Source organism: Niveispirillum sp. CC-CTL257, assembly GCF_059489915.1.
This window is the reverse complement of the sequence record NZ_JCAJXE010000001.1, coordinates 1,016,671-1,074,341: the sequence shown is the minus strand read 5'-3', so window position 1 is coordinate 1,074,341 and position 57,671 is coordinate 1,016,671. Positions and strand designations below refer to the sequence as shown.

Here is a 57,671-nt window from a genome sequence, read left to right as displayed (position 1 = left end):
AGTGCGGATATCCGTCGATATGGTAGCAGCAATCCGCTTAACCAAGGATGAAATCGCCGCACACCCGTCAAGACTTATGGCAGGGGGAAAGCGGTTCAAGCCATCGCCGACATGCGGCGTGTCGCCCACCAGGACAGGCGTCAGGCCGGTGCGGTGCGCGATCTCCATATCGACATCGGCATCGCCCACGAACCAGATGTCGGGGCCGGGTTCGAATCCCATAGGTTTGAGGGCCAGATGAACGGGGGCCGGGTCCGGCTTGTCCGCCACCGCATCGGTCGCCCCCACCAGCGCATCGAACAAGGGCGCCCAGCCCAGCATCTCCGCCTCTGCCCGCAGGAAGCGGCCCGTCTTGTTGGAAACCACCCCCAACCGGATGCCCATACCGTGCAGGGTGCGCAGCATGTCCTCGGCACCCGCCAGCACATCGGTATGGGTCAGGTGGTTGGCCTCAAAATGCGCGTAGAAAATATCGCGGGCACGCGGCCATTCCTCCCCGAAAATTTCCGGGAAACTGTCGCGGAGCGATTTGCGGATGCGACCGTAACTTTCCTCCAGCGTCCATTCCAGCTTGCCAAAGGCGCGCAGCGCCGCATTCACGGAGGCATGAACGCAGCGCCAGTTGGTGATCAGCGTGTTGTCCCAATCGAACAGGATGGCGCGCGGCAGACGGCCGAACGGCGGGGACAGGGTGTCGATGGTCACTTGGAACTCACAGGGTCGGTGGAAGCGATATGGTCCATATAGGCCTGACGCAGACGCAGGCAGAGCGGGCCGGGTTTGCCATTGCCGATGATCTTGTCGTCGATGCGGGTGACCGGCAGGGCGAAGGTGCTGGCGCTGGATATGAAGGCCTCGCGCGCGGCATAGGCTTCTTCGACACTGAAGGCCCGTTCCTCAAACGCGATCCCCAGGTCACGGGCGCAGTCCAGGATGGACAGGCGCGTGATGCCGTTCAGGATCTCGTTGCTGGGTTGGCGGGTGACGAGGGTACCGCGTTCAGTGACGATCCAGGCGTTGGACGAACAGCCCTCCGTCACCAGCCCTCGTTCGTCAACCTGCCAGCCCTCAAACGCCCCAGCCTCAGCCGCCTTCTGCTTGCCCAGCACCTGCGGCAGCAGGCTGATGGACTTGATATCGCGACGCAGCCAGCGGATGTCCGGCATAGTGATGACGGCAACCCCCTTTTCCAGGGTCGAAGCCGGCTGAAACGCGGTTCGGCGGCAGGTCAGCACCAGGCTGGGGGCCGGGTTCTTCGGGAACTTGAAATCACGCGGGGCGACACCGCGCGTGATCTGGATATAGAGCAGCGCATGGCGCGGGCGGTTGCGGCGGACCATTTCGCCCATGATGAAGCGCAGGGTCGCGGGCTTCACCGGCCACGGGATTGATAACTCCTTCAACGACCGGGCCAGCCGGGTCAGGTGCCCATCGGCATCGGCCAGCTTACCATCCACGATGGTCACCACCTCGTAAACGCCGTCGGCGAACTGAAACCCCCGGTCCTCAATATGCACGCTTGCATCAGCGTGCGGGACGTAGCGGCCATTGACATAGGCGATGCGGGGCATGGCGGGCGGGTTCCGGTGATGAAAGCTGAACCAGATGTCGCGCGTCCGGCACCGCATGGTCAAGGGGCGGAATTGTCATTGTGGCACTTGTACTTGTAGCACCGCTGGGTTCTGCTGATCTCCAGACCATTGAAGGGTTAATCACATGCGGGGCATTGCCATCATTCCGGGGATCGGCAATTCGGGGGCGGCTCACTGGCAGACGCACTGGGAGTGCCGCCTCCCCGGCGCGCGCCGCCTGTCTGTCGCGGACTGGGATCGCCCCGATCTGAACAACTGGATCACGGGGGTTGACCAGTTGGTCGCTGCGTTCGAGCAGCCGCCCATTCTGGTGGCGCACAGTCTGGGTTGTCTGCTGGTGGCGCATTGGGCGGGCCGGGCTCCGGTCGCGGGCGCGCTGCTGGTCGCCCCACCAGACCCCAACGGCCCGGCCTTTCCGGCGGAAGCAGTCGGTTTCGGACCCGTCCCCCGCCATCCCCTGCCCTTTCCCACCATTATCGTAGCCAGCAGCAACGATCCCTATGGCGGTGTTGAGCATGCCGTGGCTTTGGCCAGCGCATGGAACGCCGATCTGGCGCTGGCGGGAGCATTGGGGCACATCAACGGGGCCAGTGGACTGGAAGGCTGGCCCTGGGGCCGGGCGTTGCTGGACAGGCTCCTGTAGGTGGATCAGAAGAACTCCAGCCGCACGGCGAACATCTTCTCCACCTTCTTCACCTGCCCCACCTCGGCCAGGATGATGACCCGGTCATTGGGCTTGATGACGGTGGAGGGGCGCGGGATGATCACCTTGCCGGCACGCACGATGGCGCCGACAATGATGCCAGCGGGCAGGCGGATATCCTTCAGGGGCGTGTTGATCAAGGTGGAGGTTTCCAGCGCCTCCGCCTCAATCACCTCGGCAAAATTCTCGCGCAGGGAATGCACTGCCTTGATCCGGCCACGGCGCACATGCTGAAGGATGGATGACACCGTGATGGAGCGCGGGCTGACGACCGCGTCGATGCCCAGCGGCAGGACCAGCGGCTGATAGGTTGTCTTGTTGATCAGGGTGATGGCGCGCTTGCAGCCATTGCGCTTGGCCAGAAGGCTGGCCAGAATATTGCCCTCATCGCTGTTGGACACGGCCACCACTGTCTCTGACGCCGCCACATTGGCCTCGTCCAGGATGGCGGGGTCCAGCGCGTCGCCATGCAGGACCATGGTGCGCTGAAGCTTCTGCGCCACATGGGTGGCGCGGCGGCGATCCACCTCGATGATGCGGGCCGACACGCCCGGTTGGTTCTGCTCAATCTCTTCGGCCAAACACAGGCCGATATTGCCGCCGCCGACGATGATGACACGCCGCGCCTGCCGATCCTCATGCCCGAAGGCGGCCATGGCGCGGGCAACGTGGTTCGTATCGGCAACGAAATAAACCTCGTCACCGGGCAGCATCTGATCATTACCACCGGGGATGAACTGCCGGTCGCCACGGATGATCGCCACCACCTCGATGGCCAGATCGGGGAAAAGGCCCGTCAGCTGCCGCAGGGGCGTGTTGATAATGGGGCAATTGTCGGTGCAGACGACGCCGATCACCTTCACCAACCCATCGGCCAGGGGGATCATGTCGAATGCGCCCGGCACCTGCAGCCGCCGCGACACGGCACGCGCCACCTCAATCTCGGGCGAGATGATGACATCAATGGGCAGATGTTCGCGCGAGAACAGGTCGCGCCAGATCGGCTGCAGGTAAGATTGATGGCGCACGCGCGCGATCTTGGTGGGTACGTTGAACAGGCTGGCCGCCACCTGACAGGCGACCATGTTCACCTCGTCCGCCAGGGTCACGGCGATCAGCATGTCGGCATCCGCCGCCCCTGCCGCCTCCAGCACATTGGGGTGGGAGGCGAAGCCCACCATGGCCTGGACGTCCAGCGTATCGCTGATCTTCTGGATCAGTTCGGGCGACTGGTCGATGACGGTGACATGGTTGCCCTCCGACGCCAGATATCTGGCGATGTTGGACCCGACCTGACCCGCGCCGCAGACGATGACTTTCATGAAGAATACCCTGTCAGGCGGCCGATTGGGGACGATAGGTGGGGGGTGGGATGGGGTCCCTATGCTGGCGCGCGGAGTGCAACCACGCATCTATCGCGACCTGGACCTCGCGCACAGCAATTTCGGGCGTGTCACCATGGGCGGAACAGGACCGCAGATCGGGAACGTCCGCAATCCAGCACCCATCCTCGTCAGACCAGAAGACGTTGATATGGTAATGCTCCATTACTGCCTCCCGCTACGCAACGATAAGCCATTTGCTTTCGCTTCGTTCAACACTTGACGCGCCTGATAGGGCTTGGCGTCACCGCTCTGATCCGGCTGTAGATTGACACGAACAGCCAAATTGGCATGCCGGAAAATGTGATGGCTGCCCGAAATATGGTCCAGTTCAAACCCAAGTTCACGGAGCAAAGCAACCATATCCGCGAAGGCGATATTGGCGAAATGTCCGGCTAATAGCTTACGCCATACCTTCTCCGGGTTCATTCCCCCGTCACTCCACCAGCTTCAACCCATTCTTGTCCGACCCATGCACGCCCAGTGACTTCAGCTTGCGGTGAAGGGCCGACCGTTCCATGCCGACAAAGCTGGCGGTCCGGGAGATGTTGCCGCCGAAGCGGGTGACCTGGGCCAGAAGATATTCGCGTTCGAACACCTCGCGCGCCTCGCGCAGGGGCAGGCCCATGATTTCCCCACCCTTTTCCCATTTCAGGACGGTGGGCGTGATGGCCCCGATCTCAGGCGGCAGCATGTCGGCTCGGATGGCCTCTGACGGATCGCCGGCCACCATGATCAGCAGCCATTCCACCGTATTGCGCAGCTGACGCACATTGCCGGGCCAGTCATAGGCCTGCAACGCCGCCATTGCATCCTCCCCGAACACACGGACCGGCAGGCCCGCCGTCTCCGCCGTGCGCTGCATGAAATGCCGGGCCAGCAGGGGGATATCCTCCCGCCGTTCGCGCAGGGGCGGCATCTTCAGGGGCACCACCGACAGGCGATAGAACAGGTCCTGGCGGAAGCGGCCAATCTCAATCTCCGCCGTCAGATCGCGGTTGGTCGATGCGATAACGCGGACATCCACTTCCACCCGCGAGGTGCCGCCCACCCGCTCAAACGTCTGTTCCTGTAACACGCGGACGATCTTGCCCTGGGTTTCCAGCGGCATATCCGCCACCTCGTCCAGGAACAGGGTACCGCCATGGGCCTGTTCAAAGGTGCCGACCTTGCGACCCCCACCCTCGAACCCATGTTCGGTGCCGAACAGTTCCACCTCCAGCCGGTCGGGCCGCATGGTGGCGCAGTTCAGCGCCACGAACGGCCCATCATTGCGGCGCGACTTGGCGTGCAGCATGCGGGCCACTACCTCCTTGCCGCTGCCCGGCGGGCCGGAGATCAGGACGCGGGACCCCGTGGGGGCTACCTTTTCCACCGAATGGCGTAACTGGTTTACCGGCAGGGAGCGGCCGATCAGATCGAAATCGGCCCCGACCTTCACCCGCAGCTCGCGGTTTTCCCGCCGCAGGCGTGCCGCCTCGATGGCGCGTTCGACCAACAGCAACAAGCGGTCGGCCTTGAACGGCTTTTCGATGAAGTCATAGGCCCCGTTCTTGATGGCCGCGACCGCCGTTTCGATATTGCCGTGGCCGGAGATCATGACGACCGGCACATCCGGGTGGTCGCGCTTCAGTTCGGCCAGCACCTGCAACCCGTCAAGGCGGCTGCCCTGAAGCCAGATATCCTGGATGACCAGACTGGGCCTGCGGGCGGCGACGGCGGCCAGCGCCTGGTCCGCATCCGCCGCCTCCCGCGTCTTCATGCCTTCATCCTCCAGGATGCCGGCGATCAGCATACGGATATCGGCCTCGTCATCGACGATCAGAATGTCGTGCGCCATGTCTTCTCAACCCCTCCGCGCGTCGGCGGTGTTCATATCCGGCGTGACCGTGGCCGTGGGTGCAATGTTGCGCGGCAGGACCAGTGTGACACGGGCGCCACCGCCCGGCCGATCCTCCAGCAATATCGAGCCGCCATGGTCTTCCATGATCTTCTTCACGATGGCGAGGCCAAGGCCCGTGCCCTTGGCCCGCGTGGTGACATAAGGCTCGGTCAACCGGTCCCGTTCCTCGGACTGCGGCAAACCCTTGCCATTATCCTCAACCGCCAGCAGGACCCGTTCATCATCCACCTGGATGCGGGCCGTGATTTCACCCGGCACCTTGTCAGTGCCAGGGGGTGTCTCCTCCAACCGGCCTTCGATGGCTTCGCCGGCATTTTTCAACAGATTGGTCAGCGCCTGTCCCAATTGCCGGCTGTCGCAGGTGACGACCAGCGGGGCATCCGGCATCTCACAGGTGAATTTGATCGCCGGATAGGCCGAGGCCTGCAACAGCACCGATTGCCTTGTCAGGTCCTGCATGGCCGTCGGCTTCATCACCGGTTGCGGCATGCGGGCAAAGGCGGAGAATTCATCCACCATGCGCCCAATATCATCGACATGGCGCACGATTGTGTCGGTCATGGCCTTGAACGTGTCGGGATCGCTGCTGATTTCCTTCAGATATTTGCGCCGCAGCCGCTCCGCCGACAGCTGGATGGGCGTCAGCGGGTTCTTGATCTCATGCGCGATGCGCCGCGCCACATCGGCCCAGGCGGCCTTGCGCTGCGCCGACATCAGCTCGGAGACATCGTCAAAGGTGACGACGAAGCCCTTGACCTCCCCCGCCACCATTTCGGCGGCGACACGCACCAACAGGGTTTTCTGCTGTCCGCCCCGGCGGATCTGCACCTGTCCCTCGACCTGCTTGCCCCCGCGACGGCGGATATTGGCGAACAGTTCATCCAGTTCCGGTACCACCTCCAGCAGGTCGCGCCCGATCAGGGAGGACGGATCGCCCACCGACAGAAGATTGGCCGCCGACAGGTTGGGCAGGTTGATGCGGCCATTCTGGTCCAGGCCCAGCACGCCCGCCGACACACCGGCCAGCACGGCTTCCGTGAACCGCCGTCGCAGGTCCAACTGCCGGTTCGCCTCCACCAGTTCCGACCGCTGGCTTTCCAGCTGGCTGGTCATGCGGTTGAAGGCGCGGCTCAGCGTGACCAGCTCATCCTCCGGCTCCAGCCCGCTATCGGGTACGCGCGCCGTCAGGTCGCCGGCGCGGATGCGTTCGGCGGCGGCGATCAGCGACGAAATGGGGGCCACCAGATATGTCGCGAAATTCAGGCCCAGCCAGATGGCGGCCAGCAGCAGCAGGACCGCCACGCCGACAAAGATCACCGCCATGCGGGTCTGCAGCGCAAACCGCTGCTCCTCCATATGGCGATATTCCTGCACCGCACTCTGCGTCACATCCATATGTTCCAGCACCCGGCTTTCCACCGGGCGGCCAATGAACAGGAACCGGTCGAAATCCTGGTCCAGCAGGACGATGGCATTCACGCGGTTGCCACCCTCACTGACGATCAGCACCACCTCACCCTTGCGCGCGCGCTCCAGATCCTCTGAATGTACGGTGGTGAAATCAAAGGCGAAGCCCAGGCCGAACACGGCGGTCACCTGCCCCGTGCCGTCAAAAATCACCGCCTCCGTCACATTGCGCATCAGCGCTTGGGACTGGAAATATTGCCGGAAGCGCGGCGGGTCCCAATAGATGTTGAGCGGCAGACGCGCCAGATCGTTGCGCATCACCTCGGCGTCGCGCGACAGCGTCTGCTGATGTTCCTTCAGATAGCCTTCGGCCACCGCCAGGCTTTCATCCACCACCAGCCGCACCCGGTCGGAGAACCAGCTTTGCAGGCCGACATAGAAGAACAGGGCCGAGAAGATGGCCATGATGATGGCCGGCGCCACCGCCAGGATGGAGAACACGGCCACCAGCCGCATATGCAGCCGTGACGCCGCCAGCCCCTGCCGCCGCTCCACCCACAGCGCCACAATCCGCCGCGCCACCACCGCCCCCAGCAGCAGCAGCAGCACGCCATCCAGCGTCAGCAGCAGCATCAGGGTATTCTGATCAATGGCGACGGGCAGCGTCTCCGTCAGTGCCGCATAGGTCGCCGCCCCGGCGGCAATGGCCGCGATGATCAGCAGGATACCGGCCAAGGTGGACAGATGCCGCCCCCGCGACCAGCGCACAATGCGCCGCCACAGCCCATCCGACCGGGGGGCGATGCCGGGTGCCGTTGCCGTCATGCGGGGACACCGGGGAAGTGGCTGCGGAAATGTGACGATCCAGAACGGGGCAAAGCGTCTGCCTTGGGCTGTCGGAACCAGGGGGACACTGTTACCAGAAAGCTACACCGGACGCCAGCCCGCAACGTGATAAAGCTGCAACAGGGTGTGGTGGGGGGCAGCGTTATGCCTGGGGCGTGGCGGGCCGCATTTCCTCATGATAATGTGGGTTTCGGGTTAGTACATGGCCCAGGAGGTTCGCCATGCAGGTGACGATGAAGAAGATGGGCGACAGCGCGTCTGTCCATATCCCCGCCGCCATCCTGCGCGCCGCCAAGCTGGAGATGGATGCCATCGTTGACGTCCGGGAGGAAACGGGCCGGATCGTGATCGAACCGGCTTCCCATGATGAACCCGACCTCGCCGCGATGATTGAGGCGATCACGCCGGAGAACCTGCATGGGGAGGTTAGCCTGGGTCCGCCGATGGGGCGGGAGAGATTCTAAATGTGCTATGTGCCGGATGCGGGTGACATTGTCTGGCTGAGTAGTCCAATAAGAATTTTCAAACTGGACTCAAAATAGCCGTCTGTCAGACCCACTAGATAAGGTTACTTTCTTGAGATTACCGTTTGGATTGCATGTTTATGCAGACGTAATCCGGCAACAAATCTTGCTATTATAGTCCCGCGCCACATGCTACAATTACAACCGAAAAATGAACGAAAAGAGGAAAAGGCAATGAAAATCCATACGATAACAGTCACAAATTTTCGTGGGATAGAATTTGCAGAAATCCAAAACGCGGGAGATACAATTATTATTGCTGGACAGAATGGATCGGGCAAATCTTGTGTTTTTGATGCGATAAGACTTTTGAAATCTGTATATGGTGGATATCACCATAATGAATGGCAGAATTGGTTTGGTGAGTTTCAGGTTAATACGAACAGCAAATCCGATGAACTCAAAAGCTTTTTTAATGATCCAAATAAAATTTTGACAATAAATTGTCTCTTTAAACTTAAAGATGATGAGAAACTATTTATTAATCACAATGCTGAAACTCTACTGGAGGATACTATTTGGCGGACACTGCTTCCTGAGGCATTTCACTGGGGTGGGCACAGAATGGCTATGTTTGCTGCCCAGTTTCGTGAAAGAGCCCCTGAAGTATCTGCAAAGGTTAAGGAGGTTCTACCCATTTTAAGGCATGAACTTAATCAGGAATATGTTGTTGGGCATGTAGAAATGCAAAAAGGGGGAAGACTGCAGTTGACACCGTCCAACTTATTATCAACAGTATTCACAAATTTTAGACCAAACGATCTTGGCGTTATTGACTATCATGGCGCTCAAAGACACTATGGAAGGGAGCTGGTGCAGGGGATTAATCTTAACTTAGAAAACAATAGCCAATCATATAGCCAAAGTGCTCTTTATAATTACTCGAATAAATATGCAAACGTAAAAAGTGAGATGGCATCTACTTTTGTTCGTGAACTCTTGTCAGAGAAAGGTGGAAACGAAAAGGCAAAAGCCAATAGCTTAACAGAAACCTTGAAGGAACTATTCTTTACATTCTTTCCTGGAAAAGAGTTTCTTGGGCCACAGCCAACAACTGACGGCCGCCTTGAATTCCCTGTTCGCACTGCAAATGGCAAAGTCCATGATCTTGACGAGCTTTCTGCTGGAGAGAAAGAGATTCTCTATGGATATCTTCGGATCAGAAGCTCGGCCCCAAAAAATTCTATCATATTACTGGATGAGCCGGAACTCCACCTCAATCCACGGCTGATAAGAAATTTGCCTGAGTTCTACAGAAAGCATTTGGGAGAAGCACTCAATAATCAATTATGGCTTGTTACCCATTCCGACTCGTTGCTTAGAGAGGCTGTGGGTAAACCTGGATTTAATGTTTTCCACATGTTCCCATGTGGATTGGATAATGGGAAAGGGCAACTGCGGAAGCTAAATGCAAGCGAAGATCTTGATCTGGCGATGGCTGACTTGGTTGGCGATCTCGCTGCTTATAGGCCCGACGGTGTGGCGATAATTTTTGAAGGCGGTGGAGATACCGATTTTGATCAAAGTATAGTTTCACGACTGTTTTCGAATGAACTTTCTGGGGTGAATCTCCTCTCCGGCAGCAATAAAACAAAAGTTGAAGCGCTTCATGAAATTCTGAATAGGGCATACTCCAAAGGTGACCTGCCAATACGATTTTTTGCAATCACTGACCGTGATTCAGAGGAAGAAGATACCCATAAGGGTATAAGAAGATTTAGTTGGGATGTTTATCATATCGAAAACTACCTACTAGAGCCGAATTTTATTGCTGAAGTCGTTAACTCATTAGAGCCCAATCGAAGATTGGATGCAGACTCGGCGCTTGAAGCTTTACGTCAATGCGCACGTACAGTTGTATTAAAGGTAATTCGACACAAGATGCGCGACTATGTAAATTCACGAATTATAAGATGCGTTGATTTAGGATTCGATCCAGCCGCTGAAGAAATATCACGATTGACTGCTGAGGCGGCTTCACGATCTTTTTCTAGAATAGAAAAGATAGTGAAGAACGAAATAAGTCATGAAATACTATCTGAGAGGCAGAGGGAGTGGAATTTCGAAATAGAGAAGGCCTTTGGAGACGGATCGTGGGTAAAAATACTTCCCGGAAGAGAAATCCTTAAAGCTTTTGTGGCTAGTGAAAAACTGCAAATACCGTATGAGTCACTAAGAAACCTTATCGTAAGTCGAATGGTTGACTCAGGTTACCAGCCAAATGGAATGAAGTCAGTGATCATGCAGATTGTAAATGAAAGCAAGTCACCTAATAAATCGTGAGTTTATTTCAATAATTAAAACCGGCACCGTACAGTGCCGGTTTATTTTTTACTTACTTCAACCCCCTCACCACCTGTATATCCAAATCCCTGATCTTCTTGCGCAGCGTGTTCCGGTTAAGCCCCAACATATGCGCCGCCTTGATCTGGTTACCCCGTGTCGCCGTCAATGACAGGGACAGCAGCGGGCGTTCGACCTCTCGCAGGATGCGGTCATAGAGGCCCGCCGCCGGGATACCGTCCTTATGCGCCGCGAAATATTCGCGCAGGTGGCGTTCGACGGCGGCTGACAGGCCCTCGTTCACCGGTTCCTGCACCGGGGCCGCCGCCGGGTTGGCTTCGGCCAGTTCGGTGTCGATGACGTCGAGGCTGATCACCTCTTGCGAGTAAAGCGCCGCCAGACGCTGGACCATGTTTTCCAACTCGCGCACGTTACCGGGCCAGCGGTAACGCTTGAGCCGGTCCATGGCGGCATTGTCCACACTCTTGGCGGGCAATCCCTGCTGGGCGGCCTGGTTCAGGAAATGGCGGACCAGCGCCGGCACATCCTCTGTGCGTTCGCGCAGCGGCGGCAGGCGGATGGGCACGACGTTGAGGCGGTAGAACAGATCCTCCCGGAACAGGCCCTGGCGGATCAGGGTGCGCAGGTCGCGGTGGGTGGCGGCGACGATGCGGACGTCGGTCTTGATGGGCGTGCGCCCGCCGACGGTCGTGTACTCACCCTCTTGCAACACGCGCAGCAGGCGCGTCTGCGCCTCTAGCGGCATGTCGCCGATTTCGTCCAGGAACAGGGTGCCGCCTTGCGCCTGCTCAAACCGACCCGTCGAACGCATGGTGGCCCCGGTAAAGGCCCCTTTCTCATGCCCGAACAGCTCGCTCTCAATCAGTTCGCGCGGGATGGCCGCCATGTTGATGGCGACAAACGGGCCACCCCGGCGCTTGCCATAATCGTGCAGGGCGCGGGCCACCAGTTCCTTGCCGGTGCCGCTTTCGCCCGTGATCATCACCGTCAGGTCCGTGCCCATCAGGCGGGCCAGGACGCGGTAAATCTCCTGCATGGCCGGCGACCGCCCAATCAGGGGCAGCGCCTCCTCCTCCGCATCCTCCACCGGGGCGGCGACGGGGGCCGGGGCCTGTGCGGGGGCGGACAACGCCTTTTGCACAATGGCCATCAGGTCCTTCAGGTCGAAGGGCTTGGGCAGGTAATCAAAGGCCCCGCGCTCCGCCGCCTTGACCGCCGTCAACAGCGTGTTTTGCGCGCTCATCACGATGATGCGCAGGTCGGGACGCAGTTTCTTGATGCGCGGCACAAGGTCGAGGCCGTTCTCATCCGGCATCACCACATCGGTGATGACCAGATCGCCCTCCCCCTCCTGCACCCACCGCCACAGCGTGGCGGCGTTGCCGGTGGTCTTCACCTCATGTCCCAGGCGGGCCAAAGCCTGGGTCAGCACCGTCCGAATGGCCCGATCATCATCTGCTACGAGAATGGTTGCGCCCATTTTTTAGGCACCCTCTCCGTGACCGTTCTGGTCGGTGACCGGCAGGGAGACCTTGAAGATCGTGCGCTTTGGCACGCTTTCAAAGTCGATGACCCCACCATGGTCACCGATTATCTTGGCGACCAATGCAAGACCCAGGCCGGTTCCATTCATCTTCGTCGTAACAAAGGGATCGAACAGGTTGGCGCGGATATCCTCGGGTATGCCGGGGCCGTTATCGCCCACGCAAACCAAGAGCGGCAACTGCATCCGGCTGTCCGATCCGGAAACGGCCAGACGCACGCCATGCTGGTACGCCGTGGTCAAAAGAATCTCACCGCCCTGTTCGGGGCAGGCCTCTGCCGCGTTCTTGACCAGATTGAGGAAGACCTGCACCAACTGATCCCGGCTGCCCAGGACGGGCGGCAGGGACGGGTCGTATTTCTCGACAAAGCGGATATGGCGGGCAAAACCGGTCTGGGCGATGCGGCGCACATGTTCCAGGACGGCATGGATGTTGACCGCCTGCCGCTCCAGCGGGCGGCCATCGGTAAACACCTCCATCCGGTCCACCAGGGCCACGATACGGTCCGCCTCGTCACAGATCAGGCGGGTCAGGATCTGGTCATCCTCGCTGGCGTTTTCTTCCAGCAACTGCGCGGCACCGCGGATGCCGGACAGCGGGTTCTTCACCTCATGCGCCAGCATGGCCGCCATGGCGACGACGGAGCGGGCGGCGCCGCGATGGTTCAGCTGCTTGTCGATGCGCCGCGCGATGGAGCGTTCATGGATGGTCAGCACGACAAAGTCCGGCGGATCGCCCAGGGGGGCCGCCTGCATGGTGACGGAATGCGGGCCGATGCGCGCCGTTTCCACCTGAACACCATATTCACAAACGGTGGCATGGGTGATGCGCGCCTGTTCCAGAAGGCCCAGGACGGGGCTGTCCTCCGGGATCAGCTCCGTCAGTTTCGTGCCCAGGACACGCGTGGCCGACACGTCGAAAAATTCCTGGGCTTCCAGATTGATGAAGCGGATCAGCCCCTCCCCATCCACCACCATCACGGGGTCGGGCAGTGCAGCCAGGATGGAGGTCGGGTCGATATCCCCGCCGATGCGGCGGGTCGGCGGCATCCGCGCCATCAGGCGGCGATCCGTTCGGTGACGCCGCGATCCAGTGCCGCGGAATAGAAGGCGATGATCTGCTGCTTCATCTGTTCCGGGTCCTCGCTGGTCATGATCTGATTGCGATAATCGGCCGATCCGTTCATGCCCTTGGAATACCAGGCGACATGCTTGCGGGCGATCTTGATGCCGGCCTCCACCCCGTAATGGGCCAGGATGGCGTCGTAATGTTCCAGGACCGTCTGCATCTGCTCGGCCAGCGGCGGGTCGGGCAGCTTCACGCCGGTGCGCAGGTAATGCATGACCTGGGAAATGAACCAGGGGCGGCCATAGGTGCCGCGCCCGATCATGATGCCATCGGCCCCGGATTCCTCCAGGCAGCGCACGGCATCATCAAAGCTGTTGATGTCGCCATTGGCGATGACGGGGATCTTCACCGCCTCCTTCACCTGACGGATGAACTTCCAATCAGCGGTGCCGTTATACATCTGGCAACGGGTGCGGCCATGGATGGTCAGCATCTGGATGCCGCATTCCTGCGCGATGCGGGCCATGTTGGGGGCGTTCAGGTTGTTGGCGTCCCAGCCCTTACGCGTCTTCATCGTCACCGGAACGGAAACGGCCTTGACCGTCGCCTCCATGATGCGCCCGGCCAGCAATTCGTCCTTCATCAGGGCCGAACCGGCGAAACCGTTCACCACCTTCTTCACGGGGCAGCCGAAATTAATGTCGATGATATGGGCGCCGCGATCCACATTCAGCTTCGCCGCCTCCGCCATCACCTCCGGTTCACACCCCGCCAATTGCATGGAAATGGGTGCTTCGTCCAGGTGCCATTCGGTCTTCAGCAGGCTTTCGCGGGTGGCGCGGATCATGGCCTGACTGGCGATCATTTCCGACACGACCAGCCCCGCGCCCGTGCGCTTTACCAGCCGGCGATAGGGCATGTCGGTGACACCCGACAGGGGTGCCAGGATCACCGGGTCGTCGATACGCACGGAACCGATCTGAAGCGGGGCAAGCGGCTTGACCATGGGACGCGGAACCTTGACCTTGGGTCACGAATATGCACTTTCTTTGTGCAATTTTCGCGAATGCATGAATTTTAGGCACAGAGCTTAACACAGGTCTGTAAAAACACAATATTCACCACCGCATGGCGGTTTTCGCCCCCGCACAGGGGCCACCCATGATGCGGGGGCATTGGCGTGGGCCTAGCATCCGCGCTAGGGTCGCCCCGGTCGTTCATGACAAGAGATGTGGCCCCATGCCCACCTGCACCGCCCTGATCGTCGCCGCGGGACGCGGCCTGCGTTTCGGGGGCGATCTGCCCAAGCAATATCTGGCGCTGGCCGGACAGCCGATCCTGCGCCGCACGGTGGAGGCATTTCTGCGCCATCCACAGATCAATGCCGTGCGCGTCGTCATCGATCCGGCGTTCCGCGACCTTTATGACAAGGCGGTCGATGGCTTGGATTTGGCCCCGCCCATCGCCGGCGGGCCGACGCGGCAGGATTCGGTGATGAACGGGCTGGAGGCGATGGCTGGACACCCAACCGATCTGGTGCTGATCCATGATGCCGCGCGGCCGCTGATTGATGCGCAGGCCATCAGCGATGTCATCGCGGCGCTGGACAGCGGGCCTGCCGCCATCGCCGCCACACCGCTGGCCGATACGCTGAAGCGCGGGACGGTGGCGGGAACCGGGATTGTCAGCGGCGGGACCGTAGACCGCACGGCTTTGTGGCGGGCACTGACGCCCCAGGGCTTCCGCTTTGCCGATATCCTGCCCGCCCATCGCCGGGCCGCCGGCCTGAACCTGACCGATGATGCCGCCGTGGCGGAGGAAGCTGGCCTTCCCGTCACCCTTGTGCCCTGTGACCCGGACAATCTAAAAGTGACCAATCAAGACGATCTGGCCCGCGCGGAAAAGCTGTTCCTGGCCCGTCTGGGCGATGTGCGCACGGGCACTGGCTTTGACGTGCATAAGTTCGCGCCCGGTGATCAGGTCTGGCTGTGTGGCGTATCCGTGCCGCATGACGCGACGCTGGACGGGCATTCGGATGCCGATGTGGCGCTGCACGCCCTGACCGACGCCATCCTGGGCGCCATTTCGGCGGGCGATATCGGCCTGCACTTCCCCCCCAGCGACCCGAAATGGAAGGGGGCAGACAGCGCGCAGTTCCTGCGCCATGCGGCGGACCTGGTCGCGGAAAAGGGCGGGGTCATTGCGCATGTCGATATCACCATCATCTGCGAACGGCCCAAGGTCGGCCCGCATCGCGAAGCCATGGTGGCGCGGGTGGCCGAGATCCTGGGCCTGAACCCGGCGCGGGTGTCGGTGAAGGCGACGACGACAGAGGGGCTGGGCTTCACGGGCCGGCGCGAAGGCATCGCGGCACAGGCCGCCGCCACCGTCCGCCTGCCCCTGATCCTGGAGTAGGCCCATGTTCCCGCCCGATCTGGTGCAGTTGGCTGAGGATATCCGCGACGGGTTCGCGGCCCGTGGCCTGTGGCTGGCCACGGCGGAAAGCTGTACCGGCGGATTGATCGCAGGCTGCCTGACACATGTATCGGGGTCCAGTGCCGTGGTGGACCGGGGGTTCGTGACCTACACCAATGAGGCGAAGACAGAGATGCTGGGCGTGCCGGCATCCCTGATTGCCGAGTTGGGCGCGGTCAGCGGCCCGGTGGCGGACGCAATGGCAGCAGGGGCCGTTGCGCACAGCCGCGCCGATGTGGCGGTGGCGGTCACCGGCATCGCCGGGCCAACAGGCGGGACAGCGACAAAGCCTGTGGGGCTGGTCTTCATCGCGCGGGCCATGCGGGGTGGCGATACGGTGGTGGAGCGCCATATCTTTGCCGGTGACCGCGGGGCAGTGCGCCTTGCCACCGTGAAACGGGCGCTAGAATTGCTTCGGGAAAGCCTTGGATGAGTGCGATCACCCCGACCATCGATCTGGCCGACACCATCCTGCGCGAATGGACCGAACAGCCGGACATCATTGCCGCCTTCCTGGCGGGATCGGTGGCCAAGGGCAATGCCGGGCCGGGATCGGACATCGACGCCGTACTGATCCACCATCATCTGCCGGCGGCGGTGCGGGAAACGCATGAACGCCAGGGTGTGATGGTGGAACTGTTCCTGCATGACCCGGACACGCTGGCCTATTTCTGGGAAGCCGACCGCAAGCAGGGCAAGCCCTCGCTGGCCCGCATGGTGGCCAATGGCCTGCCCATCGCGGGCGACCCCGCCCTGATTGAGGAGCTGAAGCGGCAGGCGCAGGCCGTGCTGGATGGTGGCCCGCCGCCGCTGACGGAGGAGGAGTTGCGCACGCGGCGTTATTCCATCTCCGACCTGGCCGCCGATCTGGCGCAGCCGCGCAGTGCGGCCGAACAGCTCGCCATCGGGTCGCGGCTTTATATCGAGTTGGCGGATTTCACGGTGCGCGCCGCCGGGGCCTGGACCGGCAGCGGTAAGGGGCTGGCCAAGGCGTTGCTGCGGCTGGACCCGATGCTGGCCAGCGCGTTCGAGCATGCGTTCGGGGAACTGTTCGGCGATAAGGACGCCGCCGAGGTACTGGCGCTGGTCGATCTGTGCCTGGAGCCCTATGGCGGTCGCTTCATGGCCGGCGACCGCCGCCCCGCCCCCGCCGACTGGCGGTTGGGGGATTAAGAGCCAGGGGCTGCGCAATACTCGGCCAAGGTATAGGCCGCGTGGATCTGATATTTCGCCCCCGGCTTCATCACGAATTCCGACGCGCCATAGCGCACGAAGCCGCCATCCTTGGCCGGTTTCCAGTCGAACGTATAGCCCAACCGGGTCCACGGTGCCCCGCCCTCCTTCAGGTTCAGGCGCATGTTGGAGGCAAACCAGTCCCAATAGGACTGTTTCTCGGTGCAAGCCGCATCACCCGCCATACAGACGGGACGGCTTGCCGTGCCCGGAACAGCAGGCGGACCCCATTGATCGGCTGTGTCCAGCGTGCAGGTGGCGGCCGTGATATCGGTGATGGGACAAGGGCGAACCAGTTGCGTCGACTCAATCCACAGTTCCACCACCTGGGCATAGGGGTTGGCAGGGTTCAGGCCCAGCCATTGCACCACCCGTTCCGTCTTGGCCGCCGCGTCGCCCGGCGCCTCGGTGCAGAATTCCTTCAACTGCGGCACGGCGGTCACCCAGATCTGGCCCCAGCCGGTCGGCCCACCCGTCGTCTGACTCTTATAGTATTTATCGTAGGCGTAGCTGGACATGGTGGAGGCCATCAGCACCTGCTTGCCATTGGGACCGTCGCGCCAGGACAGTTTGGGATTGTCGGGCGCGATGCGCAGAAGGCCCGGCCCGATGGTCGAAGGCTTCGGGATCGCCGCTTCATAAAGCGAGGTCGCGTAAAGCTGCGCTGGGGTTTGAGCGGACGATGCATCCGCCTTTGTCGGCTTCCCCCCCGTACCGGCACAGGCCGTCAGAGACAAGGACAGGACCGCCAGCAAAACCGCATTACGCATATTATATCCTCCCGCCTTACGAGCTTGAGGAAGGTAATATTATCGGAAAAAAGTAGCAATAGCCTGACCTTACTCGCCCACCGGCTCCAGCCCCGGCAGGGTGGGCAAGGGCGTGGATTTGTCCAGCAGGCCGGCGGCGCGCAGATCATCGACACCGGGCAGGTCGCGCAAGGATTCGAGGCCGAAATGATCCAGGAAATGGGGCGTCGTCACCCAGGTCAGGGGACGGCCCGGCGTTTCGCGCCGCCGTCCCGGTCGGATCCAACCGGCCTCCATCAGGATATCCAGCGTGCCCTTGGACGTAGCCACGCCGCGGATCGCCTCAATCTCCGCCCGCGTCACAGGCTGGTGATAGGCGACAATGGCCAGCGTCTCCACGGCGGCGCGGGACAGTTTGGCCGTCACCTCCACCTCTGTGCGCAGCTGATCGCCCAGGTCGGGGGCCGTGCGGAAGGCCCACCGTCCGCCAGACGCAACCAGATTGACGCCGCGATGGCGGTAGAGATTCTCCAGTTGTAGAAGCAGGGGACGCACCGGCGTGGGGCCGATACGGGCCTGCAGCGCGTCTTCCGTCACTGGATCGGCAGAGGCAAACAGGATCGCTTCCAGCAGACGGACCAACTGATGGTCGGCATTGAAAAGATCGGTCACGTTCCCCCCTCCCCCTCGCGGCGGGCGCGCAGCTGGATGGGCGCGAAGGCCCCGTCCTGACGCAGTTCAAGCTTGCCGGCCTTGGCCAATTCCAGGATCGCAACGAAGTTGCTGGCCAGCATCGACCTTGCCTTCACCCCCTCCCCCCGCCAGCCACCGGGCAGCAGGGTGGAGAGATAGGACCAGTCGGGAATGCGGCCCAGCATGGCCTCCAGCCGGGCCACGGCCTCTTCGATCGAGTATAATTCCGTTACCGGAATGGTGAAGGGTGACTGCCGCGCCTGCCGGCCGGAAATGTCGCCATAGGCCTTCAACAGGTCGTACAGCGACAGGTCATGGCGATGCTTGGCGAAGATCGGCAGGTCTTCCGGCGCGCCACGCGCAAAACGGTCCCTGCCCAGGCGCGGACGCGCCATCAGGCGGGCGGCCACGCCCTGCATCGCCTCCAGCCGCTGCAGCTGCAAGGTCAGGGCGGCGGCCAGCATCTCTGCCGATGGCTCGTCCGGCTGCGGATCGGGCAGCAGCAGGCGGGATTTCAGATAGGCTAGCCATGCCGCCATCACCAGATAATCCGCCGCCAGCTCCAACCGCAGCCGCCGTGCCTCCGCCACAAAGGACAGGAATTGTTCGGCCAATGCCAAGATAGAGATGCGGGTCAGATCCACCTTCTGATCCCGCGCCAAGGTCAGCAGCAGGTCGATGGGCCCTTCAAACCCGTCAATATCCAGCAGCAGCGTCTCACCGGCGGTCGGATTATCGACGGGTCGGCTCTCGTCGAACCCATCGCTCACGATGTCAGGCCAGCCAGCCCGGCAATGGCATTCACGACCCAGTCCGTGGCGGGCCCCAGGATCATGAAGAGCGGGTTGAAATCAAAACCGGCATGGCCCGCCGCGAACGGGATCAGGAACACCACCAGCATCAGGATACCCATGCCATAGGGCTCAATCCGGGACACGGCCATCGCGGCGCGCATGGGCAGGATACCGACCAGTACCCGGCCGCCATCCAACGGCGGCAGCGGGATCAGGTTGAACAGGGCCAGCAGCACGTTGAACTGTAACGACACCGCCAGATTGCTCACCATCCACTGGGCCATGAAATCCGGCGCCATGGGCGCCACATGCAGCAGCAGGGCCGAGATGATGGCCAACAGGAAATTCACCCCCGGCCCGGCGGCGGCGACCCAGATCATGTCGCGTTTTGGATTGCGCAGGTTGCGGAAATCCACGGGCACCGGCTTGGCCCAACCAAACATAAAGCCCGTGAAGATGAACATCGTCATGGGCAGGAGAACGGTGCCGATGGGATCGATATGGCGCAACGGGTTCAGCGACAGGCGGCCCAACATCTGCGCCGTCCGGTCACCAAACTTCAACGCGGCATAGCCGTGTGCGGCTTCATGCAGGGTAATGGCGAACAGGGCCGGCAGTGCCATGATCGACAGCTTGAACAGGATTTCCTGAAAATCGGGCATCGCCTCACCCCGCCAGAAGCCGGTCGAATTCGGCCCGCAAGGCATTGATATCGGTTGGCGGCACCGCCGTAACAAGAGCGGACGCAGCGGACCAGCGCCGCAGGGCAGCTGCGTCCAGCGCGCGGGCATTGGCGACCACGTCCAGCATCTCCGCCATCTGGCCGTTGCAATGCAGAGCGACGTCGCAGCCGGCGGCCAGAACGGCGGCCGTGCGCTGACCCAGGGTGCCGGACAAAGCCTGCATCGACAGATCATCGCTGAACAGCAGTCCGTCAAAGCCGATATGGCCGCGCACGATGTCGCCGATCACAGTGGGGGAGATGCTGGACGGGCGGTCGGCGTCGATATCGGTATAGACGACATGGGCGACCATAGCGGCCGGCAGATAGGACAGAGCCTTGAACGGCGCGAAATCCCAGGCTTCCAGTTCTACCCGCGGAGTGTTGACCACGGGCAGTTCCTTGTGGCTATCGGCGAAGGCGCGGCCATGGCCGGGGATATGCTTGACGATAGGCAGGACTCCACCGGCCAGCAGACCCGCAGCCTGCGACGCCGCCAGGGCCGCCACACGGGCCGGATCCATGGCGAAGGCGCGGTCGCCGATCACGTCATGCGCGCCCGCCACCGGCACATCGGCCACGGGCGCGCAATCCACATCGATGCCAAGGTCAGCCAGCATGGCAGCCAGCAGACGGCCATGCAGCCATGCGGCCTGCCCCGCCTTCTCCGGGTCGGTCAGGTCGCCCACGGAGCGAGCCGCCGGCAGTTCCGGCCAGTGCGGCCCGCGCAGCCGGGCCACCCGCCCGCCTTCCTGGTCAATCAGGATGGGGGCGTGGCGGCCAACGGTTTCGCGCAGATTGTCCACCAGGGCCCGCACCTGATCGGGGCTGTTGATATTGCGGCGGAACAGGATAAAGCCCAGCGGGTTGGCGTCGCGGAAGAAATCCCGCTCCACCGCCGTCAGGATGGTGCCTTCACATCCCAGGACCAGGGCCGCGATATCAGCGGACAATGCTGCACCCCGCACCCTGGGCCGACATGGTGGCGCAGATCTGCTTGGCCCGCGCCTCATCCACGGGGCCACCCTGGATGCGGTAGAAAATGCCCTTGGGCAGCTCAACGCGCACGGTCCGCATGGACATGCCGCCCAGTTCGCCCGCGAATTTGCGCTGCAGACGCTGCCATTCGGCAGTGGCCTTGGCCTCGCTGTCCACGGCGGCCACCTGGATGCGCACGGCGGGGCCACCAGTGGCGGGCTTCGCTGCGGCAGTGGCGGCGGGCGGCGTTGCCGCTGGCGTCGCGGTGGCAGTGGGGGCCGGTGCCGGCTTGGCCACCGGCGCGGCGGGCGGCGGGGCCACCAGGGCCTGGGTCACCTGCCTGGACGGGGCCTGCTGCTGCGGCAGCAATTGCTGCGGCGGCTGTGACGCGCTTGCCACGGGCGGGGCATAGGTGGGCACCGGGGCCGGCGCCACCGGGGCCTGACGGGTGACCTCTTCGGACGGCGGTTCGCGCAGGGCGGAAACCGCACCCTCACCTTCCTCCGCCATCGGCAGTTCTTCCGGCGGCTCCACGGCGTCGGCGCGGGGCCGTTCCATGGGTGCCTCTGGGGGTGGCAGCAAGCGCTCAACCTCGCCCGGCGGGGCGTTGCTGGCGGGGTTCAGCCGGTCATAAACCAGCTTGTCCTGATGCGGCACTTCCATCCCGCCCGGCTGTTCGGGGCGGATCTTGGTGGGGGCCGTATCGGCGCGCAGGATGGGGGCCACGCTTTCGGTGCCGGCCCGCATGCCCTGATTATAGGCGTAGAAGATGATGCCGCCGAACACGATGACGGCACCGGCGATCACGCCGATATTCAACAGGTTGCGGCGGCGCGGTGCGGCGGCCTGATAATAGCCGGCATGCTGCTGCTCATATTCCTGATAATAGGCTTCCTGCGCCTGCTGTGCCGCCGGACCCTGGTGGTACCCCTGCTGGTACTGCGGATCGGCATAGGGGTCCTGGGCCGGGGCGCGGTACCCGGCGGCGGCCGGATCGGCGTAAGTCTCCGGTGCCGGGGCCTGAGGCGGCGGCGGGGGAGCGGCCGCATGCGCCGTCAGGGGTGGCGGGGCGGCATGGCGCTGCGGCTGCACATATTCATCCATCGGGTTGGGTTCACCCTGCGGATGCGGCTGCGGCGGCGTTGCCTGCGGATAGCCGGCACGGGGGCTAAAGGACGGATCGGCGCGGAATTCCGCGCGTGGGGCCGGGCGGCCCGCCGGGGGGGGCGGGTTCTGGCCGTTATCGTCCTCGTCATCATAATAGGTCATGGGAATGGCGCCTCAACGCATTTCCTTGACGGGCTCGACGCCCAGGATATCAAGACCGCAGGCAATCACCTGGGCCACGGAAGTAACCAGCGCCAGACGGGCGCGGGTCAGGTCGGCATCGCCGTCGATCAGGAAGCGCATGTTGGCGTCATCCTTGCCCCTATTCCACAAGCCATGGAAGGAAGAGGCCAGTTCGTACAGATAGAAGGCCACACGGTGCGGCTCATGCGCTTCCGCCGCCGCTTCCACCAGACGGGGGAAGGACAGCATTTGCTTCACAATCGCCACTTCCTCCTCCGACGACAGACGCGTCAGGGGTGCTGCCGCCAGCGATGCCGATGACAGATCAGCACCCGCGTCAGCCGCATGGCGAAGGACGGAATGGCAGCGGGCATGCGCGTACTGCACATAGAAAACCGGGTTTTCCTTCGATTGTTCGGTGACCTTGGCCACGTCGAAATCCAGGGTCTGATCATTGCGGCGGGTCAGCATGATAAAGCGGACAACGCCGGCCCCGACCTCATCGACAATGTCGCGCAGGGTAACGAACCGGCCCGCACGCTTGGACATCTTCACCGGCTGGCCGTCATCCATCAGGTTGACCAGCTGGCATATCTTGACGTCCAGGGCGCCCTTGCCCCCCGTGATGGCGGTGACGGCGGCCTGCATACGCTTCACATAGCCGCCATGGTCGGCACCCAGCACATCGATCAGGTCACCGCCACCCCGGCGAAACTTGTCAAAATGATAGGCGATGTCATTGGCGAAATAGGTGTAGGAACCGTCCGACTTCTTCAGTGGGCGATCGACATCATCACCAAAACGGCTTGCAGCGAACAGGGTCTGGGGGCGCGGCTCCCAATCGTCGGGCTTCTTGCCCTTGGGCGGCTCCAGCACGCCGGTATAGATCAGGCCCTGATCTTCCAGTGCCTTCAGGGCAACCTCCACCGACCCGGCATCGACCAGGGCGCGTTCGGACGAGAAGACATCATGCTTCACGCCCATCTGCGCCAGGTCTTCCTTGATGCGGACCATCATCTGCGCGACGGTGAATTCCCGGAACAGGGGCAGCCATTCGCCCTCCTCCGCGTTTAGGAACTTGTCGCCATACTGGTTCTTCAGGGCCTGCCCCACGGGGACCAGATAGTCGCCGGGATAAAGGCCGACGGGGATTTCAATCGTTTCGCCAAACGCCTCGCGATAGCGCAGGTGGGCGGACCGGGCCAGGACATCAACCTGCGCGCCGGCATCATTGATGTAATATTCCTGCGTGACCTTGAAGCCCGTCTTGACCAACAGACGGGCCAGCGCGTCGCCGACGACGGCGCCGCGGGTGTGGCCCACATGCATGGGGCCAGTCGGGTTGGCCGAGACATATTCGACATTGACCGGCTTGCCTTGGCCCAGGTTGCTAGACCCGAAGCCGGCACCGAGGTTCAGGATGTCGGCCATGCGCGACAGCCAGAAGCCGGTATCGATGCGCAAATTCACGAAGCCGGGGCCGGCGACCGCCGCCTCCGTCACCTTGGCGGCGTCCTTGAGCCGGGCGACCAGCGCATCGGCAATAACGCGCGGCGGCTTGCCAGCAGGCTTGGCCAGGATCATGGCGGCATTGGTGGAGACATCGCCATGGCTGGGATCGCGCGGCGGTTCAACGGTGATTCGGGAGAAGTCCAGCCCGGACGGCAGGTCGCCTGCCTGAACCATCTGGTTCAGCGCATCATGAATCTTGGCTTCGAAGTCTTTGAAAACGTTCATTTTTCCAAACTTGATCAAGTGTATCCGGGCGTGAAGCAACCATCACGGAATCGAGCGATCCGCGAAGGTATCCGGCACCCTACACCGAACCCCCGCATCCGCACAGCATACAGAAATGAAGGGCGGGAATGTGGCGGGCGAACCGACGGAATTCGGCCAGCCAGACAACAATTGCTGCAACGCACCTTAACCAGTTTACGGTTTGGTGTTACCGTCATCGCACCGTCATCCGGCGGTCGCATTTTGGTGGGGGACAGGGGCGAATGGGTATTCATGTCGCGTTGAACCACAAGACCATCTACCGCTATGATCGGCCCGTAAATTTGGGACCCCAGATCGTGCGGTTGCGGCCCGCCCCGCATGCGCGCACCCCCATCCTGTCCTATTCGCTGAAGGTCACGCCGAAGAAGCATTTCCTGAACTGGCAGCAGGACCCGCAATCCAACTGGCTGGCCCGGTTCGTCTTCCCGGAAAAGACCACGGAATTCACGCTGGAGGTTGATCTGGTGGCCGATATGGCCGCCATCAATCCGTTCGACTTCTTCCTGGAACCAGCGGCGGAGAAGGTGCCCTTCACCTATGATCCGCTGCTGGCCAAGGATCTGAAGCCGTTCCTGGAAACCGAGCCGGCAGGCCCCCTGCTGTCGGCCTTCCTGGCGGAGATTGACCGGTCGGAACAGCCGACCGTCAATTTCCTGATGGGCCTGAATGCCAAGCTGCAAAGCGCCATCGGCTATGTCATCCGCCTGGAACCCGGCGTGCAGACGCCGGAAGAGACGCTGGAGAAATGCACCGGGTCCTGCCGCGACAGCGCCTGGCTGATGGTGCAGGCGTTGCGCCACCTCGGTCTGGCTGCGCGTTTTGCGTCGGGATACCTGATCCAACTGGTGGCCGATCAGAAGCCGCTGGAAGGGCCGGAAGGGCCGACGGCGGATTTCACCGACCTGCATGCGTGGTGCGAGGTGTATCTGCCGGGTGCCGGCTGGATCGGGCTGGACCCGACCTCCGGCCTGATGGCCGGTGAAGGGCATATTCCCGTTGCCTGCACGCCCGACCCGTTCAGCGCCGCACCCGTCACGGGCGGGCTGGAACTGTGCGAGGTGTCGTTCGAACATCAGATGTCGGTCACCCGCATCCGCGAACAGCCGCGTACCACCAAGCCCTATTGGCCCGAACAATGGGCCGCCATCGACGCGCTGGGCCGGCAGGTGGACCGGGAGATCGTGGACGGCGATATCCGCCTGACCATGGGCGGAGAGCCCACCTTCATTTCCATCGATGATATGGACGGCGCGGAATGGAACACATCCGCCCTGGGCCCCACCAAACGCCTGCTGTCCGGCGACCTGATCCGCCGGTTGAAGCGGCGCTTTGCCCAGGGCGGCCTGCTGCATTTTGGCCAGGGCAAATGGTATCCCGGCGAAAGCCTGCCGCGCTGGGCCTTACAGCTTTATTGGCGCAAGGATGGCGACGCGCTGTGGACGCATGAGGAATATCAAGCGGACGAGCGCCGGGATTACGGCTTCAAGGCCGACCATGCCGAGCTGTTCATCAAGACCCTGGCCGAGAAGCTGGGTATCCCCGGCGATTACGCGCGCGCCGCGTTTGAGGACCCCTGGTACTATATCAACAAGGAACGCAAGCTGCCGGTCAATGTCGATCCGTTCGACAGCAAGCTGGACAATGAGGAAGAGCGCGCGCGTCTGGCCAAGGTGTTTGAGCGCGGGCTGGATCAGCCCATCGGCTTTGCCCTGCCGCTCAACCGTCGGCATGAGGCGACGGGGCCGGTCTGGCTGTCTTCCGCCTGGGCAACACGAACGGAAAAACTGTTCCTGGCACCGGGCGACAGTCCGGTCGGGTACCGCCTGCCGCTGGGGTCGCTGCCGTGGGTGGCACCGGCCCAGTATCCCTACCATTACGAACAGGACCCGTTCGATCCGCGCACGCCCTTGCCGGCGTATGAGGAACTGACGCAGCTGGTGGCAGAGAATAAAGGCCGTACCGAACCCAGCGAGCAGCATCGCCGCATGGCCGATGTCCGTGAGGGCGTGCCCGACAAGGGGCAGTCGGCCTGGTGGGTGGTGCGCACCGCCCTGTGCGTGGAACCGCGCGACGGCCGGCTTTATATTTTCATGCCCCCCACCTCCTATCTTGAGGATTGGGTGGAACTGATCGCGGCGATTGAGGCGGCCTGTGTCGAGCTGGACATGCCCGTGGTCCTGGAAGGCTATGGCCCGCCCAAGGACCCGCGTCTGGCCAATATCGCCGTCACGCCCGATCCCGGCGTGATCGAGGTGAATGTCCACCCGGCCAGCAGCTGGGACGAACTGGTCCGCAACACCACGGAACTGTATGAGGATGCACGGCAAAGCCGGCTGGCGACGGAAAAATTCGCCCTGGACGGACGGCATGTCGGGACCGGCGGTGGCAACCATGTCGTGGTGGGCGGCCCAACGCCGGGCGACAGCCCGTTCCTGCGCCGGCCAGACGTGCTGCGTTCGCTCCTGACCTACTGGCAAAATCACCCTGCCCTGTCCTTCCTGTTCTCCGGCACGTTCATCGGCCCGACCAGCCAGCATCCGCGCGTGGACGAGGCGCGGCATGACAGCCTTTATGAGCTGGAAATCGCCTTCAAAATCCTGGACGAGGCCGGCACCAACTGCCCGCCCTGGCTGGTGGACCGCGCGTTGCGCCATCTGCTGGTCGATGTACAGGGCAACACCCACCGCAGCGAATTCTGTATCGACAAGCTGTACAGCCCCGACAGTTCCACGGGCCGCCTGGGCCTTCTGGAACTGCGCAGCTTCGAGATGCCGCCGCATGCGCAGATGAGCATGGTGCAGCAGCTTCTGCTGCGCACCCTTATCGCCTGGTTCTGGAAACAGCCCTACCGCGCCAAGCTGGTGCGCTGGGGCACCAAGCTGCATGAACGTTTCATGCTGCCGCATTTCGTCAGCCAGGATATCCAGGATGTCGTCAATGACCTGCGCGGCGCTGGTTATGCGTTTGAGGAAAGCTGGTTCAAGCCGCATCTGAATTTCCGGTTCCCCACCCTGGGCCATGTCAGCCAGCGCGGCCTGACGCTGGAACTGCGGTCAGCGTTGGAGCCTTGGCATGTGCTGGGGGAGGAGCCGGGCGGCGGCGGCACCGTCCGTTTCGTGGACAGCAGCCTGGAGCGGGTGCAGGTAAAACTGGCCGGTGCCACGGACGAAAGGTTCATCGTCACCTGCAACGGACGTAAGGTTCCCCTGCATCCGACCGGCACAGAAGGGGAGTTCGTGGCGGGGGTGCGGTACCGCGCATGGCAGCCCCCTACCTGTTTGCACCCAACGATCCCCGTGCATACGCCGTTGATCTTCGATATCGTGGACAGCTGGACGGGTCGCTCGATTGGCGGCTGCACCTATCACGTTGCACATCCGGGTGGGCGGAACTTCACCACCTTCCCGGTCAATGCCAACGAGGCAGAGGGGCGGCGGCTGGCTAGGTTCTTCCCGTTCGGCCACACGCCGGGGCCTATGGCGGCCCCGATTGAGATCAGAAACCCCGAGTTCCCGTTGACCCTTGACTTACGCCTTGGCTGAACCTTCCCGCGACAATGCGGCCGCACATGCCGAACCCTGGGACGAGATGGTCACCGGTGACGGGCATGTGCGCGCCCATTGGCAGGGTTTCATCTCGTCCGGTGCCGCCGATGGCGCATCAATGGCGGAGCGCTGGGATGCGGGCCAGCGCCTGCTGTTTCAGAATGGCGTGACCTATCACGCCTATGCCGACCCGCAGGGCGTGGAGCGGCCCTGGCCGCTGGACCCCATCCCCCTGCTGCTGCCGCAGTCGGAATGGCATATGATCGCGGAGGGGCTGCGTCAGCGGGCGCGGCTCCTGGATCGGGTGCTTGCCGACCTTTATGGTGAACAGACGCTGGTGCGCGACGGTGTGCTGCCGCCGGCCCTGGTGCTGGGGGATCCGGGTTTCCTGCGCGCCTGTCACGGGTTGAACCTGCCCGCCGGATCGCGCCTGACCCTGATCGCTACCGACATGGTGCGCGACCGCGACGGCATCTGGCGTGTGCTGGCCAGCCGGACACAGGCACCCACGGGCACCGGCTACACGCTGGAAAACCGCGTGGTGATGAGCCAGACGCTGGCGGAGGCGTTCCGGGGCTGCAATGTCGAACGGCTTTCGCCCTTCTTTGAGCAGCTGCGTCAGACGCTGATCACCTTGGCCCCGCGCCGGTCCGGCCCCGATGGCTGCCCGCGCATGGCGCTGCTGACACCCGGCCCCCTGAACGAGGCCTATTTCGAACACGCGTTCCTGGCCCGCCATCTGGGCCTGACCCTGGTTGAAGGCGCGGACCTGACGGTGCGCGATCAGGCCGTCTATCTGAAAACCCTGGGCGGGCTGGAACGGATCGACGTGATCCTGCGCCGCGTCGATGATGATTTCTGCGACCCGCTGGAGCTGCGTCCAGACAGCATCCTGGGTGTGCCCGGCCTGCTGGAGGCGGTGCGCGCCGGCAATGTCATGGTCTGCAATAGCCTGGGTAGCGGGTTGACGGATTCGGTGGCCCTGATCCCCTGGATGGGGGCCTTGTCCCGGCATGTGCTGGGCGAGGCGCCGTTGCTGGCCGATGTCCCCACCTATTGGGGCGGGGATGCGCGGCAGCGGGCGGAGATGGTGGCAGGGCTGGACCGGCTGGTCTTCCGCCCCGCCTTTTCCAGCCTGGGCCACCGCACCAGCTTCGGCCCCGAACTGAATGGGGCCGCACGCCAGGAACTGGCGGCCAGCCTGCGCCGCCGGCCACAGGACTGGGTGGCACAGGAACCCATCGTCCCCTCCACCGCGCCTGTCTGGCGCGAGGGCAAGAAGGTGGCGCGGCCCTTGGTGCTACGTGCCTTTACCTGCGCCACGCCGGATGGCGACTGGACGGTGATGCCGGGCGGTCTGGCACGCATTTCCGCCGATGAACGCTTTGCCTCCGTAACCCTTCAAACGGGGGCCGGTGCCAAGGATGTCTGGATCATCGGGGCCACCATCGGGCAGCCGCAGCGCCGGCGCGGTTCGGCGGCCATGATGCCGGATGGCGGCGGGGACACGGGTCCGCGCACCGGTGACCTGCCTTCGCGCGCCGCTGACCACCTGTTCTGGGTCGGACGTTACGCCGAACGGGCCGATGCCGCTGTGCGCACGCTGCGCGCCGCCGCCCGCCGCCTGACCGATGATGCCCATCCGGGGGCGGAGGAGGAGTTGGTGCCCCTGCTGCGCCTGATGGGCTTTACCGGCATGATCCCGATGGAGATTTCGGGCCTGCCGCAGGCCGATGCCGCGCGCGGCATGCGTCAGGCGCTTGAGATTGTGGCCGATCCCGCCAATCCCGGTGGATTGCGTGCCACCATGGAACGGCTGCGCCGTGCGGCATCGGGCGTGCGCGACCGGCTGCCGGGGGAATTCAGCCGTGTGCTGACGGTGCTGGGCGATGTCGCCTCACAGCCGTTGAAAGCAGAGCCGGCGGCCATGCAGTTGCGCCTGGATGAGGTGTCGCGGCTTCTCGCCTCCCTGATCGGGCTGGAACTGGACGGCATGTCGCGCGGGCCGGCCTGGCGGTTCCTGGTGCTTGGCCGGCGGCTGGAACGCGCCATAGGCATTGTCGGGGCCTTCAATGGTTGTGGCCTGGGATCGGGCACGGCGGGGACCGTGGCGTCCCTGTCGGTGTTGCTGGAACTGGCGGCGGCGGGTGCCGCCTATCGCGACCAACATCCCGTCGGCATCCGGCGTGAACCGGTGCTGTCGCTGCTGCTGGCCGATGATGAACATCCCCGCTCTCTGGCATTCCAGATCAAAACGGTGCAGCGCCAACTGGTGAAGCTGCCGCCCATCGACGCGGAAGGGCTGGAGGTCAGCCCGACCAAGCTGGCCAATGACCTGCTGGAGACCGCCGCCGGCATGGTGGCGGACCCGCAGCCGACACGCGACCCGACGGCGCTGGCCGACCTGACCGACCGGTTGGGCCGGCTATTGCCGGAAATCTCCAACCTGCTCAGCCAGGCTTATTTCAGCCATGTCTTTGCCCGCACGACGTGAAGAGGATGCCGTGAACGGCGAAGACAGCGTGACACGCGGTTGCGTGCGGTACAGATGCACCCATGTGACCCGCTATGACTATGGCGACACAGTGATCAGCGCCCATATGCTGGCGCATCTGGCCCCCCGTGCCCATCCGCGCCAGACCAACCATCATGCTGACCTGACCGTCCTGCCGCGACCGGGTGTCATAACCAGCCGCAGTGACTGGTTCGGCAATCCCGTCACCTACGCGGCCCTGCACACCCCGCATCGGGAATTGAAGGTGACGGCGGAGATCGACGTTACCGTCGCACCACCCCCACCCTTCACGCCAGATGCGACACCAGCTTGGGAAGAGATCGCCGCCCAGGCGGCAAGTCTGGCCGAAGCGCTCGAATTCGTGCGGCCGTCGGCCCGCGTGCCGCTGGCCGATACGGCACTGACCCTGTTCGCGGCGGCGTTCTTCCCTGCCGGGCGGCCTGTGGGTGCCGGGGCGATGGACCTGACGCGCCGTATCCATGATGATTTCAGCTTTGATCCCACCGCCACAACCGTCAGCACACCGATCTCAGAGGTGCTGGCCCGGCGGCGCGGTGTGTGTCAGGATTTCGCGCATCTGATGATCGGTGCGCTGCGCGCGCTTGGCCTGCCCGCCCGCTATGTCTCCGGTTACCTGCGCACCCTGCCGCCGCCGGGCAAGGAAAAGCTGAAAGGGGCCGATGCCAGCCATGCCTGGGTACAGATCTGGTGTGGCGAGGCCGATGGCTGGATCGATCTGGACCCCACCAATGGCCGGCAGTGCGACACAGACCATGTCACCCTGGCCTGGGGCCGGGATTATGACGATGTCTGCCCGCTGCGCGGCGTGATCATGGGCGGGGGCAGCCATGGCGTTCTGGTCGCCGTCGATGTGGAACCAGTGGGTGCCTGAATCCCCTTGCCAGCGCGCATAGGATGTAATCTCCTGTCAGCATCATCTGGCAGGGAGGCACCGTCCATGACCGCCAGTTTGTTGCCCATCCGCTTGATCCTTCTGCTTGTTCTGGCCACCGGATCGGCATCGGTTGTGGCCCTTGCGCAGCAACCGCTGGCTGAACCCATCCGTATGGCCGGCAAGATGCTGATGGTCTCTAACGACGAAGGCACAACGGAACAGCGGTTCCGCGCCGACGGCACCTATGTGCTTCGTCCGGTCGGCATGCTGGCCGTGCTGAACCCGAAGGACATCCGGACGGGGCGCTGGCGCATGGTGTCTGACACCATGGTGTGCAGCCGGCAGACGGAACCCATTCAAGGCGAAGAAAACTGCCTGAATCTGACCGACCGGCGCGTGGGCGAAAGCTGGAGCGTGCTGGCGGTACGTGGCGGCAATACACAGCTGGTCATCCTGGAGACGGAACCCGAAAAGGTGCCGGGCGACGCAGGGTCGTAGGCCAGATGGGTTCCCCCCCTGCCGCCAATGCGCTATAGACCGCGCTTCACAGAATTTAGCAGGTGCAGTTGAGATGCAGGTCGGCATCGACATGGGTTTGACGGCGGAAGGGCGCGCCGCCACGATGGACCTGGAGGAATTGCTGGCTACCCGCCTGCTGGTGCAAGGCAATTCCGGGTCCGGCAAGTCGCACCTGCTGCGCCGTCTGCTGGAACAATCCGCCCCCTGGGTTCAGCAATGCGTCATTGATCCCGAAGGGGATTTCGTGACCCTGGCCGACAAGTTCGGCCATGTGGTGGTCGATGCCGCCCAGCATACCGAGTCGTCCCTGCAGAAGGTCGCAGCCCGCGTGCGCCAGCACCGCGTATCGGTGGTGCTGTCCCTGGAAGGGGCCGATATCGAGGGGCAGATGCGTCTGGCCGCCGCCTTCCTGGGCGGGCTGTTCGATGCGGAGCGCGATTACTGGTACCCGATGCTGGTGGTGGTGGACGAGGCGCAGCTGTTCGCGCCGGCCGCATCCGGTGAAGTGTCAGACGAGGCGCGCAAGGCCAGCCTGGGCGCCATGACCAACCTGATGTGCCGTGGCCGCAAGCGTGGGCTGGCGGGCATCATCGCCACCCAGCGTCTTGCCAAGCTGGCCAAGAATGTCGCCGCCGAAGCCAGCAATTTCCTGATGGGCCGTACCTTTCTGGATATCGACATGGCCCGCGCGTCGGACCTTCTGGGGATGGAGCGCCGTCAGGCAGAGATGTTCCGCGATTTGCAGCGCGGGCATTTCGTGGCCCTGGGGCCAGCGGTGTCCCGCCGCCCCCTGCCCATCAAGATCGGCCATGTCGAAACCTCTGGCCGGGGCGGCAGCCCGAAGCTGATGCCCCTGCCCGACCAGCCGCATGCCGATGCGCGCGACCTGATCCTGACACCGTCCGCCGAAGAACTGACCGCCCCGCCGCCGCCCGTTCGCCGCGCGCCGCCGACGCCGCAGCCAGACATCAACGCCGCCCTGCGGTTGGCCGGGCAGCGTCAAGCGGAAATGGCCGCCACCGCCGCCCTGAACCCCGAACCATCGCTGTTCGAGGCGGCAGAGAATGACGAGAAGCTGGACGAGGTGCTGCGTCAGGTCCTGTCCGACCCGGATGCCGCCTTCCGCACCGATGCCGTACTGTATCAGGATTTCCTGGTCCGCTGCCGTATCCACCGGCTGCGCGGGGAGACGCTGGACATGCCGGCCTTCCGCCGCCGCCTGTCGGTGATCCGGGCCGGGGTGGATGCCGAAGGGGCGGACGATCCCGACTGGACCGCCGCCGAACAGGCCGCCAAAACCCTGCCGGAGGATATGCAGGGCGTGTTCCTGCTGCTGGCGCGGGCCGCCCTGTCACAGGCCCCCTGCCCGTCGGATGCCGAGGTGGCGCGGGCCTGCGGCAGCCGGTCACCGGGCCGTGCCCGACGGCTTCTGTCCTACATGGAACAGCGCGGCGTGATCGTGCAGCGGACACTTATCGGTGGCTTGCGCTCCATCGGACTGCCGCATCTGGGCCGTGAAACGGCGGCAGGCGATCCCAACGCCCCCGACCCGCTGGAGGCTGTGGAAACGCGCGCGGAGGGCGACCTGCTGGCCGGGATCGGGTGACAGCCGCAACGGTGATCTGAAACACCGTTCAATTCTATCCCAATGACCACTGTTCAGCGCTATCCCAATAGCTTACGGTCAAATCTTAATAAATTGTGAGGGCGATAGATCGGTGGCGACCAGTGAGAGGTTGATCCGGCGCGGGCTGCAACGGCTCGCGCTTCTCGCCGCTATCGTGCTGAGCGCGCATGGGGGCATTGCGGCAGCAGACACGCAGCCGCAGGTGCTGCGTGTCGGGTTGGACGCGGTCGCCGCGTCCGCCGATCCCCATCGGCTTTATTCCGTCGACAGTCGCAATCTGGCCTTTCATGTTTTCGAACCGCTGGTCATGCCGGATGACGGGCTGGGGATCGTGCCCTGGCTTGCCACCGGTTGGGAGATGCAGGGAGATCGGACCTGGGTCATCAGGCTGCGCCCCGATGTCCGGTTCCATGATGGCAAGCTTCTCTCACCCCATGATGTGGCCTTCACCTTCTGCCGGCTGGACAGTCTGGAGAATGGGCCAATGGCCGGGCTGATCACCGGCGTGGAACAGGCGGTGGCACGCGATGCCAACACCCTGGTCATCACAACACGTGGAAGCATGCCGCTATTGCCGCACGTCCTGACCCTGCTGCCCATTGTTCCGGCCCCGAACGGCTGGAAAGGTTCCTATCAGCCGCGCGGATGCGCCGGGATGGGGCAAGGGTTGGCGGCGCTGACGGAACAGCAGTTCATGGACGGCAAGGTGCCGGGCACCGGCCCTTATCGTCTGGCCGCCTTCAGCAGCGGTGTCAGTGCAGATCTGGTCCGTGCCGATGGTTATTGGGGTGCACGACCGCATTGGGAGCGGGTGCAACAGATCCTGCTTGATACCGGGGCGGCCCGTGCCCGGGCACTGGTATCGGGAGAGGTCGATATCATCAATCAGGTGGTGCCGGAAACACTGGATTTCCTGAATACCCGCGCAGATATCAAGGTCGTGGACAGCAAGGCCCTGCGCATGTTGATGCTGACCGTCAATCTTGGCGGACAGTTGTCGGACGTGAGAATACGCCGCGCCCTGGCCATCGCCATCGACCGGACGGCATTAAGCCGCCGCACCGCACCGGGAAGCGCCGAGCCGGCGGACCAGATGGCCCCACCGGGCATTCCCGGATATACGCCCGCAGCCGCCCTTCCCTTTGATCAGGCGGAGGCACAGCGGTTGATGCGGCAGGCAGGTGTGGGGGAAGGAGAGCGTCTTCGCCTCCGCCTGATTACCGTGGAACCTTTCGCGCGGGTGGCGGAAGGGGTGGCCCGTTACCTGCTGGCCATCGGGGTACAGCTGGATATCCGCTACGCCAGCGTGGGCGAGGCGTTGCCATTACTGCGCGGTCGGGATTACGACCTGTTCCTGGGCAGCCGGGTGCCGTTCACCGGCGAAATGGGCTATTCCAACTGGGAACTGCTGCACTCGCCGCAGGCCGACATCAAGGCCGGCAGCCAAAATGACAGCGGGTATAGCAACCCGGAACTGGACCAGATCCTGTCAAAGGCCATAGTGGAACCGGATGCTAGCCAGCGTGAGACGCTGTTGCAGCAGGTGGCCGTGATCGCCAGCCATGATCTGCCTTATATCCCCTTGCTGCGCACCACCCGCCGCTGGGCCATGCGTGCAGATATCCGCTTTGACGGGCGGGTGGATGGCAACACGCTTGCCACCCTGATCACACCCGCCTCGGCCAGCACGCAGTAAGCGGGCGCAACCCCGTCCCCTGTCGCCGCCCCTTGCAATGACGGATGCTTGGGGTCATGGTGCCGGCCATCGTTACGACAGCGCCGGGGAGAGCGCCATGCCCACGGGCACCGTCAAATGGTTCAACAGCGCCAAAGGCTTTGGCTTCATCACGCCCGAGGATGGCGGCGAGGACGTGTTCGTCCATATTTCCGCCGTTCAGTATATCGGCCTGCCTACCCTGAAAGAGGGGCAGTGGCTGCAATATGAGGTCGAGATGAACCGCAAGACCCGCAAGCCGCAAGCTATCAATCTGCGCAATTGAGCGTTTGTTCCGGCGCTAACCACCGGGCAAGCTGAATAGCACCGTCACGCAAGGGGTTGCGTCGCCGCCATTCGATGGTATGAAGCGGCGCAGAGGGGCTATGTGCCCCACCTCATTTCAGTTATAGGAACCGGACCCATGTCCACACTTCATAAGCAGGCAATGGAAGCCGTCCTGAAAGCCGCCGAGATGGATATCCTCGGCACGCTGGAGGAACAGGGCATCAAGGACCGGTACAGCGAGGAAGGCGACCAGACCGCCATGGATGTCGCCATCCTGCACGGCTACCGCGTCTTCATGCGCATCTGCGAGGCAAACGGCATCACCGCCGACGCGGAACTGTTTGTCGAAATGGCCGGTGAGCTGGCCGATGACATCGCCCAAGATGGCGGCAGCGAAGAGTAAGGCAACGGTCAACATTATCGGCGACGACCGCCGCCGCGCGGCCCGTGCCGCGTGAGCCAAGCCGCCGGATGGCGGCGCCCGGCGCTTGAGGGAACAAGAAACCAAGGAGGCCGGGCGGCGGATCAGCCCGCCCGGCGGCCCTTGGCATTATTGCTGTTGCTTTCCGCTTCGGCGCTGCCCTGCTTCAGGGCGATCGACAGGCTGTCCCAGGCGGCGTCCATGGCCTGATTCTGGGCGCCATCCTCTGCCGCCATTTCCCGGATCATCTTGACCATATCGTCGGGCACGCAGGCCGTTTTCACAGCACGACCACCGAAATCGGCCTGACGCGGAAACACGCAGAGCACGCGCACGCGCACTAACGGGAAACGGCTGCGGATGGCCGTGATCAGTGGGTGCAGCTGCAGGACGGGGTTGATGAAGGTGCCGACCGTATGGTCGGGCCGTACATATTTCCACTGCCCCGCATTCTGGTTGCAGCGGACCTGTCCCGCCACGTCGGGTGGCGCCGACATGATCAACAGCACACTGGCCGGCAGGCGCAGGACATTGTCGATGCGCACCAGACCCGCCTTGCCCCCACCGATCTTCACATCGTTCAGCATGGGGTAGGAAAGTTCTTCAAGCTCCATGCGGCGCTTGAACAGCTCGGCATTATACTGCTTGACCGATGTGGGCTTGGCGCGCTTGGGCTTTACCGAGAGGGCGAACGTCACCACCAGCGTAATCACCACCAGGGCGATCGCCGAGAAGGTGATGAGATCGACAACCGCGACCCCAAACCATTTCGCAAGTTCCGTCAGCATGGGGCAGGAAATAACCCAGAATGATCCCGATGTCACGACCGGGCAGGTTACGATTGTATCAAGGCAGCCCTTCCCCACCCCTGCCCAAAACGCGCGCGTCCTATAACAATCCTGTGCTTGGCGACAATGATCGGGCGCTTTAAGGTCCCTGCCCGGTCACAATCCGTCCCAACCAGGGGAAAATAAATGTCGTTCCTTGCCGACCGCCTGTCCCGCATTAAGCCGTCACCCACCATCGCGGTGACCAGCAAGGCCCGCGCGCTGAAAGCCGCTGGCCGCGATGTGATCGGTCTGGGCGCTGGTGAACCCGATTTCGATACGCCGGAAAATATCCGCGCCGCCGGCATCCGCGCCATCGAGCAGGGCCAGACCCGTTACACCGACGTGGACGGCACGCCGGACCTGAAAAAGGCCATCTGTGCCAAGTTCGCGCGCGAGAACGGCCTGACCTACACGCCCGATCAAGTGACGGTGGGCGTGGGCGGCAAGCAGGTGCTGTACAATGCCCTGATGGCCACGCTGAACCCCGGTGACGAGGTGATCATCCCCGCCCCCTATTGGGTCTCCTACCCGGACATGGTACTGCTGGCCGAAGGTACGCCCGTCACGGTCGCCTGCCCGGCGGAAAACGGCTTCAAGCTGCTGCCAGCCGACCTGGAAGCGGCCATCACGCCGAAGACCAAGTGGCTGATCTTGAACAGCCCGTCCAATCCGACGGGTGCGGCCTATACCGCAGACGAGTTGAAGGCGCTGGGTGAGGTGCTGTTGAAGCACCCCCATGTCTACATCATGACCGACGATATGTACGAACATCTCGTCTATGAGGATTTCAAGTTCACCACCATCGCCCAGGTCGTGCCGGCCCTTTATGACCGCACCCTGACGGTGAATGGCGTGTCCAAGTCCTATTCCATGACCGGCTGGCGCATCGGCTACGCGGCGGGTCCCAAGGCCCTGATCAAGGCCATGGGCATCATCCAGAGCCAGTCGACCAGCAACCCGACCAGCATTTCCCAGGCCGCCGCCGTGGAAGCGCTGAACGGTCCGCAGGATTTCATCAAGGAACGCGCCGCCGTCTTCCAGACGCGCCGCGATCTGGTCGTGTCCATGCTGAACCAGGCATCGGGCCTGAACTGCCCCAACCCGGAAGGCGCCTTCTACGTCTATCCGTCATGTGCCGGCACCATCGGCAAGACGGCACCGACCGGCAAGGTCATTGAGACGGATGAGGATTTCGCGTCCGAACTGCTGGAAGCCGAGGGCGTGGCTGTGGTGCATGGCGCGGCCTTTGGCCTGTCCCCGTTCTTCCGCATTTCTTATGCCACCAGCACCGACGTGCTGGAGGAAGCCTGCACGCGCATTCAGCGCTTCTGCGGCAGCCTGAAGTGACCCGTTAAGCGTCGCATGCAGGCTTCGCCTTTATGCGACCTACGATAACGCCTTGTTTCGTAGGTCGCATAAGCGAAGCGCATGCGACGGCCTACGCCAGGATATCAAGCAGCCGCTCAAAATTCTGCTGATCGGCCTTGATCACGGCGGCACTGATGCCTGCCGTAACTTCTGCCTGTTTCACATCCAGGATCACAGCGGGGTCGGCATTGCCGCTGGCCACGACATCGGCGGCCACCTGTAGCGCTGCCTGCGCGTCCTGAAAGCCTTCAAGGCTGGCGCGGGTCAGGTCGGGCGGGGTGCTGGTGATGGATGAGATCGACATGATGCACAGGATAGCATGGCCGGCATCGGTGTGGCAGGGGTGAAACAGACCTTGCGACGATGTAGGCTGCGTGCCGCACACCGCAACGGGATTTGACCGCCATGGACAGCATCGACCGCCAGGATATCGCCACCATCATGGATGCCCTGGGCCGCCGCGCCCGCGCCGCATCTGCGATTGTCGCGACGGCACCAGCAGACGCGCGGGACAAGGCATTGCGGGTGGCCGCCAACACTCTGCGCGCCCGCACCGCCGACATCCTGGCCGCCAATGCCATGGATATGGATGCGGCCACGGAAAAGGGCCTGTCGGGTGCCATGCTGGACCGGCTGATGCTGAACCCAGCCCGCATCGAGGCCATGGCCAAGGGCCTGGAAGAGATCGCCGACCGGCCCGACCCGCTGGGTGCCGTGCTGGAGCGCTGGGAACGGCCCAATGGCTTACGGTTTGAGAAGGTGCGTGTGCCGCTGGGCGTGATCGCCATTATCTTTGAAAGCCGGCCCAACGTGACCGCCGATGCCGGTGGCCTGTGCCTGAAATCGGGTAATGCCGCCATTCTGCGCGGCGGATCGGAAAGCTTTCATTCCGGTCGCGCCATCCTGGCGGCATTGCATGCGGGGCTGGATGCGGCGGGGCTGCCGCGTGACGCCATCCAGGCCCCGCCTACCACCGACCGCGCCGCCGTGGGCGAATTGCTGACCATGACGCGCTGGATCGACGTGGTGATCCCGCGCGGCGGCAAATCGCTGACGGGGCGGGTGGCCGCCGAAAGCCGGGTGCCGGTGATCTATCACCTGGACGGCATCTGCCATGTCTATCTGGACAAGGATGCCGATGCCGACAAGGCGCGCCGCGTCACGCTGAACGCCAAGATGCGCCGTACCGGCATCTGCGGGGCGGCAGAAACGCTGCTGGTCCATCGTGATGTGGCGGGCCGCCTGCTGCCCCCCATCCTGAACGACCTGATCCAGGCGGGTTGCGAGGTGCGCGGTGATGACGGCGTGCAGGCCCTGGATGCGCGGGTGAAGCCGGCCACGGACGAAGACTGGGACACCGAATATCTGGATGCTATTCTGTCGGTGAAGCTGGTGGACGGTGTGGACGAAGCCATCGATCATATCGGCCGCCATGGCAGCCACCATACCGACAGCATCGTGACAGAGAACGAAGCCACCGCCGACCGGTTTCTGACGCGGGTGGACAGCGGCATCGTCCTGCACAATGCTTCCACCCAGTTCGCCGATGGCGGTGAGTTCGGATTCGGGGCCGAAATCGGCATTTCGACGGGCAAGCTGCATGCACGCGGGCCGGTTGGGGCCGAACAGCTGACCAGCTATAAATATGTGGTACGCGGTGATGGGCACACCCGGCCCTGATCACGCCCGCCCTGCCCTGCCGATGACGCATGGCCACCGCCTACCCACCCCGCCGAAACCGGGGGCGGGCACGCTGTGGCGGGGCTTGCGCGTCGGCCTGCTGGGCGGGTCATTCAACCCCGCGCATGCAGGCCACCGGCATATGTCGCTGATGGCGCTGCGGGCCTTGAACCTGGATCAGGTTTGGTGGCTGGTCAGCCCGCAGAACCCGCTCAAGCCCTTGGATGGCATGGGGAAGCTGTCCGACCGGTTGGCCGGCGCGCGCAAGGTCGCCAACCACCCGCGTATCGTGGTCAGCGACATCGAAACACGGCTGGGCACCCGCTACACGGTCGATACGCTGGCGGCGCTGAAGGCACGGTTCGGGGCCACGAAATTCGTCTGGCTGATGGGGGCCGACAATCTGTGTCAGGTGCCGCGCTGGCGCGACTGGACCCGGATTTTTGACAGCGTGCCGGTTGCGATCTTCCCGCGACATCCCTATTCTACCATTGCGCTGGGCGGCAAGGCTTCCCGGCGTTTTGCCGTTGCGCGTGTGGATGCGCGGCGGGCGGGTGGCCTTGCCGACCTGCCGCCGCCGGTCTGGGTGTTCCTGGACGTTCCTCTGCACCCAGCATCGGCAACGGCGATCCGGCAGGGGCTGGATGGCAAAGGCCTTTAAGGATTGATTTCGGTGAACCAGATCGTGAGCGCAGAGACTTCCCACAACCCGGCCGCCGGCGCCGCCGCCAACGCGGACATGCCGGAGCGCACCCTTGAACTGATCCTGGCCGTTCTGGACGAGGACAAGGCCGAGGACACGATCACCATCGATCTGCGCGGCAAGACCAGCATGGCCGATTATCTGGTCGTCGCCACGGGCAATTCCGCCCGTCAGGTGGGTGCCATGTCCGACCATGTGGCCCGCCGCCTGCGCGACCTGGGCATCCATGTCGGCAACCCCGAAGGCTATCCGCAGTGCGACTGGGTCCTGGTCGACAGCGGTGACGTCATCGTCCACCTGTTCCGCCCGGAAGTACGCGCCTTCTATTGCATTGAGAAGATGTGGGGCGTGGAACCGCCGGCCTCTTTGAAGACGCTGACGGCTGATTTCGACGGCGGGCCGGCCCAGTAATGCGCATCTGGCTGGCCGCTGTCGGCAAGGCCAAACCTGGTGCTGCCCGCGACCTGTTCGAGGAATATAAGGCCCGCATCACCTGGCCGTTTCAGTTGCGCGAGGTGGAAACCAAGAAGCGGCTGGACGGCGATGAGTTGAAGCGGGCGGAGGCGGAACTGCTGCTGGCCTCCCTTCCCCCCGGTGCCACCATCGTGGCGCTCGACGAACGCGGTCGCATGATGGGGTCGGAGGATTTCGCCACCCGCATGGGCCAGTGGCGCGACGCCGCCGTGGGCGATCTGGCCTTTATCATTGGCGGGGCCGACGGGCTGGATGCCAGCATCCGGCAGAAGGCGGCCCTGGTCCTGGCGTTCAGCCCCATGACTTGGCCGCACATGATGGTGCGCGGCATGCTGGCCGAGCAGGTCTACCGGGCGCAGCAGATCCTGGCTGGGCACCCGTACCACCGAGCCTGATCAACCGCCGGACAGCCTTTTCTCCCAATCCTCCACGGAGGCATTGGCCAGCCGGTTGGCGGCCAGACGCTGCAATCCGGCGCTGGCACCCGGCAAGGTGGACAGCTCGGCCAAGGCCTCAGTGTTGAGCGTATCGACATAAAGGGTTCGCAGCGCACGGGCCAGGGTCCAAGCCGGGTTGGGCCGGTCGATCAGGCGCAGCAGGTCCCCCGCCTGTACATCGCCCTCCTCCAGCACGCGATAGTACCAGCCGGTGCGCCCCGTCTTCTGCAGCAGACGCGGCAGGATGGGCAAACCGAAGCGCACGCCCAGTTTCCAGCAAGGCTGCCGCGCCTGGGCAATCTGCAGACGGGCGCCCCCAAGCGCCACCACGTCGCCCAGACAGACATCGGCCTCCGTCAGGCCGGAAACGGACAGGTTCTCCCCAAACGCCCCCGGTGCTGAGAGGTGCGGGGCCATGGACGGTTGCTCCGCAGCCCAGGCGGCATAATGGTCATGGGGGTAAAGATGGATGGCCTTGTCCGGGCCGCCATGCACCTTGGTGTCGCCCACCGCATCGCCGGCCAGCCCCAGGAATGTGGCACGAACGGGGCCAGTGACGGGACGGCGGGCGGCGATGGAACTGGGCACCGCCTTGTCACCCAGCGGCTGTGGCGTACCGGCGAGCAGGTGGGACAGAAGAACGCTCATCGCACCTCTCCCCGATCATTCAGGAATCCGGCCCAGACCTCATCCGCGACGGGTATGGGAGCGGGGGATTGTTCGGGGCAATCCAGGCGCAGATGACGGTCACCCAGCGGCGCACCGACGAAATGGCAATGGTGCGGCTGATCAGACCCCGGATTCACATTCGGCTGGAAGTATTTGCAATCCAAGCACATTTTGCTGGGGGCGATATGGCCGGCCCGTTGCAGCGTGCGGATCAGGCGCAGCATCAGACGCAGCAGCGACAGCTGATCCGATGCCGGCATATCGCCTAACGCATCAATCAGGAACACCGGGCCGCCGCCGAACCGGTCGGCCAATGCCAGCCCGGCGCGGGTGGCAAGCACCAGATTGCCGCGCCCGTCATCCGGGGCCGCGACGCGCGTCGCCAGCCCTTTCTGGATCAGGGTGGTCGTGGCCTCACTGGCGGTGGGGGCCTTCACCCCGATGCGTGCCGCGATGGTGACGGGACGCAGGCCATCAGGATTGTCACGCAGCAGGGTCAGGATACGCGCCTGGGTGGCCGTCAGGCCGTGGGGCGTCGCATCGCGCCAGTCATTGGCTTTCAACGCCGCCGCCACCCGCACAAACCCGTCGGCCAGCCGGTTCGCCGCCGGCTCGCTCAACCGGTCGAACATATCATTGATCACGATGCCCCGCGCATAGGTTGCACCCCGATCTATATTCGGACTCCGATCTTTTTACAAGCCTTGCAGGAAAGCAATCAGAGCCTTGTTCACGGCCTCCGGTGCTTCCTGCTGCACCCAGTGCCCGGCCCCGTCGATCAGGGTGGTGCCGCGATAATCGGTGCAGGTCGTGCCATCCATGGCCCGCAGCGCCTTGTCCATGCCCGGCATGCGCAGCACCCCATCCAACGCACCGGCGATGAAGCAGGCGGGCACGCGGATGGGTGCGCCATGCCAGGGGGCCGTCAGCGCCCAGTTGCGGTCCAGGTTGCGGTACCAGTTCAAGCCGCCCCTATGGCCCGTCCGGCGATAGGCAGCGGCGTAGGTCTGCAGGTCGTCTTCGGTCAGCCAATCAGGCAGGGTTTCGACCGCTGGGCAGGTTTCGATCAGCCCCTGCCCGTCCGGGATCACCAGGGGCCAGCCCTTGCCGGCCGCCGCCGAGGCCCCCGACGCACCGACCAGCAGGCGGCGATGGGTCTCATAGGGGTCGCGTTCCAGATCGGCCTCCGCCACCCCCGGTTCCTGAAACCAGACCATGTAGAAGCGGCTCAGCCCCTGGGCACGCGCCATGCCGACCAGACTGCCGTGGGACCCGCGCGGCGACCAGGGCACGGCCAGCCCCGCCACGGCGCGAAACCGGTCCGGCCGCATCAGGGCGGCGTGCCAAGCGACGGGCGCACCCCAATCATGGCCGATGATGGCGCAGCTTTCGATCTTCAGCGCATCCAGCAGCCCGACCATATCGCCCACCAGATGCAGGATCGTGTAATCCTCCACCGCGTCCGGCGCGTCGGTGCCGCCAAAGCCGCGCATATCGGGTACAATCACCCGGTAGCCGGCGGCCACCAGGGCCGGCACCTGACGCCGCCAGCTATGCCCCAGTTCCGGCCAACCATGGCAGAGCAACAGGGCCGGGCCCTGGCCTTCATCCTGATAGGCGATGGTAATGCCATTGGCCTTGATGCCGGGCATGGGCGATTTCCCCCGATGGTTATTCAAACAAGCGTTTTACACGAGAGGGGGATGCAGGACCAGACGCTTGGCGAATGGCGGCCCCGCAAGGGATGCGCAATTGCCCTGGCCCGGTTTGCCGCTATATAGGGGCCATGAACTCGCTTGGCATTGATAAGGCCCCGGCCGATACCCGTGTCGTCGTCGCCATGTCCGGCGGCGTCGATAGCTCTGTGGCTGCGGCCATGCTGAAGCGCGAAGGCTATGACGTCGTCGGCATCACTTTGCAGCTTTATGATTACGGCATGACGGTCGGCAAGAAGGGTGCGTGCTGTGCCGGCCAGGACATCTATGATGCCCGCCGCGTGGCCGACCAGATCGATATTCCCCATTACGTGCTGGATTACGAAAGCCGGTTCAAGCAATCGGTGATGGATGATTTCGTCGATACCTATCTGAAGGGCGAAACGCCCATCCCCTGCGTCCGCTGCAACCAGACCGTCAAGTTCAAGGATCTGCTGGATCAGGCCCGTGAACTGGGGGCCGATTGCATGGCCACGGGCCATTATGCCCGGCGCGAACTGGTGGATGGCCGGGCCGCCATGCTGCGCGGGGCCGACCATAACCGCGACCAGTCCTATTTCCTGTTTGCCACCACCCAGGAACAGCTGGATTTCCTGCGCTTCCCCCTGGGCGATAAGCCGAAGACCGAAACCCGTGCCATCGCCGACGCCCTGGGTCTGGCCGTCGCGGACAAGCCGGACAGCCAGGATATCTGCTTCGTGCCCACGGGCGGCTACGCCAAGGTCGTGGAAAAGCTGCGCCCCGGTGCCGTGCAACCGGGAGAGATCGTGCATGTCGATGGTACCGTGATGGGCCGTCATGACGGCGTGATCAACTACACGGTGGGTCAGCGCAAGGGTCTGGGCATTGGCGGACGCAAGACGGAAGCCGGCGACGATGTCGATCCGCTTTATGTCGTGCGCGTCGATCCGGTCGCCAATCAGGTGGTGGTGGGTCCCCGCGCCTCCCTGGCCCGCGACAAGGTCATGGTGCGCGAACTCAACTGGCTGGGACCGGACGCGGTCGGTGTGCCCATGCCGGTATCGGTGAAGCTGCGCTCGGCCCAGAGCCCGGCCGCCGCGACACTGGTGCTGCATGGGGACGGCAACGCGGTGGTGGAGCTGGACGCCGCTCAGTACGGCATCTCGCCGGGGCAGGCGGCGGTGTTCTATGACGGCGAACGCATGCTGGGTGGCGGGTGGATCAGCGGGACTGGGGTGCGGTGATGGGCCGTAGGTCAGGTCGAGGGCAAAGCCCGAGCCCTGACATCAATGGCACCGTCGCCGTGAAAGTTCTTTACGATCCCTCTAGATTTCAAGAAATACTTATAATATATTTAAAAGCATCGCAAAAAATCTTCCATCCACGATTTAATATTAACCATAGAACTGTGAATGTCGCACCAACAGGAAGATAAGATGAGAAAACTATTTGCGAATGAAAGATTAACCTGAACGGCACAGGAGGTCATTGTGCGCAATCACTATGTTCCACAGTTTTTGCTGCGATTTTGGACTTCGCCTCAAGACAGACATTTGCAGATTTATCACATTACAGGTACCGGTATTCATCCAACCCGTAAAGCACCCAAAAGCACTGGTTACGAAGAGGACATGCTATCGCTCACCCGCGATGAGGTCGCCGGCATAAAAAAGTATGACATTGAAACAATCGTATTTAGCAAAGTTGATAATGACGCTGCCCTAGTTCACAAAAGACTATGCAATGGACAGATTAAGTCACTCTCGCATGATGAACGTTGTTCTTGGGTCCGGTTCGTCATGTCACTCCGTATACGTGATCCAAATATAGTACATTCTTTAATCCAAGATGCAGATAGGCATCTACGTAAATCACTTTCTGAAAATCCAGAAGAATATGAACAAATTATATCCGAAGAGGAATTACCCTCACTGGAAGAATGGACGGAGCAGTGTTTCCCAGGACTCATCGAGAATTTCGGACTATCGTTCTTTCCCGACCTATTGAATGATCAAAAAATAGGAAATTACCTTTTACGATTGCGTTGGTGGATATGTGATGTGTCAGAGGCAAGGAATACCCTTTTATTAGGAGATCGCCCTTGTATTTTCTTTGGCGACATTGAGAGCCCAAACTTAGCCGTGGCACTACCAATTGCCCCGAACAGACTGTTTGTCGCCACACGAGGAGAAATTTTGGCGAATGGTCTGCCTCGTGTTAAACCGACATCGCTCGTGGCCCGAGTGAATAATGCCACTGTCAGACAGGCTAAACAGTACGTCTACGACCGTGACGCTACGAGCTTGCGCTTCGTTCAAAATCGTCGTGGAATATAGAGTTTTGCAAAATTCCTACACAACTACAATCTCTGCAAAATTAATTAATGATAATAGCTAGTTTTAGCTGGCGTTTGTTGCACTTTCCTGCTTCCGCTTCTCCGCAATCATGGCTTCGACCTCAGCCATTGCGGCGAGCGTTTCCTTGTTGGGCTTTTTCGGCTTGGCAATTTTACTGCTCATGATCTCACCAGCTTCTCTTCGCAGCCCCGAAGGGCGGCCGCTTCACCAGCGGCTTTGGTGGCGGAGGGGGTGGAGGCGGCGGTGGGGGAGGTAGATCGGCGGTGACCCGTTCGCCCGCCGCCATCTGGGCCAGCGCCTGCATCAGGGTGCGGGCGCCGGCCATGCGGGTTTCATCACTGTCCCAGGGGCGTAGGAAAACCAGCTTATGGTCGGTGGGACGCAGCTTGGCGGTACCGGCCTGTTTTTGAATGAATTCAACGAGTTTGGCTGGATTCTTGAAACTGTTGTTGCGGAAGCCGACGGTGGCACCCTTCGGCCCCGCGTCCAGGTTAGACACCCCCGCATCCTTGCACAGGCGCTTGATCTCCATCAGGCGAAGCAGATTGTCGACCTCCGGCGGCATCTTGCCGAACCGGTCGATCAGTTCCACGCCAAACGCCTCTACCTCTTCCTTGCTGTCCAGGTCGGACAGGCGGCGATAGAGGGTCAGGCGCACACCCAGGTCGGGAACGTAGCTGTCAGGGATGAGAACGGGCATGCCCAGCGCGATCTGCGGCGACCAGGCATCCTCCGCCACCTGCAGGTCAGACAGGCCGCCTCTGGCGGCCTCCACCGCTTCCTCCAGCATCTGCTGGTAAAGCTCTACGCCAACCTCACGGATCTGGCCCGATTGTTCCTCGCCCAGCAGATTGCCAGCCCCGCGGATATCCATGTCGTGGCTGGCCAGTTGGAAGCCCGCCCCCAGACTGTCCAGCGTTTCCAGCACATGCAGACGCTGCTGCGCCGTGGCCGACAGGACTGTCTTGGGCTGATAGGTCAGGTAGGCATAGCCACGCACCTTGGACCGGCCCACGCGGCCCCGGATTTGGTAAAGCTGCGCCAGACCGAACAGGTCGGCGCGGTGGACGATCATGGTGTTGGCGCGGGGAATATCCAGGCCGCTTTCAATGATGTTGGTGGCCAGCAGCACGTCATATTTGCCATCGTCGAAGGCCGTCATCACGTCCTCCAACTCAGTCGCCGCCATCTGACCATGGGCCGTGACCAGCTTCACCTCTGGCACCAGCTCTTCCAGCCGCACCCGCACCTTATCCAGGTCTTCTACGCGCGGACAGACATAGAAACTTTGCCCGCCCCGGTGATGTTCGCGCAAAATCGCCTCGCGGATCACGACGGGATCAAAAGGCAGGACGAAGGTACGCACGGCCAGACGGTCCACAGGCGGCGTGGCAATCACCGACAATTCGCGCACGCCCGACAAAGCCAGTTGCAGGGTACGCGGGATCGGCGTGGCCGACAGGGTCAGCACATGCACATCGGCACGCAGTTCCTTCAACCGTTCCTTCTGCTTCACGCCGAAATGCTGTTCCTCATCCACAATCACCAGGCCCAGGCGTTTGAAATCCAGGCTCTTGCCCAGCAATGCGTGCGTCCCGATGACGATATCCACGGTGCCGTCGGAAACGCCCTGCTTGGTCAGGTTGGCATCCTTGGTGGTCACCATGCGCGACAGCTGACCAATGCGCACGGGCAAGCCCGCAAACCGCGCCTCGAACGTGCGGGAATGCTGTCGCGCCAGCAGGGTGGTGGGAACCACCACGGCCACCTGCCGCCCCGCCATGACGGCCAGGAATGCGGCGCGCAGCGCCACCTCCGTCTTGCCGAAACCGACATCGCCGCAGATCAGGCGGTCCATCGGCTTGCCCGACCCCATATCCTCGATCACATCGTCGATGGCCCGCAACTGGTCGTCGGTCTCGGCATAGGGGAAGCGGGCGCAGAACTCATCCCAGGCGCCATCGGGAATGGGCACAGCATCAGCCCGGCGCAGCGCGCGTTCGGCGGCGATACGCAGCAGGGCATCGGCCATGTCCTTCAGGCGGCGCTTGACGCGGGCCTTGCGCGACTGCCAGCCGGCTCCGCCCAGCTTGTCCAGCGTGGCCCCCGCCTCCTCACTGCCATAGCGGGAAAGGACCTCGATATTCTCGACCGGCACATACAGCTTGTCGCCGCCATCATAGATGAGGCGCAGGCAATCATGCGGTGCGCCGCCGACGGTCAGGGTTTCCAGCCCATCATATTTGCCGATGCCATGGTCGATATGGACCACGAAATCGCCCTGGTTCAGCGACGCCGCCTCGGCAATGAAATTGGCGTTGCGGCGCTTCTTCTTTGATCCCGCCCGCACCAGACGGTCGCCCAGAATATCCTGTTCGGTGATCACGGCCAGACCGGGTGCGGTAAAGCCATGGTCCAGCGGAAGGACGGCCAGCGCCGTGGTGCCCTTGTCCAGGGTGGCCAGTTCAGCCCAGGCGTCCACAGTCTTCAGCCGCGTCAGCCCATGTTCCTTCAGCACCGACAGCAGCCGGTCGCGCGACCCGGTCGTGTAGCCGGCAATGACACTGGTGCGCCCATCGCGGGTCAGCGCCTCAATATGCTCGCGCAGCACGTCATAGACATTGACGCCGGACTGCACGCGGGCATCGGCGAAATCCCGGCCCTTGCGCCCACCGCCATCGACCATGTCCTTGTTGGACGTTTCGCCTTCAATGGCGGCGAAGGGCGACAGCTGCGCTACGGCGCGCACGGCCAGATGCCGATCAAACGTGTCGCCATCCAGGAACAGCAGGGAGGGCGGGATGGGCTTATAGGCCGGATTGCCGGATTTCTTCTCCGCCTCCACCATCGTCCGGCGGGCGTTATAGAAATCCTGGATCTGTTCCAGCCGCTCGTCCCTGGCCTGCTCGACATTGGGGTCCAGCGTCACCGACGCGTCGGGCAGATAATCAAACAGGGTTTCCATGGAGCTGTGGAACAAGGGCAACCAATGTTCCATGCCCGCATGCTTACGCCCCGCACTCACCGCCTCATACAGCGGATCATCATCCATGACGGCGCCGAAATGTTCGCGATAGCCGGTGCGGAAGCGCTGGATCGACATTTCATCCAGGAACACCTCTGACATCGGCGTCAGCAGGAAGCCGTCCCGCTTTTCCACCGTCAGCTGCGTCATGGGATCAAAGCTGCGTACCCCGTCCAGGTCATCGCCGAACAGGTCCAGGCGCAGGGCCTCCCCGCTGCCGGGCGGGAACAGGTCGATGATACCGCCGCGAATGGCGAACTCCCCCGGTTCCCGCACCGTCTGCGCGCGGATATAGCCATTCTGAGACAGGAAGCGCTGCAGCTCCGCCACATTGATGCGGGCCCCGACCTTGGCCGCGAAGCTGGCATTACGGAACGCCAGACGGGGGGGCAGCTTTTGCACTACCGCATTGACGGTGGTCAGCACCAGGAAGGGCTTGCCGGCATTGGGCCGCAGCAGGCGGGTCAGGGTGGTGATGCGCTGGGCGACGATCTCCCCATTGGGAGAGATGCGGTCATAGGGCAGCACGTCCCAGGCGGGGAAATGCAGCACATCCACATCCGGCGCGAAGAAGGACACCACATCGGCCAGCCGTGCGGCGCGGGCATCGTCGTTGGCGATATGCAGCAGCCCCGCAGATCCCCCGCGTTTGGCCAGCGCCGCCAGCAGGCGCGCATCCTGCCCGTCCGGCGCGCCGGACAGCAGCAGGCGGCGCGGATGGCCCAGGTTCAGGGCAATATCGGGCGTGGGGATCATGGTCATGACGCGTGGCTTTGCGGCTATCGGCGCGGGGGCCGCCTGTATAGCAGGGAACACAGGCAATGGGAACAAAAGGGGGACGAAAATCCCCTTACCGATACCGATGCGCCTTCAGCATGTCCATCAGCGCATCATCCCATTCCGGCGGGGTCGGTTCCTGGCCCGTGATCCAGTTGTAGAGATCGGGGTCAGACAGTTCCAACAGCACCTCGAACCGGTCCACCAGCGCTTCATCCATCGTCGCGATATGCTTGCGCGCGAAGCTGCCCAATAGCAGGTCCATCTCCTTGGTCCCGCGATGGTCGCTGCGGAAGATCAGACGCTTGCGGCGGGGGGACAGGTCGGCATCGGGAAGATCGATCATCATCTTGGTTCCGGTTTGAAGCTGGGCTTTGATATAGAACGTGGTGGGGCGGCTGTCAGCCGTCCCCTGCCCCGTTCGTGTCAGATAGGGTCAAGCCCTTGCGTCCTGCCATCCTGTTTCCCCTCTTCGCACCCGTGACCAGCCTGCCCGGCCTGGGCCCACGCCTTGGCAAGCTGGCGGAAAAGCTGGCCGGCCCGCATGTGGTGGACCTGCTGTGGCACAAGCCCACAGGCGTGGTGGACCGTATCCAGGTGCCCAGCATTGCCGAGGCGCCCGACGGGCGGCATGTGGTGCTGACGGTCCGGGTGGATGGGCATATGCCATCGCTGACGCCCAGCCGCCCCTATCGCATCCGCTGTACCGACCATACGGGGTCGATGGATCTGGTCTATTTCCATATCAAGGGCGACTGGCTGGAAAAGAAGCTGCCCGTGGGGACCAAAATCACCGTCTCCGGCAAAGCGGAATATTACAATAACCATCTTCAGATCGCCCATCCCGACCATGCCGCCCCCGCCGATGAAGGCGCGCCGCCATCGGCCACCGAACCCACCTACCCCCTGACCGGCGGGTTGAACCCCAAGCCCCTGCGCACCGCCATCCAGGCGGCCTTGACCCGCACCCCGGAACTGCCGGAATGGCAGGATGCGGCGTGGCTAAAGGCGCGGGACTGGCCGGACTGGCACAGCGCGCTGACCCGCCTGCACCACCCGGTGGATGAGGCGGATATCAACCCGCTGGGGCCGGTGCGTCAGCGGCTGGCCTTTGACGAACTGCTGGCCAATCAGCTGGCCCTGGTTCTGGTCCGGGCACAGCAGCGCAAATTGTCGGGCCGGGTGACGGCGGGTGATGGGCGGTTGCGCGATGCCGTCACCGCCGCCCTGCCCTATCGCCTGACGGGGGCGCAGGAACGCTCCCTGGCGGAGATTTACGCCGACATGGAAGACCCGTCGCGCATGCTGCGCCTGTTGCAGGGCGATGTGGGCAGCGGCAAGACCATCGTGGCCCTGATGTGCATGCTGAACGCCGTGGAAACCGGCGCACAGGCAGCCTTGATGGCACCCACGGAAATCCTGGCGCGGCAGCATGCGGAAACGCTGGCCCCCCTCTGTGATGCGGCGGGCGTGCGCATGGCCGTCCTGACAGGGCGGGACAAGGGCAAGGCGCGGGCGGCCTTGCTGGAGCGGCTGGCGGCGGGGGAGATCGACATTCTGGTCGGGACCCACGCCCTGTTTCAGGACGAGGTGACGTTCGCCGATCTGGCCATCGCCGTCATCGATGAACAGCATAAGTTCGGCGTGCATCAACGCCTGCAACTGGCGGCCAAGGGGCGCGGGGTCGACACGCTGGTGATGACCGCCACCCCCATCCCCCGCACCCTGACCCTGACCGTCTATGGCGACATGGACGTATCCCGCCTGGACGAAAAGCCGCCGGGGCGGCAGCCGGTGAAAACCGTGGTCATGCATGCCGACCGGTTGGAGGAGGTGGCGGGCGGCCTCAACCGCGCCATCGCATCGGGCCAGCGCATCTATTGGGTCTGCCCCTTGGTGGAGGAAAGCGAACAGGTCGATCTGGCCGCCGCCACCCACCGCCACGCCACCCTGGTGGAACGGTTGGGCGACCGCGTCGGCCTGATCCATGGCAAGATGAAGGGGCCGGACAAGGACAAGGTCATGGCCGATTTCGCCGAAGGCCGCCTGGACGTCCTGGTCGCCACCACAGTAATCGAGGTGGGCGTGAACGTGCCCGAAGCCACGATCATGGTCATCGAACATGCCGAACGTTTCGGCCTGGCCCAGTTGCATCAGCTGCGCGGCCGCGTGGGGCGCGGCACGGGGGCCAGTACCTGCCTGCTGCTCTATTACCAACCACTGGGAGAGGTGGCGCGGCAGCGGTTGCAGGTGATGAAGGACACCGAAGACGGCTTCATCATCGCGGAGAAGGACCTGGAACTGCGCGGTGCCGGCGAAATGCTGGGCACCAAACAGTCGGGCATCCCGGAATTCCGGCTGGCCGATGTGGCGGTGCATGGCGAATTGCTGGCCGTGGCACGGGATGATGCGCGGTTGATCATCACCCGCGACCCGGACTTGGAGACAGAGCGCGGGCAGGCACTGCGGACGCTGCTCTATCTGTTTGAGCGGGATGCGGCGGTGAAGTATCTGCGGTCAGGGTGAGGGTTGGACTCACTTAAAAAAGCTAAAAATATTGAAATAGCAAATTACAGGCACTATATACGCAGAGAGGGTCTATTGGACACATTATTGAAGAATCCAAATTCAAGAGAATAACAATGAACTCACTACTAAAAAGCCTCCCCTTGCCGATTCCCGATCAAAAAAGAAAGTCAAACCCCATTAATGGCAGGGATGCCGAAACATTTGCTGCTATGCGATTGGCTGTAGCTTGTCGAGGTGAGGTTCGCTGGGGGTCTCGTGAAGAAGATGGAAACAAGATTGACGTTATCGTCTCCTGTGAACATCCGTGGTTTGAGAATGAAAGAATGTTTATTCTGTCTCAGATTAAATCCGGTCAGAGTTATGGGGAAAAAGTAGCCAATGGCTTTAAGTTAAAGATGGCAGCTGTATCAGCCGCCAAGAGAACATCGCATTCTATATGCGTGATTTGGGTGGACAGAGAAAATAATTGTGGATATTGGGCGTATATTCATCACAATACAAAATCAATTACTCACGAATATCGCTCATATCACACCCTTAGCCCAGCCACATTATATGATTTAGCGAGGTGTATGAACAAAACACACACTCCCAAAGGCGGGGGAGGCGTAATAATAAGGCAAAGAATCGGCGACATCAGAAAAAGGAGGAAACATGTAAGATCGATTTACCAGAAAGTAGAAAAAATTCTATCTCCAGCAGTGGGACACATCGAATTTACCCGAACCGGATGGAGGCACATGCTTCGTAGAGATCGAGCGCTTGAAAATAAGCAGTCAAGTCTTGATACAATCCCATATTTACCAGAATTACTAAAAAGAAATCCAAGTGAAATCGCCCTTGCAGACACCAGCGAAGAGGAAATGAGCAATTACATATATCGGAAAACTGAAATTATCTTAAAATATTTTAATGTAACTATTTTAGACAAAGAAAAAACTCAAAAGAAAAACAACCAAGTAGTTGCAAGAGTTGTCGAAGAGATACGATATCCAAAAGATTGGATTAACACATCGATGCTAAGCCAAAAGATTGAAAGGAGAGTAGTTTTAAAGTCAGCTTATCACAAAGAAATGAAATGACTACGGGCTGCCAACGCCTGCTCACATGGTCTATCGTTAAAGGCCCGCTTTGCGAGACAAACCTCTAATCGACATTGTTTAGCCGTGTAGCGCGTTGAGCCTTACGGCACACAGCCCGTAGCTAAATTTATGATAGCACAGCTTTATCGTGAGTAGCAACATCGCAGCGGCCATTCGGAGGTAGCGATTGACGATTCCAAGAACGACAATGCTGATTTTCACTGGTAAACTAATGATCGTGGACGTCCTTGCACGATGCCTTGGCAACGACGGTATGTCCGTCGACCGCTGAGTTTCCCATGCCCCACGCCCCCTCCTGGTACGCCGCCACGGCCCACCCTGCCCCCGTTCGCCCGCCGCTGGTCGGCGACGTCACCACCGATGTCTGCATCGTCGGTGGCGGCTATACGGGCCTTGTCACGGCCATTGAGCTGGCGGGCAAGGGCATGTCAGTCACCATATTGGAGGCCGAATCCGTGGGCTGGGGTGCCTCTGGCCGTAATGGCGGGCAATTGATCACCGGGTTCAACAAGGGCATTGCCGAGATCGAAGGCTGGGTGGGCAAGGCGGATGCCCGGCACCTGTGGGACATGTCGGAAGAGGCGAAGGCCATGCTGTCCGATCTGGTGGATCGGCATGGCATCGATTGCGATCTGAAATGGGGCTATCTGCTGGCGGCATTGAAACCCCGGCATATGAAGGGGCTGGCCGAGCATCAGGCGGAACTTCAGGGGTTGGGCTATGGAAGGACGCGCATGGTGGGGCGGGATGAAATCCGGTCCATGGTGGCGACCGATGCCTATCTGGGCGGGCTGTTCGATGCGGGCAGCGGGCATCTGCACCCGTTGAACTATGCGCTGGGGCTGGCGGTGGCGGCGGAGAAGCTGGGCGTGCGCATCCATGAGGGCAGCCGGGTGGTGCGCATTGATACGGGGACCGCACCCAAGGCGTTTACCGCCACAGGGTCGGTGTCGGCGAAGTTCCTGGTCCTGGCCGGCAATGCCTATCTGGGGGGGCTGTGTCCGCCGATCCGCAGCCGGGTCATGCCGGCGGGTACCTATATCATTGGTACCGAGCGCATGGAGGCGGAGCGGGCGCAGGCCCTGATCCCGTCCGACATTGCCGTGGCGGATGTGAATTTTGTGCTGAATTACTACCGGCGCAGCCCCGACAACCGGTTCCTGTTCGGCGGGGGGGTCAGCTATTCCGGGTTTGATCGGCCCGATTTGAAACAATCGCTGCGCCGGACCATGCTGAAATATTTCCCGCAGCTGGCTGATGTGGGGGTGGAATATTGCTGGGGCGGCTATGTCGCCATCACCATGAACCGCATGCCGCATCTGGGCCGCGTCAGTCCCACCACCTATTTCGCGCAAGGGTACAGCGGCCATGGCCTGGCCCTGACCGCCATTGCCGGGCGGGTGATGGCAGAGGCGATTGCCGGTCAGGCGGGGCGCTTCGACATTTTCGCCCGCGTGCCGCACCGGGCCTTTCCGGGACCGCCGGGGCTGAAGATGCCGGCCCTGGTGCTGGGCATGCTGTGGTATCGGCTACAGGACTGGCTGTAACGCGTTCACCGCCGCTACGCCGCGCGGCGCCGCCAGACCCACTGGATGGCGGAAATCACCAGGGTGATGAGCAACGCCTGTGTCAGCAGGGTGGAGAGCTGGAACAGCGGCTGTTGATCCAGGCGGTTGAAATATTGCCACCAGAATTGGGTGACCGGATCGCGCAGGGGCCGCAGCAGGCTGTCCCAGGCATCGAACAGCCCATCGGGGATGGCGTCCCGGAAAACCATGGGCAGCGTCAGGAACAGCGTCACGCCGATCATCGTGGCGATAAAGCGCAGCAGGCCCCACATTCCCGTTCTTCCCCCCTCGCCCTGTTCACGGCCCCTACCATAATGTGCGGCGCTGGCGTTCGGGAAGGGCGGCGTCATAAGCGGGGCCGCCTTCGGCACCCTGGCTGGCCTCCGCCGTCATCTGTCCCGCCGTGGGGATGCCGTCGGGCCGGCCCAGCGCGCCCCTGGCCCAGAGGTCGGAGCGGATCAGGGCGCGGGCGCATTGGAAATAGACCTCATCGATTTCCACCCACAGCACAGACCGGGGCAATTGCCCCTCCATGGCCAGGGACTGGCACAGGTCAGCATCAATGCTGATGGCGGCGCGGCCATTGATGCGCAGGCATTCATTGACGCCGGGGATCATGAACATCAGCGCCACGCGCGGATCGGCAATGATGTTGCGCAAGCTGTCGATGCGGTTATTGCCGCGCCGGTCGGGGATCAGCAGGGTCCGGTCATCCCGGATGGTGACGGCCCTGCCCGCATCGCCGCGCGGCGACACGTCCAGCCCGCCCGCCCCCACCGTGCCCAGCGCGAAGAAGGGCGAGGCCGACAGCCACGTGCGGTACGACGGCGTCAGCCGGTCCGACACCTTGGCCAGCGACGGCGCGCCCGGCGGGCCATACAGCGCCTCCAACACCGAGATATCGCTGACAAGGCCGGGCGGGACCGGGCGGACGGGATGCGGCATGGCGCGTCACCTTGGGAATTGGACAGGCCCCCAGTGTCGGGGCCGGGACGGGCCGGGACAAGTGCAGCGGGCACATGGGGGCTTTCCATTCCGGGCACGATGCAGGATGCTGATCCCACTGGCACGGCCACAGGGGCCGTTGCCGATGGGAACGGGGAACCCATGCTGAACGAATTTAAGACCTTCATCAGCCGCGGCAATGTCGTGGATCTGGCCGTCGGTATCATCATCGGGGCGGCCTTCACCGCCATCGTCACGTCGCTGGTGAATGACATCCTGATGCCGCCCATCGGCTATCTCATGGGCGGGATCGACTTCTCCGACTATTTCATCAGCCTGTCGGGCGGGGATTATCCGTCCCTGAAGGCCGCCAAGGATGCCGGCGTCACCACCATCAATTACGGCCTGTTCATCAATGCCGTGATCAAGTTCTTCATCGTGGCCTGGGCCGTGTTCATCCTGGTCAAGCAGGTGAACCGCTTCAAGAAGAAGGAAGAGGCCAAGCCCGTGGAGCCGACCAAGAGCGAGGTTCTGCTGTCCGAAATCCGCGACCTGTTGAAGGCGAAGGAGTAAAGTATTGCCGCTTGGTGTAGCGCGGATTAGCGAAGCGTAATCCGCGGGCCGACGGCGCCGGGATTTCCGCAGATTACGCTTCGCTAATCCGCGCTACAAACGGCCAGATATTCCTAAATGGTACCCTCCCGCAACAGCTCCACCGCATGGTTCGCGGCGCGCGCCGTCAGGGCCATGTAAGTCAGCGATGGGTTCTGCGTGCCGTTCGACGTCATGCAGGCCCCGTCGGTGACGAACAGGTTCGCCACCTCATGCGCCTGGTTCCAGGCGTTAAGGACCGAGGTGGCGGGGTCGCGGCCCATGCGGGCGGTCCCCATCTCATGCGTCTTGAAACCGACCGGATGGTCGACACGGGCACCCGCCGTCACATCCTCGCACCCGCCAGCGCGCAGGATTTCTGCCGCTTCGTCCCGGCCCCTGGCGATCATCGCCTTTTCATTGTCGCGCAAGCGGCAATCCAGATGCGCCAGCGGGATGCCCCAGCGGTCGGTCTGGTTCGGATGCAGGGTCAGGCGGTTATCAACATGGGGCAGCATTTCCCCAAACATATCGATGCGGATGGTCCAGGGGCCGTACTGCGTGGCGGCTTCCTTGACCTTGGCACCGAACCCCGTCTGCCGCCCAGCCCCCTCCAGGACCCGGCCGCGTGAGGCCCCGCCCTGGAACCCGAAGCCCCGGATGAAATTGTCGCCCGGCTTCTGACCCTTGGCCCGGACATTGGGGATGTAGATATTGTTGGGACGGCGACCGAATTCGTACCGGTCCAGCATTCCCGGCACCCGCCCCGCCGCCCAGGCCCCGCCGACATGATCCATCAGGTAACGGCCCAGCGCGTCGCTGCCATTGGCCAGCCCGCGCGGATGCGCCTCGCTGAGGGAATTCAGCATTATATGGGCGGAACCGATAGCCGACGCACACAGGAACACCAGCCGGGCACGGTGCGTGCTGGTCGCCATATTGTTGGCATCGATGACCCGCACGCCCGTGACGCGGCCCGTGGCGGCGTCATGCTCCAGGCTGTGGCAGATCTGATCGGTCAGGATGGTCAGGTTGCCCGTGTTCTGCGCCGCCGGCAGGGTGGCGGACAGGCTGCTGAAATAGGCACCGAAGGAGCAACCCCGGCTGCAATGTGACCTCGCCTGACAGTGCGAGCGGCCCAGCGCCTCCTGCTCCGCCGTGGGTGCCGTCAGGTTGGCGGTGCGGCCCATGATCATATGCAGATCGGGGCGGGTGCGCTTCAGCATCTGCGACACATGCCGTTCGGCGCAGTTCATCTCAAACGGCGGCTGAAACACCCCGTCGGGCACTTCATCCAGCCCTTCCAGGCTGCCGGAAATGCCCGCGAACCGCTCGACATGGTCGTACCAGGGGGCCAGATCGGCATAACGGATGGGCCAGTCTACCCCGTGGCCGTCACGCAGGTTGGCCGTGAAATCCGCCTCCCCCCA

52 protein-coding genes (2 of these 52 only partly in view) are annotated in these 57,671 nt (G+C 62.7%); 25 read left to right on the top strand and 27 right to left on the bottom strand.

Annotated features, from left to right (window positions below):
- Both ABC729_RS05175 and ABC729_RS05170 read right to left on the bottom strand, forming a co-directional pair.
- On the bottom strand, positions 1-705 hold the 5' portion of the coding sequence (locus tag ABC729_RS05175) for an HAD family hydrolase (RefSeq protein ID WP_495606578.1). The gene continues 9 nt to the left of window position 1, outside the view; 705 of the gene's 714 nt are visible here — the first part of the coding sequence; its start codon is at positions 703-705; its stop codon lies beyond the left edge, outside the window.
- The gene (locus tag ABC729_RS05170) at positions 702-1,571 is read right to left on the bottom strand and encodes a D-amino-acid transaminase (protein WP_495606577.1); all 870 of its coding nucleotides are present in this window, start codon (positions 1,569-1,571) and stop codon (positions 702-704) included. Before ABC729_RS05170 ends, ABC729_RS05175 begins: the two co-directional genes overlap by 4 nt.
- Positions 1,572-1,716: 145 nt before the next feature.
- Here ABC729_RS05170 and ABC729_RS05165 point away from each other — a divergent pair, with 145 nt between their 5' ends.
- Positions 1,717-2,235, top strand: coding sequence for an RBBP9/YdeN family alpha/beta hydrolase (locus ABC729_RS05165; protein WP_495606576.1), 519 nt, complete (start codon positions 1,717-1,719; stop codon positions 2,233-2,235).
- Between the two features lie 5 nt (positions 2,236-2,240).
- Here ABC729_RS05165 and trkA read toward each other — a convergent pair whose 3' ends face one another.
- From trkA to ABC729_RS05140, 5 genes are read right to left on the bottom strand one after another with little or no spacing between them, the layout of a single operon-like run.
- A complete protein-coding gene (gene trkA, locus ABC729_RS05160) occupies positions 2,241-3,617 on the bottom strand; it encodes a Trk system potassium transporter TrkA (protein WP_495606575.1) in 1,377 nt (458 codons plus the stop codon).
- Between the two features lie 13 nt (positions 3,618-3,630).
- Positions 3,631-3,843 carry a type II toxin-antitoxin system HicB family antitoxin gene (locus tag ABC729_RS05155; protein ID WP_495606574.1) on the bottom strand — a complete coding sequence of 71 codons (213 nt, stop codon included), beginning with the start codon at positions 3,841-3,843 and terminating at the stop codon, positions 3,631-3,633.
- The gene (locus ABC729_RS05150; RefSeq protein ID WP_495606573.1) at positions 3,843-4,106 is read right to left on the bottom strand and encodes a type II toxin-antitoxin system HicA family toxin; all 264 of its coding nucleotides are present in this window, start codon (positions 4,104-4,106) and stop codon (positions 3,843-3,845) included. Before ABC729_RS05150 ends, ABC729_RS05155 begins: the two co-directional genes overlap by 1 nt.
- Positions 4,107-4,113: 7 nt before the next feature.
- A complete protein-coding gene (gene ntrX / locus ABC729_RS05145; RefSeq protein ID WP_495606572.1) occupies positions 4,114-5,517 on the bottom strand; it encodes a nitrogen assimilation response regulator NtrX in 1,404 nt (467 codons plus the stop codon).
- Positions 5,518-5,523: 6 nt separating this feature from the next.
- Positions 5,524-7,812 (bottom strand): sensor histidine kinase NtrY-like, encoded by a 2,289-nt coding sequence (locus ABC729_RS05140; protein ID WP_495606571.1) that lies wholly within the window; start codon positions 7,810-7,812, stop codon positions 5,524-5,526.
- A 242-nt stretch (positions 7,813-8,054) separates the two neighbouring features.
- On the opposite strand from ABC729_RS05140, the gene ABC729_RS05135 reads away from it, so the two are divergent.
- Both ABC729_RS05135 and ABC729_RS05130 read left to right on the top strand, forming a co-directional pair.
- On the top strand, positions 8,055-8,297 hold the full coding sequence (locus tag ABC729_RS05135) for an AbrB/MazE/SpoVT family DNA-binding domain-containing protein (RefSeq protein WP_495606570.1): 243 nt from the start codon (positions 8,055-8,057) through the stop codon (positions 8,295-8,297).
- A gap of 234 nt (positions 8,298-8,531) precedes the next feature.
- Positions 8,532-10,640, top strand: coding sequence for an AAA family ATPase (locus ABC729_RS05130; protein ID WP_495606569.1), 2,109 nt, complete (start codon positions 8,532-8,534; stop codon positions 10,638-10,640).
- 52 nt (positions 10,641-10,692) lie between these two features.
- Here ABC729_RS05130 and ntrC read toward each other — a convergent pair whose 3' ends face one another.
- From ntrC to dusB, 3 genes are read right to left on the bottom strand one after another with little or no spacing between them, the layout of a single operon-like run.
- A complete protein-coding gene (gene ntrC / locus ABC729_RS05125) occupies positions 10,693-12,141 on the bottom strand; it encodes a nitrogen regulation protein NR(I) (protein WP_495606568.1) in 1,449 nt (482 codons plus the stop codon).
- A gap of 3 nt (positions 12,142-12,144) precedes the next feature.
- Complete coding sequence (locus ABC729_RS05120) at positions 12,145-13,263, bottom strand: two-component system sensor histidine kinase NtrB (protein WP_495606567.1); 1,119 nt, start codon at positions 13,261-13,263, stop codon at positions 12,145-12,147.
- Positions 13,263-14,279, bottom strand: coding sequence for a tRNA dihydrouridine synthase DusB (gene dusB / locus ABC729_RS05115; protein WP_495606566.1), 1,017 nt, complete (start codon positions 14,277-14,279; stop codon positions 13,263-13,265). The genes ABC729_RS05120 and dusB overlap by 1 nt, the downstream gene beginning before the upstream one ends.
- A gap of 233 nt (positions 14,280-14,512) precedes the next feature.
- On the opposite strand from dusB, the gene ABC729_RS05110 reads away from it, so the two are divergent.
- Genes ABC729_RS05110 through ABC729_RS05100 form a run of 3 tightly spaced genes read left to right on the top strand, consistent with a single transcriptional unit; the run spans position 14,513 to position 16,921 of the window.
- Entirely contained in the window at positions 14,513-15,688 is a 1,176-nt protein-coding gene (locus ABC729_RS05110; RefSeq protein WP_495606565.1) for a bifunctional 2-C-methyl-D-erythritol 4-phosphate cytidylyltransferase/2-C-methyl-D-erythritol 2,4-cyclodiphosphate synthase, read from the top strand.
- A gap of 4 nt (positions 15,689-15,692) precedes the next feature.
- Positions 15,693-16,181, top strand: coding sequence for a CinA family protein (locus tag ABC729_RS05105; protein WP_495606564.1), 489 nt, complete (start codon positions 15,693-15,695; stop codon positions 16,179-16,181).
- Positions 16,178-16,921, top strand: coding sequence for a nucleotidyltransferase domain-containing protein (locus ABC729_RS05100; RefSeq protein WP_495606563.1), 744 nt, complete (start codon positions 16,178-16,180; stop codon positions 16,919-16,921). Before ABC729_RS05105 ends, ABC729_RS05100 begins: the two co-directional genes overlap by 4 nt.
- Here the strand turns inward: ABC729_RS05100 and ABC729_RS05095 are convergent.
- From ABC729_RS05095 to argS, 7 genes are all read right to left on the bottom strand, one after another.
- Complete coding sequence (locus ABC729_RS05095; RefSeq protein ID WP_495606562.1) at positions 16,918-17,751, bottom strand: hypothetical protein; 834 nt, start codon at positions 17,749-17,751, stop codon at positions 16,918-16,920. The two genes, ABC729_RS05100 and ABC729_RS05095, sit on opposite strands and share 4 nt — an antisense overlap.
- A 69-nt stretch (positions 17,752-17,820) precedes the next feature.
- Positions 17,821-18,402: an SMC-Scp complex subunit ScpB gene (gene scpB / locus ABC729_RS05090; RefSeq protein WP_495606561.1), complete on the bottom strand. Its 582-nt coding sequence runs from the start codon at positions 18,400-18,402 to the stop codon at positions 17,821-17,823.
- A complete protein-coding gene (locus tag ABC729_RS05085) occupies positions 18,399-19,196 on the bottom strand; it encodes a segregation and condensation protein A (protein ID WP_495608643.1) in 798 nt (265 codons plus the stop codon). The genes scpB and ABC729_RS05085 overlap by 4 nt, the downstream gene beginning before the upstream one ends.
- Positions 19,190-19,879, bottom strand: a complete 690-nt coding sequence (locus tag ABC729_RS05080) for a site-2 protease family protein (RefSeq protein ID WP_495606560.1) — start codon at positions 19,877-19,879, stop codon at positions 19,190-19,192. The genes ABC729_RS05085 and ABC729_RS05080 overlap by 7 nt, the downstream gene beginning before the upstream one ends.
- A 4-nt stretch (positions 19,880-19,883) precedes the next feature.
- The gene (gene nagZ / locus ABC729_RS05075) at positions 19,884-20,891 is read right to left on the bottom strand and encodes a beta-N-acetylhexosaminidase (protein WP_495606559.1); all 1,008 of its coding nucleotides are present in this window, start codon (positions 20,889-20,891) and stop codon (positions 19,884-19,886) included.
- The gene (locus tag ABC729_RS05070) at positions 20,881-22,185 is read right to left on the bottom strand and encodes an SPOR domain-containing protein (RefSeq protein ID WP_495606558.1); all 1,305 of its coding nucleotides are present in this window, start codon (positions 22,183-22,185) and stop codon (positions 20,881-20,883) included. Before ABC729_RS05070 ends, nagZ begins: the two co-directional genes overlap by 11 nt.
- A gap of 12 nt (positions 22,186-22,197) precedes the next feature.
- Positions 22,198-23,943 carry an arginine--tRNA ligase gene (gene argS / locus ABC729_RS05065; protein WP_495606557.1) on the bottom strand — a complete coding sequence of 582 codons (1,746 nt, stop codon included), beginning with the start codon at positions 23,941-23,943 and terminating at the stop codon, positions 22,198-22,200.
- A 263-nt stretch (positions 23,944-24,206) separates the two neighbouring features.
- Here argS and ABC729_RS05060 point away from each other — a divergent pair, with 263 nt between their 5' ends.
- The 8 genes from ABC729_RS05060 (at position 24,207) to ABC729_RS05025 (ending at position 35,491) form a co-directional block, all read left to right on the top strand.
- Positions 24,207-27,527 carry a transglutaminase family protein gene (locus ABC729_RS05060; protein ID WP_495606556.1) on the top strand — a complete coding sequence of 1,107 codons (3,321 nt, stop codon included), beginning with the start codon at positions 24,207-24,209 and terminating at the stop codon, positions 27,525-27,527.
- Entirely contained in the window at positions 27,520-30,024 is a 2,505-nt protein-coding gene (locus tag ABC729_RS05055) for a circularly permuted type 2 ATP-grasp protein (protein ID WP_495606555.1), read from the top strand. Before ABC729_RS05060 ends, ABC729_RS05055 begins: the two co-directional genes overlap by 8 nt.
- Entirely contained in the window at positions 30,002-30,937 is a 936-nt protein-coding gene (locus tag ABC729_RS05050; RefSeq protein WP_495606554.1) for a transglutaminase family protein, read from the top strand. Before ABC729_RS05055 ends, ABC729_RS05050 begins: the two co-directional genes overlap by 23 nt.
- 66 nt (positions 30,938-31,003) lie before the next feature.
- On the top strand, positions 31,004-31,438 hold the full coding sequence (locus ABC729_RS05045) for a hypothetical protein (protein WP_495606553.1): 435 nt from the start codon (positions 31,004-31,006) through the stop codon (positions 31,436-31,438).
- Positions 31,439-31,511: 73 nt separating this feature from the next.
- Complete coding sequence (locus ABC729_RS05040) at positions 31,512-33,065, top strand: helicase HerA domain-containing protein (RefSeq protein ID WP_495606552.1); 1,554 nt, start codon at positions 31,512-31,514, stop codon at positions 33,063-33,065.
- A 112-nt stretch (positions 33,066-33,177) separates the two neighbouring features.
- Complete coding sequence (locus ABC729_RS05035) at positions 33,178-34,782, top strand: ABC transporter substrate-binding protein (protein ID WP_495606551.1); 1,605 nt, start codon at positions 33,178-33,180, stop codon at positions 34,780-34,782.
- Positions 34,783-34,879: 97 nt separating this feature from the next.
- Positions 34,880-35,086 (top strand): cold-shock protein, encoded by a 207-nt coding sequence (locus tag ABC729_RS05030; RefSeq protein ID WP_495606550.1) that lies wholly within the window; start codon positions 34,880-34,882, stop codon positions 35,084-35,086.
- 138 nt (positions 35,087-35,224) lie between these two features.
- The gene (locus tag ABC729_RS05025) at positions 35,225-35,491 is read left to right on the top strand and encodes a hypothetical protein (protein WP_495606549.1); all 267 of its coding nucleotides are present in this window, start codon (positions 35,225-35,227) and stop codon (positions 35,489-35,491) included.
- 122 nt (positions 35,492-35,613) lie between these two features.
- Here ABC729_RS05025 and ABC729_RS05020 read toward each other — a convergent pair whose 3' ends face one another.
- Positions 35,614-36,297, bottom strand: a complete 684-nt coding sequence (locus ABC729_RS05020; protein WP_495606548.1) for a hypothetical protein — start codon at positions 36,295-36,297, stop codon at positions 35,614-35,616.
- 186 nt (positions 36,298-36,483) lie between these two features.
- Here ABC729_RS05020 and ABC729_RS05015 point away from each other — a divergent pair, with 186 nt between their 5' ends.
- Positions 36,484-37,686, top strand: a complete 1,203-nt coding sequence (locus ABC729_RS05015; protein WP_495606547.1) for a pyridoxal phosphate-dependent aminotransferase — start codon at positions 36,484-36,486, stop codon at positions 37,684-37,686.
- Between the two features lie 91 nt (positions 37,687-37,777).
- Here the strand turns inward: ABC729_RS05015 and ABC729_RS05010 are convergent, their stop codons facing one another.
- Positions 37,778-38,011 carry a hypothetical protein gene (locus ABC729_RS05010; RefSeq protein ID WP_495606546.1) on the bottom strand — a complete coding sequence of 78 codons (234 nt, stop codon included), beginning with the start codon at positions 38,009-38,011 and terminating at the stop codon, positions 37,778-37,780.
- Between the two features lie 101 nt (positions 38,012-38,112).
- Here ABC729_RS05010 and ABC729_RS05005 point away from each other — a divergent pair, with 101 nt between their 5' ends.
- From ABC729_RS05005 to rlmH, 4 genes are read left to right on the top strand one after another with little or no spacing between them, the layout of a single operon-like run.
- Positions 38,113-39,387, top strand: coding sequence for a glutamate-5-semialdehyde dehydrogenase (locus tag ABC729_RS05005; protein WP_495606545.1), 1,275 nt, complete (start codon positions 38,113-38,115; stop codon positions 39,385-39,387).
- Positions 39,368-40,048, top strand: coding sequence for a nicotinate-nucleotide adenylyltransferase (locus ABC729_RS05000; RefSeq protein ID WP_495606544.1), 681 nt, complete (start codon positions 39,368-39,370; stop codon positions 40,046-40,048). The genes ABC729_RS05005 and ABC729_RS05000 overlap by 20 nt, the downstream gene beginning before the upstream one ends.
- Before the next feature lie 12 nt (positions 40,049-40,060).
- Positions 40,061-40,501 carry a ribosome silencing factor gene (rsfS, locus tag ABC729_RS04995; RefSeq protein WP_495606543.1) on the top strand — a complete coding sequence of 147 codons (441 nt, stop codon included), beginning with the start codon at positions 40,061-40,063 and terminating at the stop codon, positions 40,499-40,501.
- Positions 40,501-40,959 carry a 23S rRNA (pseudouridine(1915)-N(3))-methyltransferase RlmH gene (gene rlmH / locus ABC729_RS04990; protein WP_495606542.1) on the top strand — a complete coding sequence of 153 codons (459 nt, stop codon included), beginning with the start codon at positions 40,501-40,503 and terminating at the stop codon, positions 40,957-40,959. Before rsfS ends, rlmH begins: the two co-directional genes overlap by 1 nt.
- Here the strand turns inward: rlmH and ABC729_RS04985 are convergent, their stop codons facing one another.
- Genes ABC729_RS04985 through ABC729_RS04975 form a run of 3 tightly spaced genes read right to left on the bottom strand, consistent with a single transcriptional unit; the run spans position 40,960 to position 43,322 of the window.
- A complete protein-coding gene (locus ABC729_RS04985; protein WP_495606541.1) occupies positions 40,960-41,649 on the bottom strand; it encodes an MOSC domain-containing protein in 690 nt (229 codons plus the stop codon). It abuts the gene before it with no gap.
- Entirely contained in the window at positions 41,646-42,314 is a 669-nt protein-coding gene (locus ABC729_RS04980; RefSeq protein ID WP_495606540.1) for a MarR family winged helix-turn-helix transcriptional regulator, read from the bottom strand. Before ABC729_RS04980 ends, ABC729_RS04985 begins: the two co-directional genes overlap by 4 nt.
- Positions 42,315-42,365: 51 nt before the next feature.
- Positions 42,366-43,322 (bottom strand): alpha/beta fold hydrolase, encoded by a 957-nt coding sequence (locus ABC729_RS04975; protein ID WP_495606539.1) that lies wholly within the window; start codon positions 43,320-43,322, stop codon positions 42,366-42,368.
- Positions 43,323-43,456: 134 nt separating this feature from the next.
- Here ABC729_RS04975 and mnmA point away from each other — a divergent pair, with 134 nt between their 5' ends.
- Together mnmA and ABC729_RS04965 are read left to right on the top strand one after the other, a co-directional pair.
- Positions 43,457-44,590: a tRNA 2-thiouridine(34) synthase MnmA gene (gene mnmA / locus ABC729_RS04970; RefSeq protein WP_495606538.1), complete on the top strand. Its 1,134-nt coding sequence runs from the start codon at positions 43,457-43,459 to the stop codon at positions 44,588-44,590.
- A 246-nt stretch (positions 44,591-44,836) separates the two neighbouring features.
- Positions 44,837-45,682: a DUF4238 domain-containing protein gene (locus tag ABC729_RS04965; RefSeq protein ID WP_495606537.1), complete on the top strand. Its 846-nt coding sequence runs from the start codon at positions 44,837-44,839 to the stop codon at positions 45,680-45,682.
- Positions 45,683-45,869: 187 nt separating this feature from the next.
- Here the strand turns inward: ABC729_RS04965 and mfd are convergent, their stop codons facing one another.
- Together mfd and ABC729_RS04955 are read right to left on the bottom strand one after the other, a co-directional pair.
- Entirely contained in the window at positions 45,870-49,490 is a 3,621-nt protein-coding gene (gene mfd / locus ABC729_RS04960) for a transcription-repair coupling factor (protein ID WP_495606536.1), read from the bottom strand.
- A gap of 88 nt (positions 49,491-49,578) precedes the next feature.
- A complete protein-coding gene (locus tag ABC729_RS04955) occupies positions 49,579-49,854 on the bottom strand; it encodes a succinate dehydrogenase assembly factor 2 (protein ID WP_495606535.1) in 276 nt (91 codons plus the stop codon).
- 95 nt (positions 49,855-49,949) lie between these two features.
- Between ABC729_RS04955 and recG the strand changes: the two genes are divergently transcribed.
- The 3 genes from recG (at position 49,950) to ABC729_RS04940 (ending at position 54,684) form a co-directional block, all read left to right on the top strand.
- Entirely contained in the window at positions 49,950-52,031 is a 2,082-nt protein-coding gene (gene recG, locus ABC729_RS04950) for an ATP-dependent DNA helicase RecG (protein WP_495606534.1), read from the top strand.
- Positions 52,032-52,147: 116 nt separating this feature from the next.
- Entirely contained in the window at positions 52,148-53,116 is a 969-nt protein-coding gene (locus tag ABC729_RS04945) for a hypothetical protein (RefSeq protein ID WP_495606533.1), read from the top strand.
- Between the two features lie 299 nt (positions 53,117-53,415).
- Positions 53,416-54,684 (top strand): NAD(P)/FAD-dependent oxidoreductase, encoded by a 1,269-nt coding sequence (locus ABC729_RS04940; RefSeq protein ID WP_495606532.1) that lies wholly within the window; start codon positions 53,416-53,418, stop codon positions 54,682-54,684.
- Between the two features lie 14 nt (positions 54,685-54,698).
- On the opposite strand, the gene ABC729_RS04935 is transcribed toward ABC729_RS04940, so the two are convergent.
- Both ABC729_RS04935 and ABC729_RS04930 read right to left on the bottom strand, forming a co-directional pair.
- The gene (locus ABC729_RS04935) at positions 54,699-54,977 is read right to left on the bottom strand and encodes a hypothetical protein (RefSeq protein WP_495606531.1); all 279 of its coding nucleotides are present in this window, start codon (positions 54,975-54,977) and stop codon (positions 54,699-54,701) included.
- Positions 54,978-55,011: 34 nt separating this feature from the next.
- Positions 55,012-55,650 (bottom strand): pyridoxamine 5'-phosphate oxidase family protein, encoded by a 639-nt coding sequence (locus ABC729_RS04930; protein ID WP_495606530.1) that lies wholly within the window; start codon positions 55,648-55,650, stop codon positions 55,012-55,014.
- 162 nt (positions 55,651-55,812) lie between these two features.
- On the opposite strand from ABC729_RS04930, the gene mscL reads away from it, so the two are divergent.
- A complete protein-coding gene (gene mscL, locus ABC729_RS04925) occupies positions 55,813-56,223 on the top strand; it encodes a large conductance mechanosensitive channel protein MscL (protein WP_495606529.1) in 411 nt (136 codons plus the stop codon).
- Positions 56,224-56,336: 113 nt separating this feature from the next.
- Here mscL and ABC729_RS04920 read toward each other — a convergent pair whose 3' ends face one another.
- A protein-coding gene (locus tag ABC729_RS04920) for a GMC oxidoreductase (protein ID WP_495606528.1) crosses the window boundary here: on the bottom strand, positions 56,337-57,671 show its 3' portion. Its footprint extends 372 nt past the window's final position; the window shows 1,335 of its 1,707 coding nt (coding positions 373-1,707); its start codon lies beyond the right edge, outside the window; its stop codon occupies positions 56,337-56,339.

Excerpts from the sequence above, each read along its gene's own strand:
- argS (WP_495606557.1), bottom strand. The coding sequence starts at position 23,943 with ATGAACGTTTTCAAAGACTTCGAAGCCAAGATTCATGATGCGCTGAAC.
- ABC729_RS05005 (WP_495606545.1), top strand. The coding sequence starts at position 38,113 with ATGGACAGCATCGACCGCCAGGATATCGCCACCATCATGGATGCCCTG.
- ABC729_RS04985 (WP_495606541.1), bottom strand. The coding sequence starts at position 41,649 with ATGAGCGTTCTTCTGTCCCACCTGCTCGCCGGTACGCCACAGCCGCTG.
- rlmH (WP_495606542.1), top strand. The coding sequence starts at position 40,501 with ATGCGCATCTGGCTGGCCGCTGTCGGCAAGGCCAAACCTGGTGCTGCC.
- ABC729_RS05000 (WP_495606544.1), top strand. The coding sequence starts at position 39,368 with ATGGGCACACCCGGCCCTGATCACGCCCGCCCTGCCCTGCCGATGACG.
- ABC729_RS05165 (WP_495606576.1), top strand. The coding sequence starts at position 1,717 with ATGCGGGGCATTGCCATCATTCCGGGGATCGGCAATTCGGGGGCGGCT.
- ABC729_RS05025 (WP_495606549.1), top strand. The coding sequence starts at position 35,225 with ATGTCCACACTTCATAAGCAGGCAATGGAAGCCGTCCTGAAAGCCGCC.
- ABC729_RS04945 (WP_495606533.1), top strand. The coding sequence starts at position 52,148 with ATGAACTCACTACTAAAAAGCCTCCCCTTGCCGATTCCCGATCAAAAA.
- ABC729_RS04930 (WP_495606530.1), bottom strand. The coding sequence starts at position 55,650 with ATGCCGCATCCCGTCCGCCCGGTCCCGCCCGGCCTTGTCAGCGATATC.
- mnmA (WP_495606538.1), top strand. The coding sequence starts at position 43,457 with ATGAACTCGCTTGGCATTGATAAGGCCCCGGCCGATACCCGTGTCGTC.
- ABC729_RS05015 (WP_495606547.1), top strand. The coding sequence starts at position 36,484 with ATGTCGTTCCTTGCCGACCGCCTGTCCCGCATTAAGCCGTCACCCACC.
- ABC729_RS05150 (WP_495606573.1), bottom strand. The coding sequence starts at position 4,106 with ATGAACCCGGAGAAGGTATGGCGTAAGCTATTAGCCGGACATTTCGCC.
- ABC729_RS05080 (WP_495606560.1), bottom strand. The coding sequence starts at position 19,879 with ATGCCCGATTTTCAGGAAATCCTGTTCAAGCTGTCGATCATGGCACTG.
- ntrX (WP_495606572.1), bottom strand. The coding sequence starts at position 5,517 with ATGGCGCACGACATTCTGATCGTCGATGACGAGGCCGATATCCGTATG.
- ABC729_RS05050 (WP_495606554.1), top strand. The coding sequence starts at position 30,002 with ATGTCTTTGCCCGCACGACGTGAAGAGGATGCCGTGAACGGCGAAGAC.
- mscL (WP_495606529.1), top strand. The coding sequence starts at position 55,813 with ATGCTGAACGAATTTAAGACCTTCATCAGCCGCGGCAATGTCGTGGAT.
- ABC729_RS04975 (WP_495606539.1), bottom strand. The coding sequence starts at position 43,322 with ATGCCCGGCATCAAGGCCAATGGCATTACCATCGCCTATCAGGATGAA.
- ABC729_RS05060 (WP_495606556.1), top strand. The coding sequence starts at position 24,207 with ATGGGTATTCATGTCGCGTTGAACCACAAGACCATCTACCGCTATGAT.
- ABC729_RS05170 (WP_495606577.1), bottom strand. The coding sequence starts at position 1,571 with ATGCCCCGCATCGCCTATGTCAATGGCCGCTACGTCCCGCACGCTGAT.
- ABC729_RS05130 (WP_495606569.1), top strand. The coding sequence starts at position 8,532 with ATGAAAATCCATACGATAACAGTCACAAATTTTCGTGGGATAGAATTT.
- ABC729_RS05105 (WP_495606564.1), top strand. The coding sequence starts at position 15,693 with ATGTTCCCGCCCGATCTGGTGCAGTTGGCTGAGGATATCCGCGACGGG.
- ntrC (WP_495606568.1), bottom strand. The coding sequence starts at position 12,141 with ATGGGCGCAACCATTCTCGTAGCAGATGATGATCGGGCCATTCGGACG.
- ABC729_RS05045 (WP_495606553.1), top strand. The coding sequence starts at position 31,004 with ATGACCGCCAGTTTGTTGCCCATCCGCTTGATCCTTCTGCTTGTTCTG.
- ABC729_RS05140 (WP_495606571.1), bottom strand. The coding sequence starts at position 7,812 with ATGACGGCAACGGCACCCGGCATCGCCCCCCGGTCGGATGGGCTGTGG.
- dusB (WP_495606566.1), bottom strand. The coding sequence starts at position 14,279 with ATGGTCAAGCCGCTTGCCCCGCTTCAGATCGGTTCCGTGCGTATCGAC.
- ABC729_RS05095 (WP_495606562.1), bottom strand. The coding sequence starts at position 17,751 with ATGCGTAATGCGGTTTTGCTGGCGGTCCTGTCCTTGTCTCTGACGGCC.
- ABC729_RS05100 (WP_495606563.1), top strand. The coding sequence starts at position 16,178 with ATGAGTGCGATCACCCCGACCATCGATCTGGCCGACACCATCCTGCGC.
- trkA (WP_495606575.1), bottom strand. The coding sequence starts at position 3,617 with ATGAAAGTCATCGTCTGCGGCGCGGGTCAGGTCGGGTCCAACATCGCC.
- ABC729_RS05030 (WP_495606550.1), top strand. The coding sequence starts at position 34,880 with ATGCCCACGGGCACCGTCAAATGGTTCAACAGCGCCAAAGGCTTTGGC.
- ABC729_RS05110 (WP_495606565.1), top strand. The coding sequence starts at position 14,513 with ATGCCCACCTGCACCGCCCTGATCGTCGCCGCGGGACGCGGCCTGCGT.
- ABC729_RS05020 (WP_495606548.1), bottom strand. The coding sequence starts at position 36,297 with ATGCTGACGGAACTTGCGAAATGGTTTGGGGTCGCGGTTGTCGATCTC.
- ABC729_RS05120 (WP_495606567.1), bottom strand. The coding sequence starts at position 13,263 with ATGGCGCGGATGCCGCCGACCCGCCGCATCGGCGGGGATATCGACCCG.
- ABC729_RS04935 (WP_495606531.1), bottom strand. The coding sequence starts at position 54,977 with ATGTGGGGCCTGCTGCGCTTTATCGCCACGATGATCGGCGTGACGCTG.
- ABC729_RS05135 (WP_495606570.1), top strand. The coding sequence starts at position 8,055 with ATGCAGGTGACGATGAAGAAGATGGGCGACAGCGCGTCTGTCCATATC.
- ABC729_RS05040 (WP_495606552.1), top strand. The coding sequence starts at position 31,512 with ATGCAGGTCGGCATCGACATGGGTTTGACGGCGGAAGGGCGCGCCGCC.
- ABC729_RS04940 (WP_495606532.1), top strand. The coding sequence starts at position 53,416 with ATGCCCCACGCCCCCTCCTGGTACGCCGCCACGGCCCACCCTGCCCCC.
- ABC729_RS04955 (WP_495606535.1), bottom strand. The coding sequence starts at position 49,854 with ATGATGATCGATCTTCCCGATGCCGACCTGTCCCCCCGCCGCAAGCGT.
- ABC729_RS05010 (WP_495606546.1), bottom strand. The coding sequence starts at position 38,011 with ATGTCGATCTCATCCATCACCAGCACCCCGCCCGACCTGACCCGCGCC.
- mfd (WP_495606536.1), bottom strand. The coding sequence starts at position 49,490 with ATGACCATGATCCCCACGCCCGATATTGCCCTGAACCTGGGCCATCCG.
- ABC729_RS05155 (WP_495606574.1), bottom strand. The coding sequence starts at position 3,843 with ATGGAGCATTACCATATCAACGTCTTCTGGTCTGACGAGGATGGGTGC.
- ABC729_RS05070 (WP_495606558.1), bottom strand. The coding sequence starts at position 22,185 with ATGACCTATTATGATGACGAGGACGATAACGGCCAGAACCCGCCCCCC.